43 protein-coding genes, 1 tRNA gene and 1 pseudogene (1 of these 45 running past the window's edge) are annotated in these 57,671 nt (G+C 48.6%); 24 read left to right on the top strand and 21 right to left on the bottom strand.

Annotated features, from left to right (window positions below; genetic code table 11):
• The 8 genes and pseudogenes from O9X78_RS16295 to acs all read left to right on the top strand — a co-directional run.
• A pseudogene (locus tag O9X78_RS16295) lies at positions 1 to 162 on the top strand (sigma-54 interaction domain-containing protein); its annotated part reaches 855 nt to the left of the window's first position; the annotation flags it as partial.
• 409 nt (positions 163 to 571) lie between these two features.
• Positions 572 to 1,948: a polynucleotide adenylyltransferase PcnB gene (gene pcnB / locus O9X78_RS16290; RefSeq protein WP_269620791.1), complete on the top strand. Its 1,377-nt coding sequence runs from the start codon at positions 572 to 574 to the stop codon at positions 1,946 to 1,948.
• The gene (folK, locus tag O9X78_RS16285) at positions 1,945 to 2,448 is read left to right on the top strand and encodes a 2-amino-4-hydroxy-6-hydroxymethyldihydropteridine diphosphokinase (RefSeq protein WP_269620790.1); all 504 of its coding nucleotides are present in this window, start codon (positions 1,945 to 1,947) and stop codon (positions 2,446 to 2,448) included. The genes pcnB and folK overlap by 4 nt, the downstream gene beginning before the upstream one ends.
• Positions 2,429 to 3,106, top strand: a complete 678-nt coding sequence (locus O9X78_RS16280; RefSeq protein ID WP_435056064.1) for a deoxynucleoside kinase — start codon at positions 2,429 to 2,431, stop codon at positions 3,104 to 3,106. The genes folK and O9X78_RS16280 overlap by 20 nt, the downstream gene beginning before the upstream one ends.
• Before the next feature lie 18 nt (positions 3,107 to 3,124).
• Positions 3,125 to 3,916 carry a 3-methyl-2-oxobutanoate hydroxymethyltransferase gene (gene panB, locus O9X78_RS16275; protein WP_269620788.1) on the top strand — a complete coding sequence of 264 codons (792 nt, stop codon included), beginning with the start codon at positions 3,125 to 3,127 and terminating at the stop codon, positions 3,914 to 3,916.
• 265 nt (positions 3,917 to 4,181) lie between these two features.
• A complete protein-coding gene (gene panC / locus O9X78_RS16270; RefSeq protein WP_269620787.1) occupies positions 4,182 to 5,066 on the top strand; it encodes a pantoate--beta-alanine ligase in 885 nt (294 codons plus the stop codon).
• Between the two features lie 35 nt (positions 5,067 to 5,101).
• Positions 5,102 to 5,482, top strand: coding sequence for an aspartate 1-decarboxylase (gene panD / locus O9X78_RS16265; protein ID WP_103684416.1), 381 nt, complete (start codon positions 5,102 to 5,104; stop codon positions 5,480 to 5,482).
• Positions 5,483 to 5,738: 256 nt separating this feature from the next.
• Positions 5,739 to 7,676 (top strand): acetate--CoA ligase, encoded by a 1,938-nt coding sequence (acs, locus tag O9X78_RS16260; RefSeq protein WP_269620786.1) that lies wholly within the window; start codon positions 5,739 to 5,741, stop codon positions 7,674 to 7,676.
• 193 nt (positions 7,677 to 7,869) lie between these two features.
• Here acs and O9X78_RS16255 read toward each other — a convergent pair whose 3' ends face one another.
• The 14 genes from O9X78_RS16255 to O9X78_RS16190 form a co-directional block, all read right to left on the bottom strand.
• Positions 7,870 to 8,622, bottom strand: a complete 753-nt coding sequence (locus O9X78_RS16255; protein WP_269620785.1) for a pteridine reductase — start codon at positions 8,620 to 8,622, stop codon at positions 7,870 to 7,872.
• A gap of 18 nt (positions 8,623 to 8,640) precedes the next feature.
• The gene (locus O9X78_RS16250; protein ID WP_269620784.1) at positions 8,641 to 8,895 is read right to left on the bottom strand and encodes a hypothetical protein; all 255 of its coding nucleotides are present in this window, start codon (positions 8,893 to 8,895) and stop codon (positions 8,641 to 8,643) included.
• A gap of 102 nt (positions 8,896 to 8,997) precedes the next feature.
• Complete coding sequence (locus tag O9X78_RS16245) at positions 8,998 to 9,444, bottom strand: DMT family transporter (protein ID WP_269620783.1); 447 nt, start codon at positions 9,442 to 9,444, stop codon at positions 8,998 to 9,000.
• 59 nt (positions 9,445 to 9,503) lie between these two features.
• Positions 9,504 to 10,274 (bottom strand): glucose 1-dehydrogenase, encoded by a 771-nt coding sequence (locus O9X78_RS16240; protein ID WP_269620782.1) that lies wholly within the window; start codon positions 10,272 to 10,274, stop codon positions 9,504 to 9,506.
• 18 nt (positions 10,275 to 10,292) lie between these two features.
• Positions 10,293 to 11,114 carry an SDR family NAD(P)-dependent oxidoreductase gene (locus tag O9X78_RS16235; RefSeq protein WP_269620781.1) on the bottom strand — a complete coding sequence of 274 codons (822 nt, stop codon included), beginning with the start codon at positions 11,112 to 11,114 and terminating at the stop codon, positions 10,293 to 10,295.
• A 45-nt stretch (positions 11,115 to 11,159) separates the two neighbouring features.
• Complete coding sequence (locus O9X78_RS16230) at positions 11,160 to 12,152, bottom strand: MDR family oxidoreductase (protein ID WP_269620780.1); 993 nt, start codon at positions 12,150 to 12,152, stop codon at positions 11,160 to 11,162.
• Positions 12,153 to 12,180: 28 nt separating this feature from the next.
• Positions 12,181 to 13,557 (bottom strand): DUF1329 domain-containing protein, encoded by a 1,377-nt coding sequence (locus O9X78_RS16225; RefSeq protein ID WP_269620779.1) that lies wholly within the window; start codon positions 13,555 to 13,557, stop codon positions 12,181 to 12,183.
• A 102-nt stretch (positions 13,558 to 13,659) separates the two neighbouring features.
• Positions 13,660 to 15,567 (bottom strand): DUF1302 family protein, encoded by a 1,908-nt coding sequence (locus O9X78_RS16220; protein WP_269620778.1) that lies wholly within the window; start codon positions 15,565 to 15,567, stop codon positions 13,660 to 13,662.
• Between the two features lie 25 nt (positions 15,568 to 15,592).
• Complete coding sequence (locus tag O9X78_RS16215) at positions 15,593 to 16,543, bottom strand: WD40/YVTN/BNR-like repeat-containing protein (protein ID WP_269620777.1); 951 nt, start codon at positions 16,541 to 16,543, stop codon at positions 15,593 to 15,595.
• A gap of 1 nt (position 16,544) precedes the next feature.
• Positions 16,545 to 17,924, bottom strand: a complete 1,380-nt coding sequence (locus O9X78_RS16210; RefSeq protein ID WP_269620776.1) for a DUF1329 domain-containing protein — start codon at positions 17,922 to 17,924, stop codon at positions 16,545 to 16,547.
• Positions 17,925 to 17,998: 74 nt separating this feature from the next.
• Positions 17,999 to 20,458: an efflux RND transporter permease subunit gene (locus O9X78_RS16205; RefSeq protein ID WP_269620775.1), complete on the bottom strand. Its 2,460-nt coding sequence runs from the start codon at positions 20,456 to 20,458 to the stop codon at positions 17,999 to 18,001.
• A gap of 526 nt (positions 20,459 to 20,984) precedes the next feature.
• The gene (locus O9X78_RS16200; protein WP_269620774.1) at positions 20,985 to 22,589 is read right to left on the bottom strand and encodes an AMP-binding protein; all 1,605 of its coding nucleotides are present in this window, start codon (positions 22,587 to 22,589) and stop codon (positions 20,985 to 20,987) included.
• 13 nt (positions 22,590 to 22,602) lie between these two features.
• Positions 22,603 to 23,838, bottom strand: a complete 1,236-nt coding sequence (locus O9X78_RS16195) for a thiolase family protein (RefSeq protein ID WP_269620773.1) — start codon at positions 23,836 to 23,838, stop codon at positions 22,603 to 22,605.
• 12 nt (positions 23,839 to 23,850) lie between these two features.
• A complete protein-coding gene (locus O9X78_RS16190; RefSeq protein WP_269620772.1) occupies positions 23,851 to 25,182 on the bottom strand; it encodes an acyl-CoA dehydrogenase family protein in 1,332 nt (443 codons plus the stop codon).
• A 148-nt stretch (positions 25,183 to 25,330) separates the two neighbouring features.
• On the opposite strand from O9X78_RS16190, the gene O9X78_RS16185 reads away from it, so the two are divergent.
• Positions 25,331 to 26,416 carry an AraC family transcriptional regulator gene (locus O9X78_RS16185; protein WP_269620771.1) on the top strand — a complete coding sequence of 362 codons (1,086 nt, stop codon included), beginning with the start codon at positions 25,331 to 25,333 and terminating at the stop codon, positions 26,414 to 26,416.
• Here O9X78_RS16185 and O9X78_RS16180 read toward each other — a convergent pair.
• Positions 26,344 to 27,360, bottom strand: coding sequence for an AraC family transcriptional regulator (locus tag O9X78_RS16180; RefSeq protein ID WP_269620770.1), 1,017 nt, complete (start codon positions 27,358 to 27,360; stop codon positions 26,344 to 26,346). The two genes, O9X78_RS16185 and O9X78_RS16180, sit on opposite strands and share 73 nt — an antisense overlap.
• A gap of 167 nt (positions 27,361 to 27,527) precedes the next feature.
• On the opposite strand from O9X78_RS16180, the gene O9X78_RS16175 reads away from it, so the two are divergent.
• A complete protein-coding gene (locus O9X78_RS16175) occupies positions 27,528 to 28,643 on the top strand; it encodes a saccharopine dehydrogenase family protein (RefSeq protein ID WP_269620769.1) in 1,116 nt (371 codons plus the stop codon).
• 129 nt (positions 28,644 to 28,772) lie between these two features.
• Here the strand turns inward: O9X78_RS16175 and O9X78_RS16170 are convergent, their stop codons facing one another.
• Both O9X78_RS16170 and O9X78_RS16165 read right to left on the bottom strand, forming a co-directional pair.
• On the bottom strand, positions 28,773 to 29,156 hold the full coding sequence (locus O9X78_RS16170) for a hypothetical protein (RefSeq protein ID WP_269620768.1): 384 nt from the start codon (positions 29,154 to 29,156) through the stop codon (positions 28,773 to 28,775).
• A complete protein-coding gene (locus O9X78_RS16165) occupies positions 29,146 to 29,934 on the bottom strand; it encodes a methyltransferase family protein (RefSeq protein WP_269620767.1) in 789 nt (262 codons plus the stop codon). Before O9X78_RS16165 ends, O9X78_RS16170 begins: the two co-directional genes overlap by 11 nt.
• A gap of 328 nt (positions 29,935 to 30,262) precedes the next feature.
• On the opposite strand from O9X78_RS16165, the gene O9X78_RS16160 reads away from it, so the two are divergent.
• From O9X78_RS16160 to O9X78_RS16150, 3 genes are all read left to right on the top strand, one after another.
• On the top strand, positions 30,263 to 31,858 hold the full coding sequence (locus O9X78_RS16160; protein ID WP_269620766.1) for an ABC-F family ATPase: 1,596 nt from the start codon (positions 30,263 to 30,265) through the stop codon (positions 31,856 to 31,858).
• Positions 31,859 to 32,001: 143 nt separating this feature from the next.
• On the top strand, positions 32,002 to 32,871 hold the full coding sequence (locus O9X78_RS16155; protein WP_269620765.1) for an HDOD domain-containing protein: 870 nt from the start codon (positions 32,002 to 32,004) through the stop codon (positions 32,869 to 32,871).
• Positions 32,872 to 32,968: 97 nt separating this feature from the next.
• Positions 32,969 to 33,964, top strand: a complete 996-nt coding sequence (locus O9X78_RS16150; RefSeq protein ID WP_269620764.1) for a hypothetical protein — start codon at positions 32,969 to 32,971, stop codon at positions 33,962 to 33,964.
• A 110-nt stretch (positions 33,965 to 34,074) separates the two neighbouring features.
• Here the strand turns inward: O9X78_RS16150 and gdhA are convergent, their stop codons facing one another.
• Positions 34,075 to 35,430, bottom strand: coding sequence for an NADP-specific glutamate dehydrogenase (gdhA, locus tag O9X78_RS16145; RefSeq protein WP_269620763.1), 1,356 nt, complete (start codon positions 35,428 to 35,430; stop codon positions 34,075 to 34,077).
• 208 nt (positions 35,431 to 35,638) lie between these two features.
• Between gdhA and O9X78_RS16140 the strand changes: the two genes are divergently transcribed.
• From O9X78_RS16140 to O9X78_RS16095, 10 genes are all read left to right on the top strand, one after another.
• Entirely contained in the window at positions 35,639 to 38,263 is a 2,625-nt protein-coding gene (locus tag O9X78_RS16140) for a cyclic nucleotide-binding domain-containing protein (protein WP_269620762.1), read from the top strand.
• Positions 38,264 to 38,326: 63 nt separating this feature from the next.
• Positions 38,327 to 39,217 carry a hypothetical protein gene (locus tag O9X78_RS16135; RefSeq protein ID WP_269620761.1) on the top strand — a complete coding sequence of 297 codons (891 nt, stop codon included), beginning with the start codon at positions 38,327 to 38,329 and terminating at the stop codon, positions 39,215 to 39,217.
• 4 nt (positions 39,218 to 39,221) lie between these two features.
• Positions 39,222 to 40,955, top strand: coding sequence for a cytochrome c3 family protein (locus O9X78_RS16130; protein ID WP_269620760.1), 1,734 nt, complete (start codon positions 39,222 to 39,224; stop codon positions 40,953 to 40,955).
• Positions 40,952 to 42,946, top strand: a complete 1,995-nt coding sequence (locus tag O9X78_RS16125) for a heme-binding protein (protein ID WP_269620759.1) — start codon at positions 40,952 to 40,954, stop codon at positions 42,944 to 42,946. The genes O9X78_RS16130 and O9X78_RS16125 overlap by 4 nt, the downstream gene beginning before the upstream one ends.
• The gene (locus O9X78_RS16120; RefSeq protein WP_269620758.1) at positions 42,918 to 44,735 is read left to right on the top strand and encodes a hypothetical protein; all 1,818 of its coding nucleotides are present in this window, start codon (positions 42,918 to 42,920) and stop codon (positions 44,733 to 44,735) included. The genes O9X78_RS16125 and O9X78_RS16120 overlap by 29 nt, the downstream gene beginning before the upstream one ends.
• Entirely contained in the window at positions 44,716 to 48,474 is a 3,759-nt protein-coding gene (locus O9X78_RS16115) for an LVIVD repeat-containing protein (RefSeq protein ID WP_269620757.1), read from the top strand. Before O9X78_RS16120 ends, O9X78_RS16115 begins: the two co-directional genes overlap by 20 nt.
• On the top strand, positions 48,467 to 49,840 hold the full coding sequence (locus tag O9X78_RS16110) for a multiheme c-type cytochrome (protein WP_269620756.1): 1,374 nt from the start codon (positions 48,467 to 48,469) through the stop codon (positions 49,838 to 49,840). Before O9X78_RS16115 ends, O9X78_RS16110 begins: the two co-directional genes overlap by 8 nt.
• A gap of 4 nt (positions 49,841 to 49,844) precedes the next feature.
• Positions 49,845 to 50,627: a PP2C family protein-serine/threonine phosphatase gene (locus O9X78_RS16105; protein ID WP_269620755.1), complete on the top strand. Its 783-nt coding sequence runs from the start codon at positions 49,845 to 49,847 to the stop codon at positions 50,625 to 50,627.
• 48 nt (positions 50,628 to 50,675) lie between these two features.
• Positions 50,676 to 51,614, top strand: a complete 939-nt coding sequence (locus O9X78_RS16100; protein WP_269620754.1) for an FHA domain-containing protein — start codon at positions 50,676 to 50,678, stop codon at positions 51,612 to 51,614.
• 123 nt (positions 51,615 to 51,737) lie between these two features.
• Positions 51,738 to 53,786: an NADPH-dependent 2,4-dienoyl-CoA reductase gene (locus O9X78_RS16095; protein WP_269620753.1), complete on the top strand. Its 2,049-nt coding sequence runs from the start codon at positions 51,738 to 51,740 to the stop codon at positions 53,784 to 53,786.
• A 468-nt stretch (positions 53,787 to 54,254) separates the two neighbouring features.
• Here O9X78_RS16095 and O9X78_RS16090 read toward each other — a convergent pair.
• The 3 genes from O9X78_RS16090 to O9X78_RS16080 all read right to left on the bottom strand — a co-directional run bounded on the left by O9X78_RS16090 (position 54,255) and on the right by O9X78_RS16080 (position 57,003).
• Positions 54,255 to 54,331, bottom strand: a tRNA-Arg gene (locus O9X78_RS16090).
• 432 nt (positions 54,332 to 54,763) lie between these two features.
• The gene (locus tag O9X78_RS16085; protein WP_269620752.1) at positions 54,764 to 56,212 is read right to left on the bottom strand and encodes a nucleotidyl transferase AbiEii/AbiGii toxin family protein; all 1,449 of its coding nucleotides are present in this window, start codon (positions 56,210 to 56,212) and stop codon (positions 54,764 to 54,766) included.
• Positions 56,209 to 57,003 (bottom strand): type IV toxin-antitoxin system AbiEi family antitoxin domain-containing protein, encoded by a 795-nt coding sequence (locus tag O9X78_RS16080; RefSeq protein ID WP_269620751.1) that lies wholly within the window; start codon positions 57,001 to 57,003, stop codon positions 56,209 to 56,211. The genes O9X78_RS16085 and O9X78_RS16080 overlap by 4 nt, the downstream gene beginning before the upstream one ends.
• A 270-nt stretch (positions 57,004 to 57,273) precedes the next feature.
• On the opposite strand from O9X78_RS16080, the gene O9X78_RS16075 reads away from it, so the two are divergent.
• Positions 57,274 to 57,582, top strand: coding sequence for a site-specific integrase (locus O9X78_RS16075; RefSeq protein ID WP_269620750.1), 309 nt, complete (start codon positions 57,274 to 57,276; stop codon positions 57,580 to 57,582).
• The last annotated feature ends 89 nt before the right edge of the window (positions 57,583 to 57,671 follow it).

Raw genomic sequence — 57,671 nt, 5'->3', positions numbered from 1 at the left:
TCTCTAGAGGATTACTTCCAGCGCTTTGTTTTAGAACACCAAGATTCAATGAGTGAAACAGAATTAGCGCAGAAACTGGGTGTCAGCCGAAAATGTCTTTGGGAGCGCCGCCAGCGCTTAGGCATACCGCGCAAAAAAGTGAGTTCGCGCTCAGGCACGTGAGCAGTGCGACACGTTACCCAAAAACAAAGATCGTAACAAAGGACGTTTAGTAAGGTAACAAACCCCTAAAATACAAAGCAAAAAAGCAAGGGCATAATTAGATAAGTCATTGATATAAAAGGGAATACAAAAACTGGCACGGCATATGCTCTATATTGGGAGCGAAGAATAATAAAAAACGAAAATAATAATAAGAAAACAGAGAAACAATAATAATAATACAATAGCAAAGAGACCTGGGTGGGGAAGACATTGTTTTCCCCTTCTTCGTTTTAGAACCCCGTAAAATCCCCAATCTTATAGCTTTGCCCTAACTCGCAACAATTCAGCTAATCCATTAACAACACTACAAATAAGCCTGTGCTAGAATACCGGCTTCATAATACTTATCGGCTATCCGCAGACATCAATGACATCTAGCTCCGTTACCGGGCTCTGGAAAAAGCTCTCTGGCAGATTTTCCAAACCCACTCAACACGCCACACACCCTGCGACTGTAATTCCGCGAGACGAACACTGTGTCTCTCGCAAAAATATCAGCGACGCTGCGATAAAAGTTATCCGACGCCTCAATGAAGAGGGCTATGATGCCTTCCTCGTCGGCGGCGGTGTACGCGACTTATTATTAGGTGGCCAGCCAAAAGATTTCGACATTGCAACTAACGCAACACCAGAGCAGGTGCGCGGCGCTTTTCGCAACAGCCGCATTATCGGCCGCCGCTTTCGCATTGTTCACGTTCGATTCGGCAATGAAGTTATTGAAGTCACGACATTCCGTGGAAATCATGACGCCCCCGGCAATAGCGCCCAGCGCAACAAGCACTCCGCCAAAACTGAGTCAGGAATGCTTACCCGCGACAATGTTTACGGATCTGTTGAGGAGGACGCGGCCCGGCGCGATCTGAGCATAAATGCATTGTACTATTCGAGCCGCGACTTCTGCGTTTACGACTATGTTGGCGGGATCAAGGATTTAGAAAACAAACTTATACGCATTATCGGCGACCCCGAAACCCGCTACCGTGAAGATCCGGTGCGCATGCTGCGCGTTATTCGCTTTGCAGCCAAGCTCAATTTCGACATTGAGCAACATACAGAAGAGCCTTTGAAGCGCCTGGCGCCCCTTTTAACCGACATTTCAGCCGCACGCATGTTTGACGAAGTCATCAAACTACTCATGTCAGGCCAAGGTATTCAAACCTACGCACTCATGCAGCGCTACGGTCTATTCAGCCCGCTATTCCCCTCTACACAAAAAATGCTGAATCAACACGAACCCGCCGCTGAGGCCATTATTCAGCAAGGCTTGATTAATACTGACGTCCGAATTGCCGAGAACAAGCCAGTTACCCCAGCTTTTATCTACGCTGTTTTATTGTGGCCCGTTGTAAAACACATTCACAAAGAAATTCTAGCCACTGGCGTACCAGAAATCCCCGCTCTCCACCAAGCCGCAGAGCGCGTGCTGCACAAACAGCAACAAACCGTGGCGATTCCAAAGCGATTCTCTCTTCCTATGCGCGACATTTGGGAGTTACAGTGCCGCCTAACTCGTCGATCCGGGAAACGAGCAGAATTACTTCTTGACCATCGCTATTTCAGAGCCGGCTTTGATTTTCTATTATTGCGTGAACAGGCCGGTGAAATTGAGCCCGAGCTGGGGCAGTGGTGGCTAGCATTTCAAGAAGCCCATGCTGATACCCGCGGCGCAATGTTGACGCAAGTTCCCGCAGGTGAGAAGCCACGCAGCCCAAGGCGCCGCCGCGGACCTCGCAAACCTAGATGATCCGCAGCTACATTGCCTTGGGCAGCAACTTAAACCAGCCCAAACAGCAAGTTTTAACGGCAATAGAGACCATTGCAACCATCCCACGCTGCCAACTCATTGCCCGATCGAGACTTTACGGCTCCATCGCTATCGGCCCCGGCTTACAAGACAATTACGTCAATGCCGTTATCGCCGTTGATACCGCACTGAGCGCGCATGACCTGCTAATCACACTGCAAAGCATTGAAGTACAACACCAGCGTCAGCGCTCGGTTCGCTGGGCAGCTCGAACGCTAGACCTAGATTTACTGCTGTACAGCGACCACCACATCGAAACACCTGAACTCAGCGTACCCCACCCCCGTATGTTTGAGAGAGATTTTGTACTTCGCCCACTGGCGGATATTGCACCAAAGACCTTGCTTCGTAGTTATTTAAGTAACGAGAACACGCTAAGCTATGCAGACAACGACAACTTATGGGTTTTAGAGTCACATGATGAAGCGATCACTTACTAACGAACCCATTATCAATAGCCAAAACCCACCGTGCTTTATCGCCGTTGAGGGACCTATCGGTGTTGGCAAAAGTACGCTTACTCGACGCCTAGCTGAATCGCTTGGCTACCATACGCTGCTAGAGCAGGCGGAAGACAATCCCTTTCTTGAACGCTTTTACGCAAACCAGCGCCACGCGGCCCTTTCAGCCCAGCTATTTTTCTTATTCCAGCGCGCGCAACAACTTAGCGACTTACGCCAAAGCGATATGTTTAATCAAACACATATCGCCGATTTCCTGTTTCAAAAAGATCCGCTATTTGCCCAAATCACACTCGATGCCAATGAACTGACTCTGTACAAAAAAGTTTACGAGCAAGTGCAGGTCGATATACCAACCCCAGATCTCGTGATTTACCTGCAAGCACCAGTGAAAATACTGAAAGAACGCATACAGCATCGTGGGGTAAGATTCGAGCAAAGCATAAGCGGCGATTATTTAGAGCAGGTAAATAATGCCTACAGCGAATTTTTTCTATCCTACAATGATTCGCCACTTATGATTATTAACGCCAGTGACATCGATTTTGCCAACAATGACCGTCAATATGAGCAATTATTGCAATATCTGCTGGAAATACGTGGCGGCCGCCATTACTTTAACCCCACATTTTTTTAAGCACTGCAGAGGCACCCTATGAGCAAGGTCAACATACTCAAACTGCTGACAAAGAAACAACAGCAAGAAAAATTTGCTGTCGTCACTTGCTACGATGCCAGCTTTGCCAAACTTGTTGAAAAAGCAGGCATAGAGGCTATCCTCGTCGGCGATTCACTTGGTATGGTTCTGCAGGGTCGCGACTCGACCCTACCCGTTACCATTGACGACATGGCATATCACACCGCCTGTGTTGCCCGCGGTTGCGACCTCCCACTCATTATTAGCGACATGCCCTTTGGCAGCTATAACAGCACCCAACAATGCGCAGACAATGCCGCCACCCTGATGCGCGCAGGCGCTCACATGGTAAAAATCGAGGGTGGTAGTTGGCTGGCAGAAAGCGTGACTCTGCTAAACCAAGCTGGCATCCCAGTCTGCGGCCACCTCGGCTTAACGCCCCAATCTGTCAATGTATTAGGCGGCTATCGCGTACAGGGCCGCAACGACAGCCAAGCAAAAGCCATTCTGGCTGACGCGATAGCCTTAGAGGCTGCAGGCGCGTCTATGCTGGTCCTCGAATGCGTACCCCGCAAACTCGCTACCGAAATAAGCAATACACTGAAAATCCCCGTTATAGGGATAGGTGCAGGCAATGGCACCGACGCCCAAGTGCTGGTACTCCACGACCTACTCGGTATTACCGAGAAGACCGCGCGCTTTGTGCGCAACTTCGCCGACGGCAGCAGCAGTATCGAAAATGCGCTGAAACGCTACAATGACGCGGTTGCAGACGGTAGCTTCCCCGCAGACGAGCATAGTTTTGACTAAGGGTTTACAATCCTAAACTGTTACCTCGGGGAACATTTTTAAAGGTAACAAAGTCGTGAATTTTTTGTTACCAAAGCATTGAACGGCTATTCCGATTGGGGCATACTTGCCCGCCACTGGCCAAACTGATCAGATTATGAACAGTCTTTTCAGACATTGATGCCATTAAGCCAGTGCATTGGTCGCCAGCCCGCGGTGTGCGCGGACTGACTTCACAGCAAACTACCTTCGCCCTGCGAAGTATGAGATTGGGAAGTTAGGTGGTATGAAAACTTATAGCACAGCCGCATCATTAAGGGCCGCCCTAAACTCGGGAAGACGCGCCGGCAAGACCGTCGCCTTTGTTCCGACTATGGGTAATCTGCATGAAGGGCACCTACGCCTTGTTCAGCGCGCTAGCCAGCACGCTGACATTGTCGTTGTGAGTATATTCGTGAATCCGCTGCAATTCGGTGCCAACGAAGACCTGAGCAGTTATCCACGCACCTTAGCCGCAGACAAAGAAAAGTTGTTTGCCGCTGGCGCGCAGTGTTTGTTTCTTCCCCAGGTAAGCGAAATTTACCCGGAAGGAATGGACAGTCACAGTAAAGTTTCTGTGCCAGAGTTATCAGACGACCATTGTGGTGCGAGCCGTCCGGGGCACTTTACCGGCGTCGCAACAGTAGTTGCGAAACTGTTTAATATTGTGCAACCAGACACCGCGGTATTTGGCGAAAAAGATTTTCAGCAACTTAGCATCATTCGTAAGATGGTGCGTGACTTGTGCATGCCAATCAATATTATTGGTGTCGCAACGGCTCGTGCTGATGATGGCTTAGCGCTAAGTTCTCGCAATGGATACTTAAATGCAGAACAACGTAGAATTGCGCCAGTTTTGCACCAAGTTTTACAGGAATGTCGCGAGGCTATAGCCTGCGGTTACGATAGCTATAGCAAACTAGAACAGCATGCCAAAATCAGCCTTAACCAAGCCGGTCTTGAGTCTGATTACTTTACTATTTGCGATGCGCGTACCCTGCGTCCAGTAGACGCAGACACTGAAGAAGTGGTCATACTCGCCGCCGCCAAACTTGGCAGCACGCGTTTAATTGACAATGTCACCCTGAATGTTAACCCCAGCGCCGACTGGGGAATGTTGGCAGCTAATTAAAGCCGGCAAAGACCGATAGAGAAAGGAATAGCGTTATGCAGTCCGTTATGCTGAAAGCTAAGCTTCACAAAGCGCGTGTTACCCATGCGGTGCTTGACTATGAAGGCTCATGCGCCATCGACGGTAAATTGCTCGATATGTCGAGCATCCGTGAATTTGAGCAAATTCAAATTTACAACGTCACCAATGGCGAGCGCTTCACCACCTACGCTATCCGTGGCGAAGACAACAGTGGCATTATTTCAATCAACGGTGCCGCGGCCCACAAAGCTAACGTTGACGACGTGATTATTATTTGCGCCTACGCAACGTATTCTGAGGCGGAGCTTATCAACTTCAAGCCGCGCCTTATTTATATGAACGCTGACAATACCGTCAGCCACGCAAGCAACGCCATCCCCGTTCAAGTCGCCTAATTTGTGCAACGGAGGCGCACTGCCTGCACCTCCGTCACCTACCCCAAACTTATGTTAAGCTGCCACTGGCTGGCGACTTTTTCGCGCCTGACATATTCTCATTCTTAAGACAAAACTTACCCCCTTAAGGGTTCAATCTAAGCGATCAAGCCGTTATCCTGACAAAAGACAATATCGTGATTATCACTATATTCTAGTCACCTTATTTTTAACCGCAGACCAACAACCATAACAACCGCGTAAAGAGAGCAAGGTCATGAGCAAAGTACACGTCCATCCCGTTCCAGCGGCGTTTGCAGCCGACGCCCATATCAATAAAGCGCAATATGAAGAGATGTATCAACAATCGCTTAACGATCCCGATAATTTCTGGGCCGACCAAGCTGACACATTTTTAAGCTGGGACAAGCGCTGGCACACCATCAACCAATACAACTTTGAAAAAGGAGAAGCCAGTTGGTTTGACGGTGGGAAGTTAAATGTTGCGTACAACTGCATAGATCGTCATCTTGAAACCCGCGGCGAGCAAACCGCCATTATCTGGGAGGGCGACAATCCCGCCGAATCTCGCCACATCAGTTATCGCGAACTCCACACCGCGGTATCTAAATTGGCGAATGTCTTACTCGCCCAAGGTGTCACCAAGGGCGACCGCGTCTGTATCTACATGCCGATGATTCCAGAAGCTGCATATGCAATGCTAGCTTGCGCTCGCATTGGCGCCATCCATTCCGTCGTGTTCGGCGGTTTCTCGCCAGAAGCACTTAAAGACCGCATTCAAAATGCAGAGTGCAAAATGTTAATTACTGCTGATGAAGGTCTGCGCAGCGGTAAAAAAATCCCACTAAAGGCAAATGCCGATATCGCCCTACCCGGCTGTCCCAGCATTGAATCTTGCTTAGTAGTAAAACGTACCGGCGGCGCGGTTAAATGGCAAGAAGGCCGTGACATTTGGTACCACGAAGAAGTAGCAAAGGCATCAGCAGAATGCCCCGCCGTGGCAGTAGAAAGTGAAGCACCGCTATTTATCTTGTATACATCAGGTTCGACCGGTAAACCAAAGGGGGTCATGCACACCACCGCAGGCTACCTACTGCAATCTGCCATGAGCCATAAATACGTTTTTGATTACAAAGACGGTGAAGTATTCTGGTGTACCGCAGACGTCGGCTGGATCACCGGCCATAGCTACATTGTGTACGGCCCGCTAGCCAACGGCGCAACCACACTGCTATTTGAAGGCGTGCCAAGCTATCCAGACGCATCCCGTTTCTGGCAAGTAGTCGACAAACACAAGGTCAACATCTTTTACACTGCACCGACTGCATTGCGGTCGCTTATGGGGGCTGGCGACGAGTTCGTTGAGAAAACAGATCGCAGCAGCTTGCGCCTGCTCGGCACGGTTGGCGAACCCATCAACCCAGAGGCATGGGAGTGGTACCACCGCGTGATAGGCGACAGCCGCTGCCCCATAGTCGACACGTGGTGGCAGACAGAAACTGGCGCGCATATGCTGACACCGCTACCAGGCGCCATCGACATGAAACCCGGCTCTGCGACCCGCCCCTTCTTTGGTGTCGAGCCGGCTTTACTCGACAATGACGACAAAGAAATAGAAGGCCCAGGTGAGGGCTTACTAGTCATTAAACGCTCATGGCCAGGCCAAATTCGCAGTATATACGGCGATCATCAGCGTCTTATAGAAACCTATTTTAGTACCCATCCAGGCTATTATTTCACCGGCGATGGTGCCCGCCGCGATGCGGATGGCGACTACTGGATTACCGGTAGGGTAGATGATGTACTTAATATATCAGGTCATCGCATGGGCACGGCCGAGGTCGAGAGCGCATTAGTACTGCATGAAGACGTCGCCGAGGCTGCCGTTGTGGGCTACCCGCACGACATAAAGGGCCAAGGAATTTACGCCTACGTCACTCTGATGCACGACATAAAGGGCAGCGACGAACTCAAGAAAGAGCTTATCGCCCTTTGCGTTCAGGAAATCGGCCCCATTGCTAAACCAGACTTAATTCAATGGGCACCAGGTCTTCCAAAAACCCGCTCAGGTAAAATAATGCGTCGTATTTTACGAAAGATTTCCGCGAATGAATTAGACACTTTAGGAGACACTTCAACCTTGGCAGACCCCGCCGTGGTTGACGAACTCATCGACCATCGCATGAATTGCTAACTCTTAGGTAGCCGATCAGATCACCGCTACACGTAATTTCAATGTGTAGCGGTGATCAAGATCTGCAAGCAAATTAACAAATCGACACACGCTTTGCGATAGACCTCAAACGGCCCCTCAGCACGATTCTTTTTTACGCTAAACCATCCGCCCCCGGACTTGGGAGTAGATACGTGGCAAACCTACAAAAACATTAGAGACAGACTGAACGCCCACCATCAACGGCGATGATCTGCCCTGTAATATAGGGGGCATCTGCAACTAAAAAAGTGACCGTCTGAGCGATATCCCTAGCCTCACCTTGGCGCTGCAGTGGCACCCGCTGCTTGAGATCCTGCTTTTCTTTAATACTGTAATCGGTCTCTTGTTCCGGCCATAAAATAGCGCCTGGAGAAACGCCATTCACACGAACATCCGGGGCAAGCTCCAGGGCCAAGGATTGCGTCATCATCGCCACTCCGGCTTTAGCCATGGAGTAAATAGGGAAGCCACTCAAGGGTTTCTGTGCATAAATATCAACGAGATTGACGATACAACCTGCACTTGCTTTCAAGGCTGGCGCCACCGTCTGCGAGAGAAAAAATGGGCCCTTTAAATTACTATTGAACAGCGCATCCCAATCGCGATCATCCGCGGTCGCTATTGGCGTTGGGTAAAATCCCGACGCATTATTAATTAACACGTCCAAGCGCTGCCACTGAGATATGGCTTTGGTCGCCACGTCTTTAACATCGGTCAAAGAATTCATATCGCCGGCAAGTATCACGGCAGAATCTTCACGCAGAGAATTTAACTCATCCCGCAAATCTTTGGCGGCAGTATGGGAATGTCGATAATGGATAACGATGCGGTAACCCCGTCCATGAAGACTCCGGCATATTTCCGCCCCCAAACGTTGGGCCGCGCCAGGAACCAAAGCAACGGGGGGATTAGTACTGTTAACCATATCACTATCCACTTTGAATTAAGCAAAACCACCATCAACTGGGCCAATCAAACAATCTATACCCTCTTCCCTGATCGTCGCCTCTATCTCAAATAAGGCATCTTGGTCAGACTCAAAAGCATCTTCCCACGCGGTGGAGTTATTAAATTCATCAAAGACCTCAAGCAGCCAGCCACCATCTCCATCTTCATAAATTTCGACACGAAGCTTTTTACCGTCCTGTTCAATAGTCCGGCTAAGAGGGGATAATTTAAGTTCGATATTTTCAGGCATGAGGAAGGGCTCATCGTAATGGCGAAAGATAATCTCGCTATTATACGCAAGCTAGGAACTCAAGCGACACTCTGCCAAGAAGTTAAAGGTAGGTATCTCAGTCTAAGACCGCGCCAAACCTAAGCCGAACACCATTAACACAATACCGCAAATACGCTGCCACGATAGTGGCGTCTTGATCGCACCAAGCAGGGCAAAATGATCAATGAGCACCGCGGCAACAATTTGTCCTGTTACAACAAAGAAAATTGCGTTGCCCATACCCATTCGAGGAGCTAAATAGGTAATCAGTAAAATATTACTTCCAAGAATAAGACCAGCAAAATACCCGTAAGGAGGTGCGCTAATCGCCACCGATAATTCAGGTGGCTTAATCCCTTTTGCCACCACTAGGATGCCTATACACAGCAGCGCCACGGAAAAAAGAAACAGCGTTGGATAATACACATTACCCCAGGACTTACTTAGAACCGCGTTCATCGACGCCTGCACAGGAATAAAAGCCCCAATGAGCAAAGCTATCATCGGAAAAATTAATAGCTCGCGCATAAGCTGCCTTTATCATGTCGTAGTTAATTAAATGTTCGAATCAATATCGGCAAGCGCCGCTAACGCGCGGTGTAACCGCCATCCATAATCAATTCAGAGCCCGTCATATAACTCGCGTCATCGGACGCCAGAAATACGATGCCCTTCGCGATTTCAGTCGCCTCAGCCATACGCCCCATTGGAATACTCGCCAACACGCGCTGGGTAAAGGCCTCAGCATCGCTATCACTTAAACGTGACAAGGCACCGCTCACTAATGGCGTGGCCACATAGCCCGGATGCATAGAATTCACTCTGATGGGATAGCCCTTGTCAGCGCAGTAAAGCGCGACAGATTTTGTAAAGGCTCGCACGGCTCCTTTACTCGCATTATAGGCAGGCAACATTGGGTCACCGACAATACCTTCTATCGAAGAAACATTGACAATACTGCCGCCAGACTCCTTCATCACTCGAATCGCTTCCCGCGTACCGAGAAAGACCGCGTCACTATTAATGGTGTTAGTTTTACGCCAGCCTGCTAAGGTCTCATCTTCAACCCCGCAGATATTGGCGATACCAGCGTTATTGATCAGTATATGCAAGCTACCAAAGCGCGCGACAATATCAGCGACAACCTCACGCCACTGGGCTTCATCGCAAACATCGAGACGCATAAATACCGCTTGATACCCACCTTTATTCAAGTCATCAGCAACTCGATTTCCAGCGACCTGATCAATATCACTAACCACAACAAGCGCACCAGCGGCAGCTAAACCTCTGCACGTCGCCTCACCTATACCAACACCGGCCCCGGTTACCAATGCCACCTTAGTTTCAAGAGACATACAAACTACTCCCTACTATTACGCCGCGCAAAAACCGCCATCAACGGTTAACTCAATGCCTGTTACATAGGAGCTGGCATCAGATGCTAAGTACAAGGCTGCATTCGCAATGTCTTTTACGTTACCGAGCCGCCCCATGGGTATCATCGCCGACTTCAGCAAAGCAGCGGCCTCATCAACATTGGCAACAACGCCAATATCAACAAAGTCTTGCAGGGCCTGATCTCCCATTGCGGTTTCGATTAAACCTGGGTGCAGAGAGTTAACACGAACACCGTAACCAAACTTAGCAAACTCAACAGCACTGTGTTTAGTTAAAGAGCGCACTGCGCCCTTAGTTGCACCGTAAATACTATGTCCGGGCACACCGATCAAACCGGCAATTGACGACAGGTTAATAATTGAACCACCGTGCCCAAAGGTTGATCCAAGCTTCATGCTTTCCGCCGCCGCACGGGTACCAAGAAATACTGATTCAATATTGATCTGATTAATTTTACTTACCTGCGCACTAGTGTTGTTCTCAAGCATGCCACCAATATAAATACCGGCATTGTTGAGCAAAACATCCCAGCGATTTTTCCAAGCCTGCAGCACTGTTTTAAGCTCAGCCCAATCCGCCTCGCTAGTGACATCTAGGCGCATTGCCCTTGCCTGAAAACCCTGCTCGTTTAGATCCGCAGCAATACGCTCACAGGCCTCAAGATTAATATCACTGACCATGACTGCCGCGCCGGCTTGCGCAAAAATACGGGCGCAGGCTTCTCCAATACCCGCACCCGCGCCAGTCACTACCGCAACCTTGCCTTCCAAACCAAAAACGCTAAGTTCATCTTTCATATCTGCTTCCCTATTATTTTATTTTTAGAAATTATCTAGCGAGAATTAACTCGCAATTTCAACTACGGCGCGCCCGCGTATTTGACCCTGCAAAATCTTAGTGGCCGCAGCGGGAAGCTCATCGAAGGGGATATTTACGGTCAAGGCTTCCAATTTCTCCATATCTAAATCTTTTGCCAATCTACGCCACGCTTCTTCTCTTAACGGCATAGGTGCGTGTACGGAATCAACACCGAGTAAAGACACATTGCGTAAAGCAAACGGCATCATATTACTCGGCAAGTCCAAGCCCTGCGCCAAACCACAGGCGGTGACCACACCGCTGTAATGAAGCTGTGCAATGACATTCGCCAACGTATGACTACCACAGGAATCGACCGCCGCAGCCCAACGCGGTGCTTGCATCATTTCACCCGCCTCAGAAAGCTCGGCGCGATTAATCACGTCATTTGCACCTAGGCCCTTTAAAAAACCCGCTTCATCCATCCGCCCGGTAGACGCAGTAACCCGATAGCCAAGGGCGGACAGCAGTGAAATAGCAACGGTTCCTACTCCACCTGATGCACCAGTCACAAGAACAACACCAGACTCAGGAACTACCCCAAGACTTTCTAAACGCATTACGGACAACATGGCAGTATATCCAGCCGTACCAATAGCCATCGCCTGACGAGTACTGATACCCGCTGGTAGTTTCACCAGGTATTCACCTTTAGTGCGCAAACGCTGAGTGTAACCGCCATGATGAGTTTCCGAGGCGCCATAGCCATTAAGCACCACTTTGTCACCAACACTAAAGCGAGCGTTTTCTGAGCCCACAACAGTGCCCGCCATATCAATGCCGAGTATTAATTTATCTTTCTGAACAATAGGAATCGCATCGCTCATTGCCAGACCGTCTTTATAATTCAAGGTTGAATATTCAACAGCAATTTCCACATCTCCATCGCCAATTTCAGATGCGCTAAGCTGTTCAAAACCGACCGCTAATTTTCCGTCCTGACGTTTTGCAACCAATGCTTTATACGTCTGTGTCATTTTATTTTCCTCACAATAAAATTGTTTATTAATTACCTAGGCGTCGCAAAGCACCGTTAGTCAAATAGCGATCATAGATATCTTGGGAGTTCACCATCATTTTATGACCACCGCTCATGCTGGCCATCTGTTCGAGTCTGGTCATCTGCCCTGTTTGAACGTCAAAGGCATGCACATGCCCCCACGACCAATACGGGTGCTTTCCGTCCATCACGCGCTTGTCTCCATCTTCATAGAGCCCGTAAGCACCATCAAAGGAGCGGAATATTTCCCCTCGCCGATCAAAGGACACCATGCCTAATGGCAATTGTGTGCGCGCGTCAAACCACACCCGTTTCTTACCCACCGGGGCGCGTGGAAAACCGGTCGGTTCGGCGTCTACCGCTATGGCCTCTGGCACTAACTCAACATCGGTATCCCAAAAGGTCTCACCTTTTGGGCCACCGTGGGTTGTGTGCGCCCAACTTTCACTTGCGGAGTTCCAGCCACCGCTCACACCAGCCAACATAGGACCACGGGAGACAATCTTGTAATTACCCCAGGTGTGGAGTGGGTCGCCGGCGGCCCAGGCATCGGACAAGTACAAACTTGAGCCAGGTACCAAGGGCTCGAAGCGCTGGTCAGTAGGAAAGCGTCGAATACGTTTGAAGTCGGGAATATAGCCGTATAACTCAGGGAATTTATTCTGATCGTAATGCCAGATATTCAGATACGACGTGCCGCGCACACTATCCGGTTCGGAAAAAAAGACGCTCTGATAACGCAACTTATCTTCATGGCCCTTCCAATAGACATCTGGTAAGACCAGACGACCTGTCGGAGCATATTCTGCCCAGCCATTTTCATACTGATAATTGACTTTCCCCTCGCGACTCAAATCGTATTCGCGAATGGCATAAAAGGAAGCATCATGACGCCCCCAACTCATGGTCAATCCGGCAAACAATTCCAGACCATTTTTTGCATCGGGAAAGGGCATACCGCCGATCCACGGCTGGCCATCCAATGTGACAACATTACCTTTGTCATCAAATTTGGCCTGACCGCGATTTTTGAAACTGGCTTCAAGATATTCCCACGGGCTAAGTTTCATGATGTCGCGGGTGGTTTCCCTAAGTCGCAAACGGCGACCCATTTCTTTAATCTGATAATATTTAACGGGTTCAAGTAGGTCTTTAACAATATCGACATTACTTGCGTCAATATAATCACCGGCTTTTAATTTACCTTTAGTGTATTCATCTATCGACAGTAGTTCGTCGGGATAGGCCGGAGCGAAATCGCCATTATTCGCCATGGCCTTCCATACCGGCATCAGTAAACCACCGACAGCCAACCCTGCCGTTTTCTTTAAAAATTGACGGCGGGCGTAATTGCGATCAAATCGTTTTATATGAAATACCATCACGTGTCCCGTTGACGAAAAAGCCGGCGGAGTTAACCGCCGGAAAGGTCCCGTTATTACATGGACAAGACCCGAGGCACACAGCCTCGGAAGGGTGGGTTGTTAAAACTGATACGCTACCCTTAGGCCAAATTCTTCCGCCCAGTCAAAGGTCTGCATAATATTTACATTGGCATCGGAACTAATATCGTCGTCTATATAAGTATAAAAGGCTTCGACGTTCCAATTACCACTTGGCTTCCACTTCAGCGCTGGCTGGACAAAAATACCGCCGCGCGTATCGTATAAAACCGAAAGGTCAGCTCGCCACACCAAGCCGGGGAAAGGTTGTTGCAGAGCCAGCACCAAGCCATCCCAACCATCAACACCTGTTGGCGCATTATTGGACGTCCCGCCCATACCACTCAAGTGACGACCAAACAAATCACTCTCCGTGCGATGCATCCACTGAAACACAAAGTATGTCGCTGGGAACTCTCGGCTAAAGCGCTGATATTTCTCTAGCACCAGTGCCGAAATATATTCATCTTCGACTAAGTAATCTTGCCCAAGATCTGGCGAGGTAAATACGCGATCTGGTGTGAAAGATACTTCAAAGTTAAGTATTAACTGGTCAAGCCAGCTGCCCGGTTCGCCGCTAAAGATATAACTGAAACCGGTACCAAACACATCTTCGCGTTTGTACTCGCGCTCAATATGGCCGCGTAAGCCACCCATGCCATTTCCGGTTATAACGCTACCTGCACCGCCAGTGAGAATAAAGAACAAGTCGAGCTCTTCTTTCGCAGCATCAATACCATTTACCGGCCTCGCCAACAGCAGCTGCGACGCGGGGAAATCGGTAATCAGCTTATTCAAACCCTCAACGCCATCCAACCTTGCCATACCGGCGTAGGTAAACCATTCCTCTGCGCTCCACACACCGGTCGGATCAATTTCAAGTGGCGTCTGAGATAGTATTAAACCGCTACCAGGAATCCCCGGCGCATCTCTATTTACGTTCGAGGCGGTCCAGCGAATAACCCCGTCCGGGTTGTAGCGATTGGTGTACATAAACTGCAAACCAAAATCACCAATATTGCCTTTTAAACGAAAGCCACTATTAATCTTCTCGTTGGCATCGCTATAACGATCATGCACCGTAAACTGACTGGGAATCACGTTATAGGGTGTATTGGGGTTTGCGTAGATAGTTGGCTGAAATGCTTGTGCAAACATATCCAGCTCCCAACTGGCATTAAGCTGGTAAGAGACACGAACTGCAGGGGACGAAATACGCTCATCGGCATATTCTTCAGACGCAAAATCCAAAATCAAATGGCGGCGCAAATCCAAACCATTGGCAACGTCCATTACCCTAAAAAACAGTGCTTGCCCCCACGCTATTTGCTGATTACCTGCGCGAACCAAAATAGGTCCATTCTGGTAGTCGATATACAGTGATGGAAAATCGACCATATAATTATCACCGGCAACCTCCAGCCGGTTTTGCTCGCCGCCGGTTTCATAGTCATCGTACTCAAAGTAATTTGGCTCACCATATAAAAATCCCGCCGCATTACTGTTCACACTATTTGGGTCAAACTCATCGTATTGCGCGGCATCAAAAATACCGCGTATTTTTGCTGTCGCAGACCAGTTGTCACTGAAACGCAGCTGCACGGTATTTTCCAATCTCACCTGGGTAAAATTGAAATCGTTATTTGCTTGCTCGCCATTGCGAGTGGCCGTATCAGTCAGCGGCAAGCCAACAGAAAACGGTAGGTTTAAACCGAGTAAGGTGCCAGCATTGAGACCACCATCACGGTCGATAGCTACGCCATTAAATACATTGCCACGCTGATTAAATGGGTTTTCTTCGCCAACGGTTTTGGCCGCTGCCTCCAAGCGAATGAAACCACTGGAACTATAATCGATCCCGAACAATTCTCCGTTTGCCGACCACGCTTGGCTACTTAATCCAATCGAGATCACGGAGATAGCTGTCGCCAGCTGATTATTATTTTTCATACACAATAATCTCCAAAAAATATTTTTATATAGAGAGTTTTAGAACATTGGCCTTTTGACCGACCACATAGAAATCACCTTTGAACACACCGACATCGCAGTACCACGATGTCAGCAACTGAGAGTTATCAAGTCGAGTAGCGCTTGAACTACCAGCGGCAACCGATAGGGCTTCACGTATACCGGTTATCACTGCGCGATCATCGCCACGAATAGACACATCTAGCAAAATGGCGTCACTGCCGGAGTCTATTTTTGACCAGTTGTCGCCGCCGTCCTCACTGCGCAAAATGGTGCCGCTCTGCCCTACTGCATAAGCCAAACCGCGTTCACCGAAGGCCAAACCAAATAATGACTCGTCGCCGCTATGCAAGGCATGCCAGGTCTTACCCTGATCCTCCGATCGCGCAATCATGCCAAATTCCCCAGCCATATAAGCGCGCCCCAGCTCATCCACAGTGACGTTGTAAACGTGGGGTTCGTAGGGCTGGCCGATTAACTCCTGCCAGTCGATAGCCAATTTTTCCCAGTTCGCACCGCTGTCGATTGAGCGTAAAACCGTGCCAAAGCCGCCGGCAGCGATGGCAAATCCCGCCCCATCTTGTGCGACAGAGAACAATCTTTCGGTGGTGGGCGAGGTCTGCTCTAGCCACGCCTCGCCTTGACGTCGAACGATGACACCCTGCTGACCAACCGCAATAGCATTACCGTTCAAATCAGACACCGCCAATAAAGACCGGCCCGCCAAGTCAACGTTAACTCGCTGCCACGACTGGCCGTCTTTACTGCTGCTTATTTGCCCGGCGCCGCCAACCGCAATAAGGCCATCTTTGCTCACATTAATGGCAAACAAAGCCTCATGAGTGTGCCCCTGATTAACCATCTCACTCTGCAATGGCGCTGCTTTAGCAGCGCCTATTGCAGTAACAAAGAGCAGCGGTAGAACGCATTTCACCTTATTGCTTACCGTTCTCACATTAACCCCCAAGACGCTGCATGGCCTGAATTGTGAGGAACTTATTAAAGACATCCACGTCGCCAGGATCGTAGCCGCTTTGGTAACCCCCCGTGACCGACTTAGCCTGAACAAAACGACTCATACGATTCGACTGAATATCGTGGCTGTGCACACTAGACCAAGACCAAGCGGGATGAGAGCCATCGTTACGGGTCATCTTGTCGTTATCCTGCATCGCGTAGTGTGGCTCAAACGACTTCCACATTTCGCCGCGACGGTCGTAGACAACATAGGCAACATACATCTGATTTCTAGCATCAATCCAAACCCGCTTTTTACCGACGGGCGCTCGCGCATAACCGGTTGGCTCTGCTTCGACCACGATGCACTCAGGTACCAATTCCATATAGGTATCGAAGAAGGTTTGATCTTTAGGACCGCCGTGAACAGGTTTTTCCCAGTTATCGTGATAGCCGCCGTGGAAGTTTCTGGAACCGATCGCGCCCAGCATTGGCTGACGACCAACGATTTTATAATTACCCCAAGTTTGCAATGGATCACCGGCGGCCCAAGCGTCCGAAAGGAACAAAGTAATACCCGGCACCAGGGGTTCAAAGCGCTGGTTGGTAGGGAACTGGCGAACACGACGGAAAGCAGGAATATAACCGTGCAATTCAGGGAACTTGCGTTGATCGTAGTCCCAAATATTTAAGAACGACGTACCGGCACTATCGTTTGGTGCGGTAAAGAACACTGACTGGTAACGCAGGAGGTCTTTCTTATCTTTCCAAATAGTGCCGTCGGTACGCGCCGTGGTATTTAACTCCGTCCATACAAAATCATACTGATAAGACAAGTCACCAGATGAATCGATATCCCAATCCCGCACTGCATACTGCGAATAATCGTGACGCCCCCAGCTCAGGGTCAAATTGTATTGCGCCTCAACCCCATTTTTGGGCTCGGGGAAAGGCGTACCACCAATCCACGGCTCGCCGCTTTTAGTGTAAACGTTACCGTCTTTACCAATAACCGCCTTGCCTTGATTTCGCAACGTCGCTTCTAAATATTCAGTAGGAAATATACGACTTACATCCTTAACCGGCTCAACAATATGAATCCGACGCCCCATTTCTTTAACGTGTATATAGGCAATGGGGTCTAACAATTCTTTTACATATTCAACATTGTCGGCGGTGATGATATCGCCCGGTTTGACCTTGCCCTTGGTATACATCTCAATAGACAAAAGTTCATCCGGGTAGGCCTTACTCACATCACCTGCGTTGGCAATAAGTGGCCACAAGGGGGCTAGTACGCCAGCCGCCCCCACTCCCTTGAGGGTGTTTTCCATAAAACGACGACGACTAAAATTGGTGTCATATTTTTTAATACGCATAATACTCCTCTGGGATAAACCCTTTTATTGTTGTCTTCTTACGTCGTGTTGAAACAGTATTCAGAACAGAGTCTTTACACTGTTTCGGCTTTTAAATTGTTGTGATTTTTAGCTTGTTTTTGATTAGCATCTTCAGCCATTAACTTGGCTATATCGACACCTTCCCCCAGCACCATAATGTCTTTGCTAGAAATAAACTTAGGTTTTATAAGCCATACCAACAGCGGCAATACAACTAGCGCAATCACCATATTGATAAGCATCACTAGCACGAGCAGCAGGCCCATATCGGCAAGGAATTTAAGCCCAGACAAGAAGTACCATGGCAAAATACCTATTAACATAATGCTGGCAGTGAACATGATAGCCTTGCCAGTAGTTGTTAATGCCGCAGTGATCGACTGGCCATAATCCTCGCGCTCTTGATACTCCTCACACATTCTGCTCAGCAGGTAAATGCCGTAGTCGATACCCACACCAACACCAATTGCCGCCACCATTAATGAATTAATATCTAAGCCGATACCCATAAACGACATACACGTCGTCAGGATCATATTGGAAAGGTTAACGGGGATAAGCAAAACCATACCCGCCACTAAAGAGCGATAGGCATAGCTCGATACCAACAAAATAACGAGATTCAGCAAGCCCATAATCAACCAGTGATAACGCTCGACCACATGGTTGATGGCCTGTTGTATAGCGATAGTGCCGCTGCCAAGACGAACAATGAAATCGGGGTGATCGATTCCTACTTTGGCTATCGCAGCCTCTGCAGAGGCAAGTGCGTGATCGACTGTCGCTTGCTTATTATCTGGATACCAAAATGATACTGTAGAATTTTGCAGCTCAAAATCGACAACATGGGAATAGGCCTTAGGGCTGGTACCCATCAAAACAGCGGACGTTGCGGCGTTCACCGCCGAGTCTGTATTGTCTAAAGGTAACCACTTAGGATGACCGCCAGAAATCAGACGATTAGCGTCCATCAAGAAATCACCGAAGGACAAGGTCGCGCGCGGTGCGTCTTCACCGGCCTCCATAATGGCTTGCAGCTCTAACATCGTCGAAACCGTTTCCGCCTGACGGGCAACACGGTTTGGATTATTAGAATCCTTCGCCTCTAGGATAACCTCAAGGGTATTTACTCCGGGGAAGTGATGATTAATTTCAGACACCGATACATTGTATTCAGAATCCTCCCACAGCAAATTACTGCCTTCGACAGGATTACCGATTTGAATACGAGAAGAGTGGTAAAAGGAAAAGCCCGCAATAAGTAATACAACTAGCGTAGTGTAGCGCGCACGCTTACCCTGTGAGAATGTCGCGATCCACGCCAATACCGACTTCACCCTGCCGTGCACACCACCCGACTCTTCAGAAATAATCTTATCAAGGTTCTTCGGAGCAGGTAATATCGACAACAGCAGCGGCGCCAAGAAAACCCCTGTCGGTGCTAGCATCATCGCCCAGAAGCCGCAAAACAGAGAGAAACGCTCCATCGCGGGAATCGGCGCAATTGATATAAGAAAAATACCCGCCGCGTCAGTGATAATCCCTAAGATCGACGGCGCTAACATAAGCCCGGTGGTAATACCGGCCGCACGCACTTTGTCACCCACCTGTGCAAATACTTCATAAAAGCGCTCGGTAAACTGCACGCAATGGCTGAAGGACCGAGCAATGAGTAACAGGGGCACGATCATCAACAAGGGCTCTATTGGCAGCCTCATCCAACCGGCGAAACCAAAACCCCAAATTGCCGCTACGATACTGGCAAACACCGGCGTAACAACACCGGCGATATTTTGGGTATACAGAATCAAGGCAATAACTAGAGCACCTAAAGTAATCGCAAAAATCCCGATCATTTGGTGTTGGTACTCGTATACCCAGCCAGTCAACGCCGGCTGACCCGCCATATAAACTTCATGGTTAGCATCGCGGGCATTATCGGCAAGATCTTTAACAAACTTAAAGGCGACGCCATAGTCTAAGCGCTGCTCAATAAATGTCGCCGAGATGATCGTTGCGGTCTCATCGCCAGATATTAGGAACTGCTGTGCATTCGGTGACTTTCGCACATTCTCCTTAAATCGGGCGATTTCCTCATCGGTAACCGGCACCGAATCACCCATCAGTGGCTGCGCATCAATACCGAAAGGGGTAGCCTCTGCATAGCGCGCTTTGGCCGACGCGATTGACAATATCTGATCATGATCCACACCGGGAGACAAATCGATATCACGCGTTAATTGCCACACTTTGGCGAGGGTGTCGGCGTTGTAAATATCCCCCGATTTCGTTTTTACCATTAACGTAAAGGTCAAGGGATTCCCAAAGTTTGGGTGATCTTTAAAGACTTGAATAAAAGGGTCATCTTTGGGCAGCAAATCAGAGAATATCGTTTTAAGCTCAACGTTTTTTAAGCCCATAGCAAAAAATATTGTCACGGCTATAAAGAAAAACCACGCAGTTTTCCTATTTTCCAACACCGCTAACGCTATTCTATTTCTTATTGTATTCATTAAGGTTTTCTACCTCTTTCATGGCAAAGAGATATTCAGGAATCTCTTCACACACAATTATTATTTCGCTGTTTGGCTACATCTCTGCCAGCCACGAATATCATTTAACAAATCACTAATATACAAACTGAAATATTGTGCTATTACTGCCTGAGACCAGTTAAACCAATCCTACTTCGCGATCAATTAGAAAAGACCTGCCCAAATGGGGAGGATTGCCTTTATAATTTCAACGCCAAGCGCGCTATGCCGAATAATCACACACCTATATCTCGTATTTATATTTTTGTGCAGTAAAGCTCAATTCTATCTACCGGCAAAACTTTAACTTTCGCGCTGCTATGAGTTTCTATATTGAGCACTACGATATAGTTTTTTTAAATCCTATCTTATTTGATTAACACACAATATTTTTATCAAATAATATAACTATACTAGTCTCAAACCGGTGTTTCGGTAATGCTCATTACCGACCCTTTCACTGTTAATTTACGACAAAAAATATTTATTATTTTTATTTTTTTAATTAGGAAGCAACGTCATAAACGTGATTTTTTTGCTCCATAAAAAATTCGTAGCAAAAACGCGACTGCGGCTTTTCAGACGCGGTTTTAGGAATCTCCGACATTACCTGGATATAACTTGGCAAATCATTGCGTCCCAATACATTTCTGCAGTGCTTCACCAGCACATCTGGGTCGAATAATTTCGCTTCCACTGGTACCACTGCAGCGATAACATCCTTCTCCCCGGGAGCGCCGTTCAAAGAGGGAATGCCGTATACAAAAACATCTTCAACACCATCGAATTCAGCAATGATTTTTTCTATTCTGGCAATATCGACAAACTCTCCATTGCGGCGAATTTCATCTCCTTTACGACTGTCAAAGTAGTACCAGCCCTCCTCATCTTGATGCCCGATATCACCCATATAAAGCACGCCCTCGCAGGTCTTCTTTCTTGATGCTTCAGGGTTTTTGTAATATTCAACAGCCAAGGGCTCGCCTGACGCTGCCTCAAAAACAATTTCTCCACGCTCACCTGGTGCGCATGGATTGCCCTGCTCATCAATAATCCGGGCAGTTAAGCTGGCCGGTGGCTTACCAATGCTCCCAATGGGTCCCACACCAGGCGGATTGAACATCATGCCGCCTTCAGCAGCGCCGTAAAACTCAAACAGCTCTACATCAAATCGCTTACTAAAATCTTTCCAAATTGCACCAGGCATACCGGCGCTTAATATAAACCGCACAGGATTATTGGCATCATTCGGCCGCACCGGCTCACTGTAGATCGCGGTTGTCATACCGCCGAGCAAGTTAAATGTGGTGCAACTATAAGCTCGGCAAATATCCCACAATCTCGACTTGGTGAATTTGCGACTGATAACGCCACGCAAACCCATTTTTAAAATATTTCCCAAACTAATTAACTGGGCATTTGCATGGGTAAAAGACAAACCTGTATATGGCCTATCATCCTGACGAAGACCTATCATCGGCCCGATTGACGCAACCGTGTCATACCGAGTGTATGGTGCGCGGATCGCCTTTGGGTCGCCGGTGGTGCCCGACGTATACAACATTTGCATTGTGTCATCTGCACTGCGTACACGGCCCTCGGATTCTTTCAGCGGCGCGTGTGCGATATCACTCCATTTTTTTAGACGAGGGTCATTAGCCGGCATTTTTATTAATTCACCGCTGTGCATAACCCAGATCCAGCGTATCTGAGGTAAATTTTTGCAAGCGGCTAATACATTATTCAAACAATAGTCAGCGCAAACAACGCCCTGACAATCTGCCCAGCTCAACATATATTCAAGGCGCTCACCGTTGGTACGCGGATCAATGGGAACAAATACCGTCGCGGCAAGCGAGCTCCCCACCATGCAGTCAACAAACTCTGGATGGTTCTGCATCACAATGGCAAAACTATCACCGGGCGCCATGTTTTCCTTCTTCAGGCCGGCAAAGACACGCTGCCCCTGCTCCCATAATTCTCGATATGTTCTCGTTTCGTGCTCAAGATCGCCGCAAGGAAGCACATTCACGAATGTCAGCACATCAAGATTTGGATTTGAGTTTTTTTTATCTTCAATTAAATTCGAAAATATTCTGAGGTCTTTCATATCCCTTCCTTTATTATTCTTTTGACAAGATACTTAGCACCAAAGCAGCGGCATCGGTGCCAATATAACCACCGCCATTTTCGGCAAGTGCAACCCTAGCACCACTTACCTGACGTGCTCCTGCTTCACCGCGAAGCTGCATAACAAGCTCAACAATTTGTGCTGCCCCAGTGGCACCAATAGGGTGCCCCTTTCGCATCAGTCCACCGGACGTATTAACCGGTACCCGCCCACCTAGGGATGACGCGCCGCTGGCGACAAATTCACCGCCCGCCCCATTCGCGCACAGACCTAAGTATTCGTAGTATTTTATTTCTGAAATAGCAGATGCATCATGCAGCTCAATGCAGTTGAGATCCTCTGCTCCCAAACCAGCTTGCTCATAAAGCTGGGCAACAGCGGATGACACCATCGGCAGCTCATTATCACCGGCCTCCCAACCACTGTGTAGGCTAGACGCATTTACTCTAATGCAGCGTCCCTTCCCTATTTTCTTGGCATAACTTTCACTCACAACAATCACCGCTGCCGCACCATCACCAATCGGTGCACACATCGGTAAACTGAGTGGTGCAACCACTTCGCGAGCAGCGAGAACATCCGCTATCGAGATTACATTTTGAAACTGTGACCTTGGATTCAAGCTACCGTGCACGGAGTTTTTAGCTGACACCGCCGCCAACTGCTCGCGGGTCGTGCCGTACTGATGCATATGCTCCCGAGCCCAAGTAGCGTAGATATCAATGAAAATAGAACGACTGCTACCCGCGCCACTCATATCTAACGTGTGGCCTATAGCCTCATTACGCGCTTGCAGTCGCTTCGTAATTGCCTCGGTTTGGGTAACATCAATAGCACCAGTAAAAACAGAAAATGTTTTGTTTTTATCTTCGTGATATAGCTTTTCATAACCGCAAACCAACACCACATCATAGACTCCGAGAGTCACCATGGTACAAGCCTGCTGAAAGGCTGTCGCAGACGTCGCACAGGCATTCTCGATGTTGATAACAGGTATTCTACTAATCCCCATGCTGCGCAGCGCGACCTGCCCAGGCACACAAACTTGACCAGTGATAACGCCACCAGCTGCGTTACCCATATAGGCCGCGTTTAGCTCATCCTTCGATATACCGGCGTCCGTCAGCGCATCCTTGATTGATGCGCAGGCCAAATCATTGAGGCTTTTATCCATAGCGTTGCCAAACCGCGTCATTCCGACGCCGGCAACATAAGCATTCTGTTTCACGGCATTACTTCCTTATGAAAGTTTTTCACTATCGATAAGGTAGCTGCCGCCCTTAACGGCCAAGACTTCGTTACAGCCATCTTCGATAAGAGACGCTCGGGCGTCGCGGAGCATTTTTTCTAGTGGATATTCTTTGGTAAGACCATTTCCACCAAAAATTTGCAAGGCATCGCTGGTGACCTCAAACGAGTTCTGAGTGCCCGTTGTCTTAGAAAACATTGCAGCGCATAACGATGGCGTACCCAATTTAGGGTCATTATTGAAGTTCAGACTTCGGCGAGTAACCGACCTAGAGATCTCTACTTTTCTAAACATGTGGAACAGTCGAGTACGCACAGACTGATGCATAATGATAGGAACGCCACCGGCCTTTCTTTCGTGGGCATAGTCGAGCGCCAAATCAGCAGCAGCTTGTGCAAGACCAGTAAACGTCGCACCCATTAAGGCATTGGCTTCGGCGTGAATACAATACACAGCACGCTGATAATCCTCTGGCCCAGCCAGCAAATACTTGCGCGGAATGCGCACATTATCAAAAAATATTTCGCCTTGATTTAATGCTCGCTGCCCCAGTTTATCTAAGGGCTTACCACGGCTAATACCAGGCAAATTCATTGGAAAAACCAGTGCACATCCGTCAGTAGCCGATGGCCCATTTCCTGAATCCGCCGCACAATACAAAATGCACACATCAGCAATAACACCGTTAGATACCCACGCTGACTTTTGACCATTCAAAACAATGTCATCACCCGTTAAATCCGCCACTAAATTGGGACGTCCGTATGAGCTACCGGGATAAACAATTTGACGACTGGGGTCGAGCATATCTGTGCCGTGATCTGGTTCCGTTATTCCCCAGCACCCCAATACCGCATCCGGAAATTCATCAAGCAAATCTTGACGTCCAAACTTCGCGCACAACCACTGGGGCAAAATTCCCGCACCTACCGATATCGCTAAACCAGCATCGCCGTAACCCAGCTCTTCAAATAAAATGGAAAACAACAACGCCGCTTCCTGCGGCTCCATTTCACCCAGCGCTTCAACCGTAACACCCAGCTCCAAATATTTTTTTCGGAATTCCCAAAATGGTGAATCCTTGGCGATAACTTCTTCTGGCGTCATACGATCTAACTTAATGCCAATCGGGCGCGCGACATTAAGCGCAAAATTCCGCAGCGTTTTCTGAAACTCAGCAATGTGTTCAGGCAGCGCTGCCTCTGCACCAGAAATAGTTAAGGCACCTTTTGGTGTGCTATCCCATGAATAAATTGGAGCATCCAAATTACGATAATCGCTACTTTCAACATGTGCTAACTCTTGGACAGACTGACTAGTCATTTTCTCACCTCTATTGTTATGGTTTTTTTAGAAATCAATAATTAGGTGACCATACTATCCGCGCGAAATGAGAAGTTAGATGTTTACAGAGGACATTATGGTTGTTAATTTACGACAGCCTTCATAATTAAAATAAGAGATTCCAGTCATGGAGCTAAGGTCGTCACTAAACACCCCACCATCCCGGCATCTGAGTTACGGGCTTAACCCATTGATCTCCCTACTAAAGGAGTACAATTTAGACCCAGCCCCCATGCTTGACGCGTCTGGTATTCCAGCTCAAGCACTTGAAGACCCAACATACGAATTGACACCCTTTCAAGAATTAAACTTTACGACCGCCGTGATCGAAAGCATCGACGTTCCTGAGCTCGGTTTAATTGTCGGTGGGCGCTACCACTTATCGGCCTATGGCTTGCTAGGCCTTGCCATAATGACCAGCGAAAACCTGCTATCTGGCATGGCGATGCTGTATAAAAATATCTTAATGACGTGGACATACATGCAGTGGAACACAACAGTTAGAGGCGATAGGGCCTACGTTAGTCTAGAGAAATTACGAGATCTTGGTGGCAGTTACCAGTATATGGTCGATCGAGGTCTAGTGGCGTCCCACACTATTTTTAAAGAAGCATTGGGCCAAGATCTTCCTGTTTTAGAAGTCCATTTAAAACAAGCCAAGCCCGCCTACGCCCACGCCTACAGTCACTATTTCAAATGCCCCATTCATTTTAATTCATCAGAAAATTACTACGCTTTCGATAGTAAATTGCTGTATCACCCGCTGGCACAATCTGAGCCTGAAACGGCGAGAATTTACGGGAATCAATGCGCCAAAATTTGCCTGCAGCTGGCCCGAAACAGCACCTTCTCAGACGTCGTGCGCAACCACATCCTGTCGTCACCGCGGGAGATTTTTACCTTAGAGACAATAGCAGAGCGCATCAATATGACGGCGCGAACGGTACAAAGAAAGCTCAGCGCAGAAGGCACCAGTTACAAAGATATTCTTGAAGATGTGCGCAGAAATCTCGCCATCGAATACCTGCAAAGCACGACATTTACGATAGAGGAAATTGCGGTAAGACTTGGCTACTCTGATTCATCCAGTTTTTGTCATGCCTACAAACGCTGGACCGGAGTAAACCCCAGCGATCTCCGTTACCGCGACGCCGCGACAAACGACGATCGAAATGCTGACGGCGCCACGCCAGCCCAACGGCGAAAGGCGTGAGAAAAATGTGCGGGATCACTATAGCCCAGCAATAGCGACATCTGCTCGACACTAATATTAGTGGTTGATAAATACTCCCTGGACAGTTGAAAACGCAGATCATCAATTATCTTTTGATAGCCAATTCCCTGTGCTGTCAGCTTGCGCCGCAAGGTCCGGCCAGACATATTTAGTTTGGCAGCTAACTCTTCAATAGGCGGAAAATAGCCCGGTCGCAGCAGTATTAATTCCCGCACCTCATCTTCAATATCATACTCTTCCGTCAACCTTGCCTTTAACCTTTCACAGCGCTCAATGCACAAGCTCGCCGTATCACTATCGCTTTGCAGAATTGGAATCTGCAGCAAATCAGCAGAAAAAACTAAGGCATTTTCATCAGCGTTAAACGTGACAGGGCAATTAAAATATTTATCGTACTCGGCAACAGATGCCTGCGGTGCATTACATAATGTTGCTGAATGTAAGCGAAAATCCTCGCCCATTAGACCGCGCAAAATCATCAGCGTGGCAATCATTTCGCGCTCATTGAGCATCGCGACATCATCGTCATTGTAATCGTCGGCGCTCATACTCATCACAATATGATCACCGCGAAATGACATTTTATGTTCATAAAATGCAAAACTCAGCTCGACAAACTCGTAAGCTAGTTTGAGGGCATCTCGCACCGTTGCCGCGCTCATCAAGGCATAGCCATAGATACCAAACAGACTAAGTGGATAGCATGAGCCAACCTTCAAGCCAATTGCCGGATTGCCCGTCGCCTTGCGCAAATTACGCAAAAACATAAGCTCTTGGCTGAGGTTAACGTGCTGCTCTGACTTATTTAATATCGACAGTGAAAGTCCTGTTCCAGTCAAGGCCTGACCAACGGAAATACCCACGTCTCGTAAACGTGTCAGAGGAGAAAGTATAGTTTTTGCTGAATGATACTTTGGCTTCATATCGACCTTTTTATTTTCAAATTAGCACCGATGTCCGCATTTCGCAAGCACCTGTCCGTAATTCGCATTCTTAGATTTAGCCACTTTCTATACCTTAAATCACCACCAGTTTTCTTTGCACGCTGGTTGATAATAATTTTTGATAATGACAATAACGGAGTAATTTTATGTCAAACTCACCACGCATATTCATATACGGTGCCAGCGGCTATACCGGAAAACTAGTGGCCGAATGCCTGGCGCAACGCGACATGCCCTTCTATTTTGCTGGCAGAAGCCAAGACAAATTAGAGGCTTCACTCGCCATCGTTGAAGAGCGCCTGGGCCGCAAAGCACCGGCGACAATTGTTCAAGCCGCCAACACCCGCGAGGAGCTGCTACCATGGTTCGACAAAGTCGAAGTGGTCATCAATGTCGCCGGCCCTTTTATGCAATTAGCATGGCCGGTTGTTGAAACCTGCCTCGAGGCAAATTGCCACTACCTAGACACCACTGGCGAGCAAGACTTTGTTATTGCAGTACGTGACCAATACGGCAAAGCCTTTGCAGAAAAAAATCTATTACTTAGCCCAGCAAACAGCTATATGTGGTGCGCCGGTGCACTAGCGGCCGAGGTTGCACTTGAAACCGAGGGTGTAGACAGCTTAGATCTGAGCTATCAAATTAACGACGCACTCCCCTCGCAGGCGTCAACAAAATCTTTCCTCCGCATGGTGAACAACCCTCAATATTTATTGAAGAACAATGAGATGATTGAGTGGCAGGGCGACCGCCACTTCACCATTTGCGTTCCCCATATGACTCAGCCCGCGCTGGCCCTACCTTGGGGCGGCGGTTGTGAACCGGTCTGGTATGAGCACGATGAACGGGTAAGAAACTGTAAAGTTCTAACCGCCTTTGGCGACGAAATTATCGAAGGCGTAGTCGGCATAATTCACCGCTTTAACAAAGAATCGGTGGGAATGAATCAGGAACAGAAAGAAGAGCTAACCAATCAATTCGGTGATGAGATGACGCCAGCAGAGCCACCAAAAGACAGCCAGGACATTCACCGAACTGTTATCACCTGTATCGGCCAGGGCCGACAAGTCACCACCGTATTCCCGCTGTCGCTCAATGCCCCCTATACCTTTACCGGTGAAATCTGCGCGGAGGCTTCAGAGCGGCTGCTAAATGGTGAACTTAAAGCGGTTGGCTTCCAATCTGCAGCGGGTGCATTCGGTCATCGCGAGTTAATTGAGAAATTCCACAAACTGGGATATATGAACAACCCTTGGCTGTAAAAAGGCAATAAATTGGTCCGACTTGTTTGGCAATATATCTGTTTGGATTAGAGGCCCAAACAGATATAGAAGCTAGCAAGTCGGATCACTATATAAAAGACGGCCAAAGTAAAAATTAAAAATTAAAAATTATTCCTTAGCCGCCCATACCATCGCAAAGAACATCGCAAAAATTAAATCAGCAATCACCAAAACCCCGAAACCGACTGGCGCATTAAATAGCGCGATATCAATCCACGCAATAGCAAATACAACGGTCTTCCCAACACAGCCCATCCACACAATATCTTTATGAAGCATTGGATTCTTTGAAATAACCCAATACCCCATACCAAACACCAACACCAAACCTGCAAATTGGTGTAACCACGGAATTACCTCAGCGGTCAGCGTGTCGCTCATCATTAAAATTTTGAACAACAGCTCTGGCACAAAAAGCATGGCAAATGCCGCAGTAAAATTAAACATTGCAGAGAACTGAAAGAAGCCTCGCCAAGCACGACTATTTTTCATGTAATTGTGACCCCGTTATTTTCTTATTTTTATTCATCTGCTCCATAATCGCACGACCATTAATAAGGGCCCAAGGAATAACTAAACCCGACTGCGCTTTGTATTCCGCCCAACCTGGATGACGAGAAATAGCGTTATCTTTTCCTTTCATGCGCGCAAGAAAATAGATCGCCATATATGAATAAATTACCCACGCTATCCAGTGGTCAGCCAGCAATACATAGGCCGCATACAACATAAGCTCACCAAGATAATTAGGGTTACGTGTGTAACGATACATACCCTCGCGAATGAGACCAGGCTGAGTGCGGTATTTTAGTATCCAATGGCGCTGGCCGTCGCCAGCAATCATTGTGACAACCCCCAGAGTATGAATTGCTATCGCGATAAACAAAACCAATCCCGAAGGCTCAATCGCACGCGCAATAAATAGCCACGGCATCAGCCAATACCAGGCAATCAACAAAACATATAAATTGATGAACCCTAAAAAGCTTAATTTACTTTCTAGCTGATGATCGCGAAAACCGAAATCTTTTATGAGCCAGCAGTAACCATATATACCGTGCAAGCCAAGGAACACCCATGCTCCAACACTAAAGTTACTGTAGTAGTTCATCATTCCGTAAATAATGAACAGGGTGAATATTTTATGTAAATCTACCGCCCAGGCGACTTTCATAAAAGGGCGGCCAGGTGCATTAAAGATGGTTATATCGGCAAACGCCAAAAAGAATCGCGCCCAGAATGGCACTGGCTCTCGTGTCGCTGTATTCATAGCTACCTCGTTTTTATGGTTTTATTAGTTACCCATAAATTACGCCGACTGGTAAGAAATAGAAGAGCGGCGCACGACGACTTCGCTGTTAATTAACGACAAACTCTAGGACGCAATCTGCAACATCAACTTCAGGCCAAGCTAGCCGTCACATCTCAGTTTTCCAATACAAAAAGAAGTCATATTCCTCAAAGTTGTTAATTTCTCTCATTATTGCGCCAAAACCCGACCAAACCTCGACCTGAGGCCAATAAACACGTACAATTCGCGCCCCGCATATCGTCCTCTTTTGATATTTTTTCACTTCACACATACTGGGTATACAACATTGATTTCCGCCGCAAATATCACCATGCAGTTTGGTGCCAAGCCGCTTTTTGAAAACATCTCCGTCAAGTTTGGGGGAGGTAATCGCTACGGCCTTATCGGCGCAAACGGCTGCGGTAAGTCTACCTTTATGAAGATTCTGGACGGCAGCCTTAAGCCCAGCTCGGGGAACGTCTCTCTCGACCCCAACGAGCGGATCGGTACGCTGAGTCAGGATCAATTCGCCTTTGAGCAGTATTCGGTCATTGATACGGTAATTATGGGGCACTCCGAACTGTGGGCAGTGAAGCAAGAACGCGACCGCATCTACTCGCTACCGGAAATGTCGGAAGAAGACGGCATGAAGGTTGCGGATTTAGAAACCCAGTTCATGGAAATGGACGGTTATAGCGCAGAAAGCCGCGCCGGCGAAATATTACTGGGTGCCGGTATTGATCTAGCGCTGCACTTTGGCCCAATGAGTGAAGTCGCTCCCGGCTGGAAACTACGGGTGTTACTTGCACAGGCACTATTCTCTGATCCCGATATTTTGCTGCTCGACGAACCAACCAACAACTTGGACATCAACACCATTCGCTGGTTGGAAGGTGTGCTCAACGATCGAAAAAGCACCATGGTCATTATTTCGCATGACCGCCATTTTCTAAACGAAGTGTGTACTCACATGGCCGACATCGACTACGGTGAGCTGCGTGTTTATCCCGGCAACTACGACGACTTTATGACCGCAGCAACTGCGGCCCGCGAGCGCACGCAATCGCAGAATGCCAAAAAATCTGCCCAAATTGCTGACTTGCAAGCATTCGTTAGCCGTTTCTCAGCCAATGCCTCCAAGGCAAAGCAGGCCACCTCGCGCGCCAAGCAAATAGACAAAATTCAGCTAGACGAAATCAAAGCCTCTAGCCGCCAATCACCGTATATTCGTTTTAAACAGGACAAAAAGCTCCACCGTCAGGCGCTGATACTAGAACATATCAGCCACGGTTTTGACGAGATCCTGTTTAAAGACGGCAATATGATTATCGACGCTGGCACCCGCTTGGCCGTATTAGGTGAAAACGGCGCAGGTAAAACCACCTTTTTGCGCTGTCTAATGAATGACTTAAGCGCCAAAGAGGGCGTTGTTAAATGGTCAGAAAATGCCACCCTCGGCTATTGCCCACAGGACAGCACCGCCGATTTTGACAACGACCTAAATTTGTTCGACTGGATGAGTCAGTGGCGTAAACCAGAGCACGACGATCAAATAGTGCGTGCCACACTGGGCCGCCTATTATTCTCCTCCGACGACTTTAAGAAGCGCGCCAAGGTCTGTTCCGGTGGTGAGAAAAACCGCCTACTGTTCGGCAAATTAATGATGCAAGACACCAACGTCTTAATCATGGACGAACCAACAAACCATTTAGATATGGAAGCGATTGAAGCCCTCAACCTTGCCCTAGAGCACTACGAAGGTACGCTGATCTTCGCCAGCCATGACCGCGAGTTTGTGTCGTCGCTAGCCACTCGTATCGTCGAGATAAGAGACCAGCAATTGATTGATTTCCAAGGAAATTACGACGAATTCCTGTCACATCAAGAGTCGCAAAGTCGCTAACTCGGCTAGGGATGCCCCGATGCAACCGCATTGCATTGGGACATCCTAATCTACACCCCCATAGTTAATCTACGGCAATTCCCTATTGAGTAATAAGCGAGCAAACCGCAAGGTATAAGGTCGCTTATTATTCTGTTCTTCCTATGCCCGTTGATACGTCCGCAACCACATTGACGCCGAAAGCCCAGCTACTCAAAGTAGTGACGGACTCTTTGCGCGCGGGCACTTTAGAGCTTCCCAGCCTCCCTGACATCGCAATAGATGTTCGCGTTGCCATCAATAAGGCTGAGCTAGACATCAATGACCTAGTCCGACTTATCCAGCAGGACCCAGGACTTAGCGCCTACCTGCTAAAAGTAAGTAATAGTGCGCTGTACAGTCGCGGCAACCCTGCGCGGGATCTTTTCATGGCGATCCGTCGTCTGGGCTTAAATACCGCCCGCGACCTCACCGCCAGCTACGCACTCAAGACCCTATTCCTAATCAAAGACCCAACCGTAAAACAAGCCATGAGCGACATTTGGCGACGAAGTGTCTACACAGCTTCGCTTGCCCATGTGATGGCACGACACTGCGGATTTGATCCAGATCGCGCACTGCTAGCCGGCTTAATTCAAGACATTGGCGCGCTGCCTCTACTCGCAAACTTAAAGGATTTCCCTAGCCTGTGCTCAGACCCAAAAACGATCCAACAATTACTCGCAGGCTTTACCGGCAAGATTAGCGGCCTTGTATTACATAGCTGGCACTTCGACGAAGAACTTATACTCGTCGGTCTCAACCGCGAAAACTGGATGTACGACAAAGAACCACAGGCAAATTTAAGCGACCTTATTCTGGTCGCGCGCTATCACACCTACTTGGACGAACGCAGCCACGGCAAACTACCCCAGTTATCGCGATTACCGGCATTCAGCAAATTACGGCTACAGGAAATGGGCCCAGAACAGGGCTTGGCGTTTTTAGCAGAAGCAAAGCAAGAGATTAACGAATTACGAAATGCTCTGCTGTAATTAGCCGCTCAGCGCCCCCCCCTTAAACAGGGGGTTATCCGACATTCATCACCGCTCTATGATTGCCGTTACACTAGGCAAACCACGAGCAACCCCAATGAAAAGAATTATTTTATCCGCTGCGATTCTCACGCTAATCACCGCATGCGCTGGTATCGGTGGCGGCGGCAGTGCAAAGGTCGTCGAACCCACTGCAATCACCAACGCCAAAACATTCACCGGACAAAACACAGTATTAATAGGTGAGTTCAGCGTAACATTCGTCACCTTTGACAAAACCTCTGCAACAGCAAAAAGCTCTATGTTTAGCAGCGACACAGGCTACGCAAGTAGTGCAATTCGAGCCAAACTCGACGGCGTACCGGATGAGGTAATGCAAAGTATTACCGATGCCGCTTATAAAGACTTTACTACAGGGCTGCGCGCCAACGGCTATACCATTGGCGATGACAGCGCACTGACAGGTAATCCTACTTGGCAAAAGATCAAATACGACGACAGTCCACGAAAAACCACATCGTCATTTAAAATGGTCACTGGCGGGAGTCGTGAAGACGCCACGTTTGCCCCAACGGGCAAGAAACTGATTAGCAAAAACATTGGCGGTATGCTGCCATATCAAGCCTATGACGCCGCAGGTCAATTACAGGTGCCTATTATTAATGCCAACTACGTAGTGCACTTTGTCTACTTTGGCAGCGAAACAGAATATCGCTCAAATGCCTATTCTGATATCAAAGGCGCCGAGTACTCCGCAGAAGTCAGTGTTGGTCAAGGTATCCAAGTCGTGCCAGGTTCTGGCATTAACTGGATACGCGGTGTAACTAGCACCTTCAATGACCCTAACGGCCAACTACTCATACAAGCACCCGTTGTTATTCCCGGCGCATACGGCAAGAGCGAAGACTCTACCAGCGGACTACAAAAGGCTGCTAACGTCTTCTCTTCAGTATTGGGCGCAGTCAGCGGCGGTTCGTCTAGCGCTAAAGACATCAACATCATGGCCAATCCAAACGAATACAAAGCAAAAGCTAGCGCAGCACTAACTGAAGCCAATAAGCGTTTGTTAGGTGCCCTCGCTGCTGCTCGATAGAGTACACCAGCGGGTCACTGAATTATTGAAGCACTGACCCGCTCGAATGCAGCATTGGACCTGCACGACAACAAGGTCGCCCGAATTCCCCTCTGGCGGCCTTGTTATTTTCACACAATCCCAAATGCCAACATCGCATTGGCGACTTTCTTAAAACCCGCAATATTTGCGCCCTTGGCATAATCGACATATCCATCGGCTTGTACCGCAAACTCCAAACAATTCTGATGGATATTCTCCATAATTTCCCGCAGCAAGCCCTGCAGTTCCTCTTCTTTCAAACTGATTCGAGTACTGTTTTGGCTCATTTCTAAACCTGATACCGCTACGCCGCCCGCATTCGCAGCCTTGGCTGGTCCAAATAAAATTCGCGCGTCACGAAACAACGCGATCGCATCATTGCTACAAGGCATATTCGCGCCTTCAACAATGGCCTTCACGCCATTTTTAATCAGTATTTTTGCCTCGTCTTCGCTTAACTCATTTTGAGTCGCGCAGGGCATCGCCACATCGCATTTAACGCCCCAAGGACGCTCACCCTCGTGAAAACTCGCCACCGGAAACACCTTAACGTAGTCCGCGACACTGCCACGACTGTGCGCTTTTTGATCGACTACCCATTGAACCTTCTCACGATTGAAACCGTCTGGATCATGAATAAAGCCGGTAGAATCCGACAGAGTAATGACCTTAGCGCCAAGCTGAATAGCCTTTTCGGCTGCATGCGTGGCAACATTCCCAGCACCAGAGATTGCGACAACCTTACCTTCAATCGTCCCTTTATCTTGCTTAAACATATTTTCCAGAAAATACACCACTCCATAGCCAGTAGATTCTTTGCGAACCAAGCTCCCCCCCCACTCCAAGCCCTTACCAGTTAGTACGCCCACATAGCGATTGGTAATTCGCTTGTATTGACCAAACATATAACCGATCTCGCGCGCGCCCACACCGATATCCCCTGCTGGCACATCAGTATCCTCCCCAACATGGCGAAATAGCTCAGTCATAAACGACTGACAAAAGCGCATGATTTCATGGTCAGATTTACCCTTGGGGTTAAAATCAGAACCACCTTTACCCCCACCCATCGGCAGGCCGGTTAAGCTGTTTTTAAATGTCTGTTCGAAGGCGAGAAACTTCAAAATACTTTGATTAACGCTTTTGTGAAATCGCAAACCGCCTTTGTAAGGTCCGATAGAATTATTATTCTGCACGCGATAGCCACGCTGCACACGAACATTGCCCGCGTCGTCTTCCCAGCAAACCCGGAAGGAAATCACCCTATCCGGCTCGGCGATTCGACGTAAAATTTGCGCTTCGTGGTAAATAGGTTTGTCGGCAATAAAATCGAATATATCTGCTGCTACCTCATACACAGCCTGATGAAATTCAGTTTCCCCTGGATTCCGGCGGATAACACCCTCAATAAATTGTTCCAAATTAACATGTTGACTTGTTGTCATGCGACTGCCCTCTCAAGTAGATTAAGAGCATAGCAGAGAACAAACATGGCGTATGACTTACAACACCGGTAGACTCTCTGAAATCTAACAGTGTAGTTAGGATGTTTTTAAGCTTTATTCCATGCGAAGCCCTTAAAATCATCTGAAAGCAAAGCCGCCTAAAAGTAAAACTGTTATTCAATATAGCAATTTTAGAAGGAAAGGAAATGTGGCAGAAAACGTGAAGGAACATTTCGATATCGCCGTCATCGGCGCAGGCCCAGCAGGCCTTAGCGCCGCAGCCAAAGCGGCTGAATACGACCTCGATGCACGCGCTGCCAACCCCGACCACACACCAAGCCACATCCTCATTGAAGGCTCTCCGCTACACGCCAATACCATACAACGCTACCAAAAAGGTAAGCATGTTATGGATGAACCAGGCTATTTAGATCTGCGCAGTCCCTTAGAATTTGCTGCGGGTAAACGCGAGCAAATACTCAAATCTTGGGATCAGGGAATTAGCGAGACAGGAATTAATTTCCGCGCTAATTGCGAGGTCACCAAAATAACGGGATCGCGCGGAAATTTCGAAATTCACTGTGCCGACGGCAACACCATTTCGGCAAATAATGTCGTGCTCTCGATCGGTACGCAAGGCAACCCTAGACGCTTAGGTGTTGATGGCGACAACTCACACTTTGTGCAATATCAGCTCGACGACCCAGACGAATATCATGACGAAGATATTATCGTGGTCGGCGCCGGCGACGCCGCCATCGAGAATGCGCTAGCGCTGGCGAAAAATAATCGTGTCGTTATTGTTAACCGAAAAAATGAATTTACCCGCGCCAAGCAGGGCAACTTAGACAATGTTCTAGAGGCCATCAACGACAGAAACATGGCATTCTCCTGCCGCTACGACGCCTCGGTAAAATCCCTCAGCGTACCGCCGCCAGGATCGGTTGGCACAGTAGTCCTCAATACTGCTCGTGGCGACGAAACATTGCCCTGCCATCGTGTTATCGCACGCTTAGGCTCTATCCCTCCGCGGCAGTTTGTCGAGAGTTGCGGCATTGCGCTTCCAAACAAAGATCCCGAAGCCATTCCCGAGCTAGACGGTCAGTATCAATGTAACGTTCCCGGTCTGTATATTATTGGCGCACTAGCTGGCTACCCGCTGATTAAACAGGGCATGAACCAAGGCTATGATGTTATCGAATACATCAAAGGCAAAGCGGTTAAGCCTGTAGACCACCCTCTGCTCGCGCTGAAATTTTCTCTGTTGCCCTATCTCGCCGATGTAGACGACATCCTTGCCCTATACCAACAACGCGTACCGATGTTTTCGCGAATGAACGCCCTCGCTTTCCGTGAACTCATTATGGAAAGCGATATCCGCTACTGCGTTTCAGATGCCCAACAACTTAATAGCCTGCAGAGCCAGGGCGCTAGCATTAGCCAAGAGCGTATTCGTGATATCGAATCGGCGCGATCCGCCGATATCCAACGTAGACAATCCGCAGGACTGGCAATTAAACCTGTCACCCCAATCAGCCCCCCGGTTATCACCAAGCTTCTGCGCAGCGGCGATTTTATTTATCGGCACAATGATTACAGCAATTCATTCTTTACCATTATAGAAGGCCAAGTCACATTAAGTTCGGCCGAGGGCAGCGATACCATACTTGGCCCCGGGCAATTTTTCGGTGAAATGAGTTTACTCTCCGGCCGCCCACGTATCGGTAATGCCGTTGCCAGCAACGATACCATTCTTATCGAAACACCACGGCGCACCATGGCGAAACTCATGGCGGCCAACGACGAAGTAGCCAAGGGTATAGAAACCGTATTTTTACAGCGTACCTTGCAACAATTTTTTACCCCCCAAGGCAGCTACGTCGATTTGCGAGACATTGCCAAACAAGTAAAAACATCGCACTTCAATACCGGTAAATACATTTACAAAGAAGACGACGCTGGCGAACACCTGTATCTCATACGCAGTGGCACCATTGCCTTAAGTCGATTAGAAAATGGCAAAGAGATCGCTATCGGTCAGCTGCATTCCGGTCAGATATTTGGCCAAATGGCGTTAATGGGCGACCCGACTCGCCGTGAGTCAGCCTACGCAGCCGTGCGCTCAGAAGTGATAGAAATTAGTAGACAACCCTTTTTGGCGCTTCTCAGCAAATCACCCGAGTCCATCACGCGGCTGCAAACGGAAACCTCAAAGCAATTAAAATCAACTGCTGAATTAGCCGCGCTTCCCGAACAAGCTTCGCTGATGTCATTCCTGCTAGCACAGGGAACCGGTGAGGGCACCAATGTGTTGCTCATCGACGAAAACCTCTGTGTCGGTTGCGACAACTGCGAAACAGCCTGCGCCGAAACCCACAAAGGAATAAGTCGATTAGACCGAAAGGCGGGTGTGCGCTTTGCCAATATCAACTTGCCTATTGCCTGCCGCCATTGCGAACAACCGCACTGCATGAAAGAGTGTCCGCCAAACGCAATCCATCGCGAGAGCAGCGGCGAAGTCTATATTAATGACTCTTGCATAGGCTGCGGCAACTGTGAAACCAATTGTCCCTACGGTGTCATCAAGCTCAGCTATCAACTACCCGAAAAGCCACCTTTTCTAAGCTGGCTATTTGGTGGTGTGGGCCCAGGACCGGGAGAAGATAAAAATGCGACGCCTAGTAATATGGCAAAAGAAATCGGTAAAAAGGCCGTTAAGTGCGACGCATGTGTAGACAGACCAGCCGGGCCAGCATGCGTGCAGTATTGCCCGACTGGAGCAGCACAACGGATGGAACCGGCTGAATTTATTAACGTATTAAATCTTCGCTAACGAGCGAATTCCGCGCCGAGCAAAACGCATTTTAATGTTAGTGCTTTATGAGAAAGAATTTAAATGTACGTAAACATTCTTAACTACGCCAGACGACGCTATTTTTGGTGGTCAGTGATTTTACTGATCGCCTGTAGCGGCTTGTATCTGAGTCAGGCAGAATCGCTGCCGCCAAACGGTGGCAGTTGGCAGGGCTATGTCTTGGGCAGTATCGGACTGTTTCTCATTATTTGGCTTTCTTGCCTAGGTATTCGCAAACGCAGCTACGCAAGTAAAAGTGCAAACTTACAGGCTTGGGTATCCGCACATATCTATTTGGGGATTAGCCTCATTGGCGTGGCCACCTTACATTGTGCATTCCAATTCGGTTTAAACGTGCACACACTCGCTTATATGCTTATGTGTGCCGTCATCGTTAGCGGTTTAATCGGACTGTATGCCTACCTCCGCTATCCCCGCTTATTAGTAGAAAACCGCGCCAACCAGTCCTTTGAACAGCGCCTTGACTCCCTAGCAAAAATAGATAAAGAAGGTTTGGCACTGGCGGCCAATTGTGACACGGAAATACAGCACATGATTTCCAGTGCCATTGATCGCACAGCCATTGGCGGCAATTTATTAACGCAGTTCTTTGGTCGCGACAGATCGAGTGTCGCCATGCCGACAAAGGGCACCACAAGCAAGCATTCACAAATGCTTAGCAATGAGGGACAACAAACCGTCATTGATTTTTTGGTGGCTAAAATCCCCAACACACAAAAGCCCGGCGAAGCTGAACGACTACAAAAACTACTTTATATTCTTGGTCGTCGGCAAGAGCTTCTGCGCCGATTGCGTCGCGAACTAAGTCTGCAACTCAGAACCAAACTTTGGTTAAGCGTACATATCCCTCTAAGTATGGCCTTATTAGTTTCTTTATTTGTTCATATTTTCACCGTCTTTTTTTACTGGTAAAGCCATGCTTATTCTCATACGAAAGACACGGCTTAAAAACGGCAAAGTCATTGATCAAAGTGACAGCGAACTCAGCACAAATCGTGTTCGCGTCGGTAGTGGCAACCACTGCGACATTCAACTATTTGGCGACGATATAGCCACCAATCACAGCGACATAACGGTGATCGATGAAGGTCATTTAAAAGTGACCTGTCGCGCCAATGCCAACCTCAGTATCGATGGTAAAAAGCTAAAACAAGCGACTGTTACACTGGGCAATTGGATAGACATTGGCTCACATAAAATTGCATTAATTCCGCCTCCGCCCGGCTTTGACGCATCCATACAAGTCAATATCGACGCAGACAGTCAACCGTCTGTACAAACTCGATACAAACATGAGTTACGACTAAAACTGCCCAGCAGTCGCCTATGGAGTTATGTTCTTAGCTTTGTCATTTTAGTCAATGCTTTAATTTTTCCGCTATTACATTACTTGCAACCCGATACTGCCAAAACGCTACAAAGCTTCGGTGCGCCCAGCGATCAAATCTGGTCAACAGGTCCATTATCTAGTCCCCATCATTTATCTGGATTAGTAGACAACTGTAATAGCTGCCACACCAAGGGATTTCAAAAAGTCGATACCGCGACCTGCCTTAGCTGCCACGCCGATACACACAGTCATTTCCCTGCGAATCACCCATTTACTAGCGGTACAGATAGCTGCCAAGCATGTCACAAAGAGCACAACGAACCCCAAATGCTGATTGTGCAAGACAACAAGCTCTGTATTGACTGTCACAAAACCCCCATCAGCAAGATCGATGTCAGTGGCAATACAATGGGCGAAATGGACGCAGCCACTCTTTTTAGCGCGGGCCAGCATCCCCACTTTATGCCGACATTGCTACAGGAAAAAGCGGGAGAATGGACAAAAAACAAAGCGCTATCTACCCAAGAAATAAGGGAAGAATCCAATCTTAAATTTCCCCACGAACTGCATTTGAACATCGAGAAAGTGGGTAAAAAAATACCAGATAGCCCTCAAAAAGAAGCGCTAATATGCGGTGACTGCCATACTGCCGCGCCCGATGGCGAACACTTTTTACCCATCACTATGGAAGCGAATTGCGCAAGTTGCCACAGCTTGGATTTTGACGATGCCAATCCGCAGCGCAATTTACCCCACGCGGCAGCAGAGATCGTTCGCACTTATTTACACGAATTTTATATTAGTCAGGCGGCCCAGCAGCGCTACTCGAAACCACAGGAATCGGCGCGCCGCGTACCTGGTCGCGACACAAGTGCACGCTGTAAAAACCAAGACCCACTGCAATGCGGCGGCGTATGGGCCAAAGAAGAAATAGAGCGCCTGTTTAGCAAAGGCGGCTGCGTTGATTGCCATGAGGCTTACCAAGAAGAAGACGCCAATGGTGACAAGCAATGGCAAGTGAAAGAGGTGAAACTCAATACCGACTGGTTCCCCACCGCCCGGTTCAGCCACGCTGCCCACCACATTATGTCGGCCGACAATATGGGCAAAGAAAGCTGCGCTAGCTGTCATGATGCGGCAACATCGAAACTGAGCAGTGACGTGTTAATGCCGAAAATGGGGGTATGCCTCGACTGCCATGAAGAGGGTAAAAAAGACACCGCGAAAGACAATATCAAACTGCAATGCATTGCTTGCCACGCATTTCATAATTTCGCACTTCCAACGATGACCGCGCCCGCAATGGGAGACGGTAAATGAGAATTCGTAATTGCCATATTGTCGTGCTGGCGACATTGCTCGCCTTGGCCGCCTGTAAGGGTGATCGCAACGATCAAGATGGCGCACGTGGTAGCAATGCCAACACCCAATGCGATGGCAGTTGCGCCAGTGCCAGTAGTTTTCTTAGCAGTAATGATGTTGAGCTGATCGTTCGCCAAGCAGTTGCGCAAGCGCGGGCACTAAATGTTCCCGCCACCGTCGCAGTAGCAGATCGCAGTGGCAATATACTCACTGTTTTTAGAATGACCGAAGTGCTGGCTAATGGTGACAGAAAGCTCACCTTAATATCGAATCAAGACACTGTCATCAGTGGTGGCCTAGAACGGCTAGAGCTCCCTATTTCTGCGACAGTAGGTGGCGATGCCCTCGCGGCGATGGCGAAAGCCATTACCGCTGCATACCTGTCCAGCGAGGGCAACGGCTTTAGTACCCGCGTTGCGGGCCAAATTGTACAGGAACATTTTAACCCCGGTGAATTTAACCAGCCTAGCGGACCACTATTCGGAGTGCAATTCAGCCAACTGCCCTGTTCGGACTTTGTATTAGACGCCAGCGATCCAAGTATATTGGTAGGCCCCAAACGCTCACCATTGGGCCTTTCAGCTGACCCCGGTGGTATTCCGCTCTATAAATTCGGCACCCCCGTCGGTGGCATCGGTGTTATCTCCGACGACTTTGTCTACGGCATCGACCGCAATATAAGTAATGTCGATTTCGACAGCGACGAAATCATTGCCCTCGCCGGTAGTTTCGGTTTTGCGGTACCAGCCAACCGGCAAGCAGATCGCATAACGGTTGATGGAAAAACCCTGCGCTTCGCCGACATAGATTTCAACGCCATCGATCCCAGCGTCCAAAGTGCTCCCGTATTAGTTGTAAATACCGACGGCAGTTTTGTCAGCGTGAAGGATTATTACGATGCCAATGATGGCTACCGTGCAGGCCAAGCGTTCGGACAACCAAGTTCTGGAATTCGTTCGGATAATAATCTTCGCTTCCCTAGTCGCGATGCCTTCGTATTCGTTGACAAAAACAATGTAGAGCGCTTTCCACCGACGGCGGGTTCGCAACTGAGCGCTACGGAAGTGCAAGAAATTATCAATCAAGCGCTATCGGTGGCGAATCGCGCGCGAGCGCAAATTAGACAGCCACTCGGTTCCTCTGCGCGCGTCACCATCAGTGTGGTCGATACCGACGGCAGTATTTTAGGTATTGCCAGAACCCGCGACGCACCTATTTTCGGCTCCGACGTGTCACTGCAAAAAGCGCGCACCGCAACATTTTTCTCATCAACCGATGCCGCCAATTTCCTTAACGCCTTACCTGACGCGCAATATTTAACACCCGCACTCGCCGCGGCAAATACCATTGTCTTGGGCGATTACGTACAGAACGTCATTAATCTCACTGGCGATGCCACCGCCCTCAGCAATGGCATTGCCTTTGCGGATCGCTCCGGCGGTAATTTGTCGCGTCCTCATTTTCCAGACGGTATTGATGCCAATGGTCCCGGCCCCTTTAGTAAACCCGCAGGGGAATGGAGCCCGTTCTCGACTGGCTTACAACTGGACTTGAGTTTTAACGGTATTGTTAGCCATCTTTTGTATTTGATGGGTGGCGCGCAGGACGTGAATAAAAACTGCGTTGGCTTGCCCTTCGCGGGCACCACCAGTTCGGCGGCGCCACGATTGGCAAACGGTATACAAATTTTCCCAGGCAGCGTGCCCATTTATCGCGGTAGTCAATTAATCGGCGGCATCGGCGTGTCAGGTGACGGCGTTGATCAAGACGATATGATCGCCTTTCTTGGCTTGCATCAAGCCGGAGAAATTCTCGGCACAGTAAACAATGCGCCTGCTGCAATCCGTGCCGATCAACTTGCGCCTCGCGGTCAACGCCTGCGCTATATCAGCTGCCCACAAAGTCCTTTTAACAATAGTGATGAACAAAATGTTTGCGCCGGGAAATAAAAAGCTACGCGCAAAGCGTGAATCAAACTTGCCGCTGATAGCATGCCTTGGCTCGCTGCTATGCCTGTCATCTAGCGCTATGGTATTCGCCCAAGAAGACACAAAAGACAATCTCAGTGCTATTGATTGCAAGGCGAATAATTCAGCACCCCGCGTACCCGGTATGGCGTCAAAATGTGCACGTAAAAACGAGCGCCAACCAAGCATCCCGGTTCCACGACTTGAAGACTTCAGCCCTGCCACGGCCATACCCGACCGCTGGCGCATTGTTGAGTCACTGGGTTACGAAAACAACTGGTACGCCCCCTATAATCGCAATACCTTAAAAGCCGACACCCCCATTCACGACGACTGGTTTTTCAATCTGAGTATTATTGCCGACACTGTTTTTGAATATCGCGACGTACCCACCCCCGTTGGCATTCAAACCACAGCAAACGCGGGAGATTTAGATTTATACGGCAGTACCAAGCAATCTCAATTTGTCGAAAATCTCGCGGTAGAGCTCGTGTACTACAAGGGCGATACTGTATTCCGCCCACCGGACTACGAATTCCGATTCACGCCAGTATTTAATTACAACGCCACTAAGCTAGACGAAAAGGTGGGCATTGACGTACTACCCTCGTCGGGTAAAACACGCTACCAAGATTTTGCCGGTTTACAGGCCGCCTTCGTCGATGTGCATTTGCGCAATGTGTCCGAAAACTACGACTTCGATAGTGTGCGCGTTGGTATTCAACCCTTTAATGCCGACTTCCGTGGTTTTCTATTTCAAGAAAACCAATTCGGCGTTCGCTTTTTTGGCACACGTGAAAACAATGTTATTCAATATAATCTTGCGTGGTTTCGACGCTTAGAGAAAGACACTAATACCGGCTTAAACAATATCGGTGAAACGCCCCGCGACGACGATATTTTTGTCGCCAACCTTTATTGGCAGGATTTACTCGCACTTGGTCACACAACGCAATTTACAGTCTTGTATAACCGCAACCGCGAGAAGGATTTTTTCTACGATAAAAACGGCGTTATTCAGCGCCCAGCCTCGATAGGCACAGAACGTCCGCGGCAATACGACGTCGTCTATTTCGGTATGAATAGCGACGGACACCTTGGGCGCCTGAATATTACCAGCGCGCTCTACTATGCGATCGGCAAGCAAGAAAACTCGCCGTTTAGCAATGATGATGCCGATATTTCCGCCTACTTCGCCGCTGCTGAATTATCCTTTGACCAAGACTGGATACGCTGGCGCGCGTCGTTTTTATACGGCAGTGGCGACGACGACCCCTACGACGATAAAGAAACCGGCTTCGACGCGGTTGTCGAAAATCCGCTATTCGCTGGGGCCGACACTAGCTATTGGATACGCCAAGCGGTGCCGCTGATCGGCGGTGGTAAAGTTGCGCTATCTAGCCGTAACGGCGTCTTAAATAGTTTGCGCGCGTCGAAAGAACACGGCCAATCAAATTTCACCAATCCCGGTACGGTATTGCTTGGCGTTGGTGCCGATTTTGACGTGCTTCCCGAACTGCGTATTAGTTTTAATGCGAATCAACTTTGGTTCGACAACACCAGCAGCGTAGAGGTCGCCCGCCAGCAGGCGAACGTCTCAAACGACATCGGCCAAGATTTATCTGTTGCCGCAATTTACCGACCCTTTATGTCGCAAAATATTGTGCTGCGACTGTCCTATGCAGTGCTATTACCCGGTGAAGCGTATCAACAATTATATTCAGACCACTCCCAACAATCGGTGCTTTTTAATGCCATTTTTACTTACTAAAACACCGATCATTACACTGCTGGCTTTATGCTGCGGGATATTTTGTCAGCCAGCTTTTGCCTCTGGCGGCGAACATGCCGTTGAGCACGTGTACCACACCGCGCCACCCGCACCTGCATTTCAAACTCTGGCAGATGTCGAACAAAAAAGTGTAGGTTGCGTGAGTTGTCATCGGCAAAGTGACAGCCACAATATGCATAACAATCCGGCCATTAATTTAGGTTGCGTAGACTGCCACGGCGGCGACGCCAGTGTTAGTTTTGCCAAGGATGCGCAGCTTGATCCGAACCTCATGCTGCCATTACTGGAAAAAGCACACGTGTTGCCGCGTTTTCCCGACAGCTGGCACTGGCCCAATTCCGCCAACCCAGAACGCACATATACTCTTTTGAATAAAGAGGCGCCCGAATATATTCGCTTTGTAAATCCCGGTGATTTCCGCGTCGCCAGCGAAGCCTGTGGCGCCTGCCACCAAAATATAATAGAAGCGTCGACCCGCAGCTTGCACGGCACCGGCGCCATGTTCTGGGCGGCGGCGGCTTACAATAACGGCATACTTCCCTACAAACGTTCCATTCTCGGTGAAGCCTATACCCGCGATGGCCAAGCCGCCTCTATAACCGCCGCCATCAAACCCACGCCAGAAATGGCCGAGATGGGGATTCTCGATCAAATCTTTCCATTACCCGCATGGGAGACTGTAAAACCCGGCGATGTATTTAGGGTGTTTGAACGCGGCGGTCGCAATATTGTGAATCTATTTCCAGAAACCGGTATCCCCAATGCTTTGGGACAAATACAGCGTTTAGAAGAACCCGGCAGACCCGATTTCAAACAATCCAATCGTGGCCCCGGAACCGGCGGACGGATTTCAGTACCGCTTATCAACATGACCAAAACCCGTCTTAACGATCCCCTGTTTTGGTTTATGGGTACTAATGATCAACCTGGCGACTATCGCAGCTCAGGCTGTACCGGCTGCCATGTGGTGTACGCCAACGACCGCGAACCAGTGCATTCTGGCCCCTACGCTGCCTTCGGCAACACCGGTAAAAGTCAGAGCGTCGATCCCACCATCAACAAGTCTGTCTCGGGTCATCCCATCGAGCACCGCTTTACCCGCGCGATTCCAACCAGCCAGTGCATGGTCTGCCATATGCACCAACCCAATATGTTCGTGAACTCCTTTTTGGGTTACACCATGTGGGACTACGAATCTGACGCGCCACATATGTGGCCGAAAGACCAACAGTATCCAGACGCCGCCACCAAGCGGAAAATACTCGATCGCAATCCCGAAGGCGCCGCGCCAAAGGGCAAATGGGCCGATGTCGATTTTCTTAAGGACGTCGCTAAACTCAACCCCGAACTCGAAGACACGCAATTTGCCGACTACCACGGTCACGGCTGGAATTTCCGCGCGGTATTCAAACGAGACCGCGATGGCAATTTATTAGACGGCGATAACAATATCGTCAGCGATGAAGACCCAGATAAATTTGATAAAGCAGTGCACATGCGCTCCATCCATGCCGAAGTTGGTATGCACTGTGTGGATTGTCATTTCAACCAAGACAACCACGGCAACGGGCATATGTACGGCGAAGTTGCCGCAGCCGTCGAAATCAGCTGCGTGGATTGTCATGGCACAGCGAGTAAATATCCAAACCTGCAACCCTCTGGCCCCGCTAGTAATGCCAGCACTACCGATTTAAGTTTGCTGCGCAATCCCGATGGCCGCCGTCGCTTTGAATGGGTAGATGGCAAACTCATGCAACGGTCTATGCTCAATCCCGAGCTTGAGTGGACACTGTCTTTGGTGAAGGATTCAGTAAACCCAAATCACCCCGCATACAATGCTAAAGCTGCGCGCGCTAAATTAATGTCGAAGGACCCGAGCACCCAACATTGGGGCAGCGATGTAAACCCTGACACTGCCGCACATAACTTTGAAGAGATGGAGTGTTACGCCTGCCATACTTCGTGGACGACGAGCTGTGGCGGCTGCCATTTACCGATACAGGCGAATGAAAAATCTGAGCGCCACCATTTTGAAGGCGGCGAGTCGCGTAACTTCGCCACCTATAATCCGCAGGTCGCGCGTGATCAAATCTTCATGATAGGTAAACGCGCGCCCTACAAAGGTGGAAAATACGCACCGGTGCGATCATCCTCGGCCTTGGTATTGTCGTCTACCAACGCCAACCGCGAACGCATTTATGTACAGCAAGCACCGATCTCCGCCAGTGGTTTTAGCTCGCAAGCCTTCAATCCGCATTTCCCGCATACGGTGCGTAAAACCGAAACTAAAACCTGCAGCGACTGCCATTTGTCGGCAGAAAAAGACAATAATGCCATCATCGCCCAAACCTTAACCTTGGGTACAAAATTCATCGACTTTATTGGCCGCAATGTATGGCTCGGTGAAGAGAAGAATATTGAAGCCATCGCGGTCACCGAGTGGGATGAACCCCAGGCGGTCATCGGCAGCTATTTACATCGCTTTGCTTACCCAGACTTTTTTGCTGCCCACCAGGCACAAAAACAACAATTACAAACATCACACGAACATAGCGCTGAACGCAGTCAGTGTCTGCAGCTACGTGGAGAGTATTTATTTATTGCAGATGGCAAAGCAGGTTTTAGAGTATTAGATGTTGCCTCGGTAGAAAACAAAGGTATATCACAACGCTTGATCACGGCGCCCTTTAGCCAGTTAGGACACGACGCGAAAGTTGCCACAAAAAATGCTAGTTGCGTCGCGCTACCCAGCATTCAACCAATTGCCCCAGAACGTAATCAAGGCGACTTAATGCGGGTCGACAACAAAGAGCAAGCCTTCCACCCGCTCTACAACTACGCCTTTGTTACCGACACCGAAGAAGGCTTGATTATTGTCAACGTCAATACCTTTGCCGACGGCAAACCGCGCAATAACTTTATTGAAGCCGCGCTGCGCTGGAATGCCGACGGTGTGCTAAAGGGAGCACGTCATATCACCATTGGCGGTCACTATCTTTACATTATCGCCGATGCTGGCTTGGTTATTATCGATATCGACAAGCCACTAGAACCCAAATTACTAAACACCATCGCACTGAATGACGGACGCGCCTCGGCCCTGCAATTCCGCTACTTGTTTGTGACCGATGCCGACGGGGTCAATATCGTAGATGTGACGTTACCTGAAAAAGCACACTTACTACCAGCAGCGACATTGCCACTAGCCGATGCCCACAAAATCAGTCTAGCAAGGGGTTACGCTTACGTGGCCGCAGGGCGGCAAGGTCTTGCCATCATTAATATAGAACGCCCAGAAAGCATGCAATTACTGCAAAGTTACAACGCCGATGGACACTTGCAAGATAGCCGCGACGTCGTGATCGGCACCACCAACGCCTCACTATTTGCCTATGTTGCCGACGCGAAGACGGGTCTAAATGTTATTCAATTAAGCTCGCCAGATTTACAGCCCAAGTTCTACGGTTTCAATCCAAAGCCAAATCCACTGTGGATTGCAGGCAAGCAAACCGCCAGTCCCGCCCTAAGTTTATCCCGCGGATTAGAGCGTGATCGTGCTGTGGATGAAAGCGGCGGGCAAATTGCGGTGTTTGGACGACGCGGCGCGAGGCCACTTAATTTGACCGAAATGCACAAACTCTATTTAGACAAAGACGGAAAACCGTGGTTTGTCGAAGATACGCCGAGCAAAGCACAAACGGGAGTTAAGCATGATTAGAACAAAGCACCGGCTTATACAGATCTCCCGACTCGTACGCGTTGCATTACTCGCGACGGTAAGCCTCAGCGCGGGATCGCTACTCGCAGCAGAAAGCAGTATTAACATCGACACAGATATAAATACACAAGCCATGCACTTAGGTGTAGCAAGCTGTGCGAACAGCGTTTGTCATGGCCGCGCCGCGCCGGTTGAGCGCGGTAATATAATGCAGAACGAATACCGCACTTGGGCGAAATACGATCATCACTCCCGCGCTTATTCTATTTTAAAAAATAGCGATTCAAAACGCATTGCCGACAATATGGGGATTGCTGACGCGAGTAAAGAACCCGCATGTTTAGCCTGTCATGCCGATACCACACCCGCAAAGTTACAGGGCGAAAAATTTCAAATTTCAGACGGTATTGGCTGCGAGGTCTGTCATGGCGGCGCGGAAAATTGGATAGACTCGCACTACGGCGCGAATACTAGCGCTGATAGTGATGCCGCAGCTCGACATCAAATAAATCTGAAGAACGGTTTAGCGCCTACAGAAGATCCGGCCTTTACCGCCAAGTTATGTCAGTCCTGTCACCTAGGAAATACTAATCAGCTCGCCGATCATGAAATGATGGCGGCGGGCCATCCCCGCCTGCGCTTTGAGTTAGACACTTGGCTGAACTTAATGCCCCCTCATCATCGCGACGATGCAGACTACCAGCAACGTGGCAAAAGTATCCCCGCGCTCGACCGCTGGCTAGCGGGCAGAATGCAGGCAGCGCAAGACTCACTGGCCCTGTTAGAAAAACACAGTATGCCGCAAGGCTTGTTCCCAGAGTTAGCCGTGTTCGATTGTCACTCTTGTCACCGCCCTATGGATACCCACGTACAACGGTCATTAGACGACAAGAAATTACTGCCAGCGGGCTCTATCCGTATCAATGACAACGCGCTGCGGACACTCGCCACCGTTGTGGCAGTTAGAGAAAAATCCTTGGGCAAAGATCTAAGCACTGCCATTCGCCAATTAAATCAGTCAACGGTAATCAGTAACAAAGAGTTACAGGCAAGCAGCAGGCAACTTATGTCCTTACTGAAACGCGCTGAGCAAACCATGGCTCAATCACCCCTCAGTAAGAGTGAGCAACAGGCAATAACCACCGCCTTACTCAAACAAGGCGCCAGTGGCGACGTTCGTGATTATGCGGATGCCGAACAACTATTTTTGGGCTTACAAGTGCTCGCCGCGAATCAAAATGATTCAAGCAACACTGCCCAGTACTATGACGCAATATTTACCGTACTTAACGATGAAAAGAGCTATAACCCAAATCGATTCAAAGCAGCCGCTCAAAAAACACTAAAAGCTGCCATGGAGAAATAATGCAATGATTAGCATTCTAGGCAAAAGTAATATCGCCAAACGCGCGACAAACGAGGATAGATTTGTCGCCGACAGCACTTGGGGCATCGCCCTAGTTGCCGATGGCATGGGTGGCCCAGCTGCCGGTGAAATTGCGGCCAGCATCGTCGCCAGTCAGGTCACTGATCTACTCGATCAGGGAAAGTCGCTAGCTGTCGCCATCTACACTGCGCATCAAGACGTTTTGCGTGCCGCAGAAGACGGTCGCGGTAAAGCTGGAATGGGATCAACCGTTGTGGTCGCTCACTTTAGTGGCCATCATTTTGAACTAGCCTGGATTGGCGACAGTCGCGCCTATTTATGGGACGGCGAGCTACGTCAAATTACCCGCGACCATTCACAAATGGAAGCGATGATCGGCCGCGGCGAAATTACGTATACCGAAGCACTTAAGCATCCGCAAAAGAACATCATTAACCGCGCAATTGGTCATGGAGTTATTACCGCGAATGATATTCCACTTGTACAAGGTGCGCTCTTTCATGGGCAAAAACTTCTGCTCTGTAGCGATGGACTACACGACGCCATGGATGTCTGTGATATCGCGAGAATACTGGATAGCAAAATTTCTAGCGAGCAACAACTCGAACAATTAATAGCAACCGCCATAGCAAATAATGGCGCAGACAATATCACCGCAGTGCTGGTAGACAGCAATGCGATACCCAAAGAGAACGAAATCATACCGATACTGCCGATCGTGTCGATTGCCCGAATAGATGGCTACACAGAACATTTTCCAGCGTAACAAAGCACAGACTCACACCAAATTATCAGTATTTGAAGGAAACAGAAAATGGCACACTTTAAACTTTACGATACCGTCAACGCCATTGACTATGAAATAAGCAAAGCGGAAACATCAATTGGCCGCAGCCCAGAAAGCGATATTCGCCTGCTGAGTTCAAGCGTGTCTAGAAACCACGGTGTATTAAAAATTAAGGACGATGTATTAAGTTTTGAGGATTTTGGTTCTAGTAACGGTAGCTATATCAATGCCGTCAAAGTTAGCGGTGAAAGTACCCTTAAAAACGGCGACGCGCTACAAATTGGCGATTTCGAATTAAGGGTATCGCTGGAGTCGGATCAAGACACGACTACCTTTAACAACACCGACGACGCAACCCAAATCGGCGGCTACACTCCGCCACCCGTGGCTCCCGTGAATGCTGCGCCAACACCAGCAGCCACTCCGGCAGCAATTGACACTAGCAGCGCCGACATTCCTGCCATGTGGTCTGAAAATGCGGGACTTGAGCAGGCAACAGGTACGATATTCTTCTCAGAAGAAGCGGGCTCTGAAGCCAGTAAGAATTATCGCGAGGGTAATTTAGACATAGCAGCCATTGGCGATACGGCGAGGCTGGTCGGCCTAAACCTCAGTATCGAGGGCGTAATCTATCCACTAGACACGTCTACTAAAACCGTCTGGAAAATCGGCCGTGAACAACAAAACGTAGATATATGCGTAGTTGAAACTAGTGTTTCAGGGCTACATGCACAGCTAATCAATGAAGGGCCACGCTGGAAAGTGGTGAACTGGATGTCCACCAACGGCACCTTTGTTAACGAGCTAAAAGGCCTGTCTACTTACCTTAAAAATGGCGACATTATTCGTATGGGTATCGCGGAGTTTGCTTTCGAGCTACCCTCAACCCAAAAAGAATCTGTCTCTACTGCAAAGGCCGCAGCACCCAAGAAAAATGGCTTTTTTGCGCGATTGTTTGGCAAGTGAGCGCGCGCCTACCCCTAACTTAATTGAGGATAAAAAGCGCCGATGGCATGAGATATCCTCAAATATTGACACTGTCAACTTCAGGGGATATCTTGACCTCGCCTAGATATAGCGAGTCATGCCATGAGCACAGAAAACCAATATTATCCCCATCTTCTTGCCCCCCTCGATTTAGGCTTTACCAGCCTTAAAAATCGCGTAGTCATGGGTTCCATGCATACCGGCCTAGAAGATCGCTTTTGGCAGTTCCCTAAACTCGCCGCGTATTTTGCCGAGCGCGTCAAGGGTGGTGTTGGCCTAATGATCACCGGTGGTTACAGCCCCAACAGAAGCGGCTGGCTTTACCCCGGGGCTAGTACCTTTAATTCCCGCTTAGATGTACATAATCACCGCAAAGTCACCAAGGCGGTACACGAAGCGGGCGGGAAAATTTGCCTACAAATTCTTCACGCTGGTCGCTATGCCTATCATCCACTGTCCAAAACCGCGTCAACCAGCAAAGCGCCCATCAACCCCTTTAAGGCCCGTGCCTTAAGCACCCGTGGCGTCGCGAGCACAGTAAAAGACTTTGCGCGTACAGCGCAATTGGCCCAAAAGGCGGGATACGACGGTGTAGAAATCATGGGTAGCGAAGGCTATTTAATTAATCAATTTTTGGCGCCCGCTACCAATAAACGCAAGGACCGCTATGGAGGCAGCCCGGAAAACCGGCGCCGTTTTGCCGTCGAAATCGTCAGCGCCGCGCGTAAAAAAGTCGGCCCGAATTTTATTATTATTTTCCGTTTATCGATGCTCGACTTGGTTCCAGACGGTTGCACTCGAGAAGAGATAGTAGACCTTGCCCGCGAGATTGAAGCGGCTGGCGCCACCTTAATTAACAGCGGCATCGGCTGGCATGAAGCGCGCGTACCCACTATTGTCACTTCGGTCCCACGTGCCGCATTTATCGAAGCCACTGCCGCCGTAAAACAAGCGGTCAACATTCCTGTTATCGCCTCCAACCGCATTAATATGCCGGATATCGCCGAGCACATTTTGGCCAGTGGCCAAGCTGATATGGTTTCGATGGCCAGACCCATGTTGGCCGACGCTGAATGGGTAAACAAAGCCGCTAGCAATCGTAGCGACGAAATCAACACCTGCATCGCATGCAACCAAGCGTGCTTAGACCATACCTTTCAATTAAAACGCGCCAGCTGCTTGGTTAACCCCCGCGCCTGTCACGAGACTGAGTTGGTCTTTAAACCCGCGAAGAAGGCTAAGAAAATTGCCGTGATCGGCGCTGGCCCTGCCGGACTTTCGTTCGCCACGGCGGCAGCAGACTGCGGCCATGAAGTACATTTATTTGATCAAGCGGACAAAATAGGTGGCCAGTTTAATTTAGCTAAAACCATTCCTGGCAAAGAAGAATTCGGCGAAACACTGCGCTACTTCGGCAAACAAATTGAACGCTCAGGGATAAAACTCACACTGAATCATCGCGTAGAGAAAGCCGAACTCATCAGTGGCGCTTACGACGAAGTCGTCGTTGCCACCGGTGTTAGTCCACGCGCACTGAGTATTCCCGGTATAGACCACCCTAAGGTGGTTTCCTATATCGACGTATTAAAAGGCAATGTCACCATCGGCAAGCGCGTCGCCCTCATCGGCGCAGGAGGTATCGGTTTTGACGTCTCTGAATACCTCGCCCACGACCACAACATCGAACTCCCTCAAAGCATCGCTAGCTGGTCTGCAGAATGGGGCATAGACCAACAAACTACTGAGCGCGGTGGACTTGTAGCGGGCAAACCCCAGCCCTCGCAGCGGGAAATATTCTTACTTCAGCGCAAAACCACCGCACTAGGTAAAGACTTAGGCAAAACTTCGGGCTGGGTACACCGCGCTACACTTAAAAACAAAGGCGTCAATATGCTAGCTGGCTGCAGCTACGACCGTATAGACGACCAAGGTCTGCATATCAGCCAAGATGGCGAACAACGTCTTTTAGAGGTAGACCACATTGTTATCTGCGCTGGGCAAGAGCCGCTTCGAGAACTTTACAATTCAGAGTCCGAGCCAAACGCTAAACCAACGCAGCGCTACCATCTCATCGGTGGCGCAAATATCGCCTCAGAGCTAGATGCCAAACGCGCAATACGCGAGGGCGCTGAGTTAGCAGCGAGTCTTTAAGATGGTATACACGAGCGATACGTAAGAACGAATCAAAAGGCTAAGCTTGTCATCGTCATTAAGGTTGGCGCGAACGTAGGGTAAGAATAAATCAATGCAGCCTAGAGGCTGCATTGCCCCCTACGGGGCTACGTCGTTTCGCGCCTTATTTAAATTGCACCGCGGGTGCAATTTATCGAACCTAGAGACGCTCTCACCGATCAAGCAGACCAAAACCAAAAAAGCCGACACAAGGTCGGCTCTAACCAATCCCTGCGTAACCATAGGGCTGGTATTCAAATTCCGCACTAGTGCCGACTAAGGATGAATCAAAACAGGCTTTGGCCTGTTTTGCCCCCGTTGGGGCTGCGTCGCTTCGCTCCTTGTTGAAATTGCACCGCGGGTGCAATTTATAGAACCTGGAGACGGTCTCACCGATCAAGCAACCCAAAACCAAAAAAGCCGACACAAGGTCGGCTTTTTTGGTTTTGGTGCGCCCGAGAGGATTCGAACCTCTGACCTCTGCCTCCGGAGGGCGGCGCTCTATCCAGCTGAGCTACGGGCGCGAAATGGGTACTTCACAGAGCGCGACACTATAACAGAGGGGGTATCACGCCTCAATCCACCTCGGTCAATTACTCGCTAATATCGGCCAAAATCCCATTTGTGACCAAAACGTGACCATTTTGTGACCAAGTGAAATTTCAACTGTACTAAAAATCCAATTTTTTGACTGCTGCCCTCAGCAACCAAAATGAAGACCGAATAACAAATCTATGGCTCTTTCTGCCGGTTATATTGTAGTCGGTACGTACTCAACCAGCTACAAAACTGAACTCTCAGTCCTTTTATGAATCACTTCACTCAAAACTAATCTACGTTGCGCACACTCTAGTGAGGGTCCCGAAATGGCAGCCATTGGGTAATAAGCGGACGTTGGTTGAAAATTACCTTTCTTCCACTTTCGGCCATAAGCGGACATTTGAAACGTTTAATAGCTAATATCTTGTTTCCTCAAAATATCCTATTCTGCCAGAACATGGATAACCTTCTTTTGTTTTATGAGCATTTAGCCTGGAGTCCTGCTTTTTTCGATTGAATGTTTTCTGGCAAACAGGACAGCGGTAAACATAGGTTGGTCCGCTGTTAGAAAAACTCGATCTTCTGGTTGTTCTTGCTCTTGGACTAGCAGGAGAGCTTTTCGGAATATCCAGGCTTGGTAATGCCCCTCCAGAATGTTGCGTAGGAGGAATATTTAAGCTTGGCGATAATTCAATTTGGTAACGCGGTATAAATGTTTGGTTGACGACAGAAGCATCATTGATTTGATTAATCTTGTACGCCCTGATTTGCCCGTTATCCGCTCGTACCGCGTAAAGCAAAATATTGCCGTTTTGGGCTTGGCGCAGGGAGTATGGTTCTATGACGCGGGTTCTACGGTTTCCATTGTTATCTGTGTAATCCAGATTGACGCACAATCTATTACCTGCTGCGAAACGGATTATTTCCAAGGATCGGCCACTTAGAGCCTTTAAGTTAAGCTGGCCATAGGCTGGACGATAAATATTGCCTTCTCGTGATACTGCACCGAGTACCGCTCTTCTTTCGGTCTCTGGACTTTCTATCCATTCAAAAAATTCAGGCAATGCATCCCAATACAATTCAAATGCGGGAAGAGCAGGAAGCTGATGAGCCAGCATTGGCTCCCAGTTCTGTATTAGCGCTTCTCGGTAGTTATCCATATCGGCAAGCTTTGGTTTTTCGATTTCTTTATAAGCGCATTTTTGTGCCAGGACATCGTTGATTATGGCAGGAGCAGGCAATTGATCATTTCGATATAAGTTGATGACATCGTATAAATCTCTTGGTCTACCGCGTTCACCAAGCGCTCTTACTTTTTCGCCGAACACTTCTGGGTAGGAGTAACAATTCACATGAACGCCATCGCCGGGCACATCGCTATAAGAATGGATTACGGGTTGCCTTGAAGGAGGCATGACCAGTACTTCATCCGCTGTCAGATCAAGTTTGATCTTCGGCATTGATTTTTTCCCACTCGCAAAATAGCTACCGTAATAAATTCGGCCTTGGCAGGACTTTTTGCCCCTTGGGTTTTCGTATATGTCAAACTTAAACCTATCTTGTGGCAGTTCAATACCGCAGGCTTCGTACAGCCATTCCGCTATTTCCGAAAATTGCTCCGTTAGAAATTCTTCATCAAGATGGCTTTCATCTTTCAGTGTGAAATCCAAATCCTCAGAAAAGCGGTAGGTTTCGAAATAACATTTTTTAAGGCAGGTGCCGCCCTTGAACACCCAGTTATCAGAAAATGCCGCATTTTGGTGAATAGCGGCAAGCAACCAGCCAAGTACGTAATCTTTTTCAACAACAGTCGGGGTTAGGCCAGTTTCATCGGCAACGGAAAGTATTTCGTCTTTACTAATCAAAATTTATATCCTTTGGGTATCCATAGCCGCCACTTGGTCACAAGGCTTTTGTCGGTTGCCGTTTTATCAAGCTGCGTATATCCCGTTGTAAGGTTATTCGCGCATTCGTCAATGAAGGTTTGTTCAAAATCGAGCGCTTCAGCCAGGAATCCCAACTTTTTGAAGAGAGCGCCATTACCGATTTGCTTCGCGTAGGCCAATAGCTTGTCGAGATCGCTTTGCTTGCCATAGAGCTGCTTGAATTCCCTCAAGCAATCGACGGTATGCTGTAAGCCAGCACCGAGATAGGGATCGTCGATTATGTCGAGAATTGTTTTATAGGGATCAGCGACGCTGATTTTAATCTGGTCGCGCCAGATCGTTTTTGTCCCAAGAATCTGGTCTTCTGGGATGTGTTTAATGAAAAAGTTAACGCCTTGATGTTCAGTATTTCCAAAGGCAGTACGCTTACTGGTGAGCACGCAAACAGAGCGGAATAATTGCTCTGTTAGCTCCCAATGTTCAAGCGCACTCCAGCCACCCACATAGCCGGGACTGTATAGCTCGGGCACAAGTATCCATGGGTCTTCCAAAACTTGGGTTTTTCCAAGTGCAGTTGGCTGGACTGGTACATAGAGACCTCTGGCCACGCGCCGAAGAACGCCCTGGTTATGCCAGCCCGCTAGCAGCTTTGCTGCGTGTGACCTGTCTAAACCCAAGGCATCCATAGCGTCATCAACTCGGATGGTACCCGAGCTATGCCGTAGAACGGTGGCTAGCCTTTTCTGGCGTGTTGAAACTTGATTTCTCATATCACTATATCAATTTACGTTAAATTCTACTTTTGCGAGATTAACACGTACCCTGATATAGCGCTATAAAAAAATACACATACAGACCGATAAACGAGAATACCTCGTACTTTGGTATAGTTATGCGTCATATTCAAATTACTTATTTTAAGCCCCTGCAAACAAAAACATTGAGCCGTAACCTGGCCTCAAATTAGCCGTTATTAACACAATATCTATCGCAACCTCACTATCCTTTCAGGGACACAATCGTTTATGAAAGGATAAAAAATGAATACTAATCAATTAGTTAATAGTAAATCGCCTTGGAACAAGGGAAAACTCATCGGCCAGAAACCGCCCCTGAAACTCCATGAGATATGGTCAATACGCATTAGGCTTGAGATGGCCAATAGGATCAGAGATCTTGCCCTGTTTAACCTGGCCATTGATAGCAAGCTCAGAAGCTGTGATTTGGTAAAACTTATGGTCAGTGATATCGCTCACGGTAGTCATATTCTAAAACGCGCCATGGTCATGCAGCAGAAAACCCAAAGCCCCGTGCGTATTCCGCTGAACCTGATCAGTCGTACCGCTTGAACGTGATCACTTAATCCACCTCATACATCATGTGCCGTCTTTTTACTTTAAGTGATCATCTTCAGTCAATGTAGTCATCAGTTTTCGCA

This window comes from Zhongshania aquatica (assembly GCF_027257955.1).
Classification (GTDB): domain Bacteria; phylum Pseudomonadota; class Gammaproteobacteria; order Pseudomonadales; family Spongiibacteraceae; genus Spongiibacter; species Spongiibacter aquatica.
This window is presented reverse-complemented; position numbering and strand designations above follow the sequence as displayed.

Bases quoted from the DNA above. Each gene is read 5' to 3' on its own strand.
- pcnB (WP_269620791.1), top strand. From the start codon at position 572: ATGACATCTAGCTCCGTTACCGGGCTCTGGAAAAAGCTCTCTGGCAGA.
- folK (WP_269620790.1), top strand. From the start codon at position 1,945: ATGATCCGCAGCTACATTGCCTTGGGCAGCAACTTAAACCAGCCCAAA.
- O9X78_RS16280 (WP_435056064.1), top strand. From the start codon at position 2,429: ATGAAGCGATCACTTACTAACGAACCCATTATCAATAGCCAAAACCCA.
- panB (WP_269620788.1), top strand. From the start codon at position 3,125: ATGAGCAAGGTCAACATACTCAAACTGCTGACAAAGAAACAACAGCAA.
- panC (WP_269620787.1), top strand. From the start codon at position 4,182: ATGAAAACTTATAGCACAGCCGCATCATTAAGGGCCGCCCTAAACTCG.
- panD (WP_103684416.1), top strand. From the start codon at position 5,102: ATGCAGTCCGTTATGCTGAAAGCTAAGCTTCACAAAGCGCGTGTTACC.
- acs (WP_269620786.1), top strand. From the start codon at position 5,739: ATGAGCAAAGTACACGTCCATCCCGTTCCAGCGGCGTTTGCAGCCGAC.
- O9X78_RS16255 (WP_269620785.1), bottom strand. From the start codon at position 8,622: ATGGTTAACAGTACTAATCCCCCCGTTGCTTTGGTTCCTGGCGCGGCC.
- O9X78_RS16250 (WP_269620784.1), bottom strand. From the start codon at position 8,895: ATGCCTGAAAATATCGAACTTAAATTATCCCCTCTTAGCCGGACTATT.
- O9X78_RS16245 (WP_269620783.1), bottom strand. From the start codon at position 9,444: ATGCGCGAGCTATTAATTTTTCCGATGATAGCTTTGCTCATTGGGGCT.
- O9X78_RS16240 (WP_269620782.1), bottom strand. From the start codon at position 10,274: ATGTCTCTTGAAACTAAGGTGGCATTGGTAACCGGGGCCGGTGTTGGT.
- O9X78_RS16235 (WP_269620781.1), bottom strand. From the start codon at position 11,114: ATGAAAGATGAACTTAGCGTTTTTGGTTTGGAAGGCAAGGTTGCGGTA.
- O9X78_RS16230 (WP_269620780.1), bottom strand. From the start codon at position 12,152: ATGACACAGACGTATAAAGCATTGGTTGCAAAACGTCAGGACGGAAAA.
- O9X78_RS16225 (WP_269620779.1), bottom strand. From the start codon at position 13,557: ATGGTATTTCATATAAAACGATTTGATCGCAATTACGCCCGCCGTCAA.
- O9X78_RS16220 (WP_269620778.1), bottom strand. From the start codon at position 15,567: ATGAAAAATAATAATCAGCTGGCGACAGCTATCTCCGTGATCTCGATT.
- O9X78_RS16210 (WP_269620776.1), bottom strand. From the start codon at position 17,924: ATGCGTATTAAAAAATATGACACCAATTTTAGTCGTCGTCGTTTTATG.
- O9X78_RS16205 (WP_269620775.1), bottom strand. From the start codon at position 20,458: ATGAATACAATAAGAAATAGAATAGCGTTAGCGGTGTTGGAAAATAGG.
- O9X78_RS16200 (WP_269620774.1), bottom strand. From the start codon at position 22,589: ATGAAAGACCTCAGAATATTTTCGAATTTAATTGAAGATAAAAAAAAC.
- O9X78_RS16190 (WP_269620772.1), bottom strand. From the start codon at position 25,182: ATGACTAGTCAGTCTGTCCAAGAGTTAGCACATGTTGAAAGTAGCGAT.
- O9X78_RS16185 (WP_269620771.1), top strand. From the start codon at position 25,331: ATGGAGCTAAGGTCGTCACTAAACACCCCACCATCCCGGCATCTGAGT.
- O9X78_RS16180 (WP_269620770.1), bottom strand. From the start codon at position 27,360: ATGAAGCCAAAGTATCATTCAGCAAAAACTATACTTTCTCCTCTGACA.
- O9X78_RS16175 (WP_269620769.1), top strand. From the start codon at position 27,528: ATGTCAAACTCACCACGCATATTCATATACGGTGCCAGCGGCTATACC.
- O9X78_RS16170 (WP_269620768.1), bottom strand. From the start codon at position 29,156: ATGAAAAATAGTCGTGCTTGGCGAGGCTTCTTTCAGTTCTCTGCAATG.
- O9X78_RS16165 (WP_269620767.1), bottom strand. From the start codon at position 29,934: ATGAATACAGCGACACGAGAGCCAGTGCCATTCTGGGCGCGATTCTTT.
- O9X78_RS16155 (WP_269620765.1), top strand. From the start codon at position 32,002: ATGCCCGTTGATACGTCCGCAACCACATTGACGCCGAAAGCCCAGCTA.
- O9X78_RS16150 (WP_269620764.1), top strand. From the start codon at position 32,969: ATGAAAAGAATTATTTTATCCGCTGCGATTCTCACGCTAATCACCGCA.
- gdhA (WP_269620763.1), bottom strand. From the start codon at position 35,430: ATGACAACAAGTCAACATGTTAATTTGGAACAATTTATTGAGGGTGTT.
- O9X78_RS16135 (WP_269620761.1), top strand. From the start codon at position 38,327: ATGTACGTAAACATTCTTAACTACGCCAGACGACGCTATTTTTGGTGG.
- O9X78_RS16130 (WP_269620760.1), top strand. From the start codon at position 39,222: ATGCTTATTCTCATACGAAAGACACGGCTTAAAAACGGCAAAGTCATT.
- O9X78_RS16125 (WP_269620759.1), top strand. From the start codon at position 40,952: ATGAGAATTCGTAATTGCCATATTGTCGTGCTGGCGACATTGCTCGCC.
- O9X78_RS16120 (WP_269620758.1), top strand. From the start codon at position 42,918: ATGAACAAAATGTTTGCGCCGGGAAATAAAAAGCTACGCGCAAAGCGT.
- O9X78_RS16115 (WP_269620757.1), top strand. From the start codon at position 44,716: ATGCCATTTTTACTTACTAAAACACCGATCATTACACTGCTGGCTTTA.
- O9X78_RS16110 (WP_269620756.1), top strand. From the start codon at position 48,467: ATGATTAGAACAAAGCACCGGCTTATACAGATCTCCCGACTCGTACGC.
- O9X78_RS16105 (WP_269620755.1), top strand. From the start codon at position 49,845: ATGATTAGCATTCTAGGCAAAAGTAATATCGCCAAACGCGCGACAAAC.
- O9X78_RS16100 (WP_269620754.1), top strand. From the start codon at position 50,676: ATGGCACACTTTAAACTTTACGATACCGTCAACGCCATTGACTATGAA.
- O9X78_RS16095 (WP_269620753.1), top strand. From the start codon at position 51,738: ATGAGCACAGAAAACCAATATTATCCCCATCTTCTTGCCCCCCTCGAT.
- O9X78_RS16080 (WP_269620751.1), bottom strand. From the start codon at position 57,003: ATGAGAAATCAAGTTTCAACACGCCAGAAAAGGCTAGCCACCGTTCTA.
- O9X78_RS16075 (WP_269620750.1), top strand. From the start codon at position 57,274: ATGAATACTAATCAATTAGTTAATAGTAAATCGCCTTGGAACAAGGGA.